Here is a 57,671-nt window from a genome sequence, read left to right on the forward strand (position 1 = left end):
CTTCAATCTGCAAGGCCAACTCCCGGGTAGGAGTGACGATCAAAGCGGTTTTTGCTTCGTTAGAAGACTTTATTTTTTCGATTATAGGGATCAAAAAAGCTGCGGTCTTACCGGAACCTGTATTAGATATTCCCAATAAATCCCTACCGTCCAATAATGGCAATACTGCCTGTTCTTGGATATTGGTCAAGGTTTCATATCCTTTGGCCTTTAGATTTTTGAGAAGCTGATTGGATAAAGGAAGATCAGAAAAAGGACGCTCGGATCTAAATCCTTCTTGTCCACTCGGTTGAGCTTTTTTGACAAGCAGGTTAGCATCTAGTTTGGATACTTTTGCTGCTTTTTGATTGACCCTTCCCCCTCTGTTAGCTTGTGGCTTTCCTTGAGGTTTGGGTTTGTTTCTTGTATTAAAGTGCATAATTAGGCTTTTACTGGCTCCAGCTCAGGGCTATTCCCCAAGAGATAGAGCATTTTAAAATGATCAAGTACAGCCCCTACAAAATTCGGCTTTGAATAGTAAGGAACATTAAATTCCTCAGCCGTTGCTTTTACAATTTTTGATATTTCACGATAGTGAACATGACAAATGTCCGGAAACAAGTGATGCTCAACTTGATAATTCAATCCACCGATAAACCATTCCAACATTCTGGAATTAGGCGCAAAATTACAGGTAGTTGCCATTTGATGAAGCATTCGCTCACCTTCAACTATACCATCTTCATTTGCTATTGGAAATTCTACCTCAGGCACGATGTGAGCAGTCTGGAAAACCATTGTAATTACAAACCCTGTCACTGCATGCATTGCGATAAAGGCAAGGAAGATCATTCCTGCAGAAAAGGGAGAGAATATCAAAGGTAAACCTAGGATCACAGCAAAATAGCCAAGCTTCCAAGCTATAATCTTCAGTAAATTATTTCTGTATGCATTTTTACCTTTTACCAACCCTTTTCTATGATAGCGAGTAAGCCTGACAAAATCTTTGGCTGTCACCCACCCTATCGTGGACAAGGAGTAAAAGAACCAAGCATACAAGTGTTGATACTTGTGTAGTCCGTTTTTTTCTGCGCTAGGGGAAAAACGCAAAAAGAAAGGAGCATTGATATCATCGTCGTGTTCGTCGATGTTGGTGTAACTATGATGCAACACATTGTGCTGTATCTTCCAAACTGTAGAGCTGGCGCCCACAAAATTTAGAGTATAACCAACCCACTTATTAACAGTTGGGTTTTGAGAATAAGAACCGTGGTTCGCATCATGCATCACTCCCATACCTACACCGGCCATTCCGAATCCGGCGAGTACAAAACAGGCAAATAACTGCCAAGTCTCTGTAGCTAAACCAAAAATGACTGCTGCGATAGGAAGAAGATACAGAGAAAGCAACACTATAGTCTTTACGACCATGTGTGCATTACCGTATTTAGATTGATTTGTGGCCTTGAAATGACCATAAACTCTACTTCGGAGGGTTTGAGAGAATTCAGATAAAACTGATTCTGAGAATCTTACTGTTTTAATAGACTTAGTATTAGGTGATAAACTTAATTTGTTCCCGAGGGATTTGCTGCAGGTTTTAATTTTTCGCTCGATAGGCGATCCATTAAAAAAGTAGAAAGAAGAGAATTAAAACCTTTGCAAGGAGGAACTCTGAAATTTGCTACTTAAGCAGGTTGATAATCAACGCTTGATTATTTCAATGAGGAGAGTAAATTCTTATAATTTTTTTTCTCCACGGATCAAAGGTGAGGATAAGATTCGGTATTTCCTAATTTACGCCAAAAACACTAATTACTTTATCTCTAAACTAGCTCACTGATTTTCAACAAAAATTCTAGCCTATAATAAAGAGGTCAAGCCTCAATTGAACCTCCAGTTGATGATTCCATTGATATGGATCATTTCCACCTTATTGTATCGCTGTCCGGGAGTGAGATTTTCTGGGTTTAGCGCTTCCTTATTCATCAATAAGAGATGAAAATCCATTTTACTAAGCTTTTTAGGCTGCATCTTAACTCCCAAATTAAGCTGTCTGTAGGAGGGGAAAGCATATTTATTGGCCGCCGCGTCGCTCACCTCAGGCAGCCAATGAATACCAGTATGAGCATAGAATGTTATGCCCGACTCTGGGAGAGCATAGGATAGGTAGAAAACCAAGGCCTCGAAGTTTTCATAGCCCTCATTTCGCTCTCTTGGGATAAATGTAAACCAAGGATCTTTGCCCCACTCACGCGGATTGAGCCATCTCCCCTTTCCTCCCGTTTTGGTGAAGTTGAGATGTGTTTCCCATCTTGCTGTAGCATAGCCCAATCTCGCAGAGAGTAGCCAGTTTTTATCATTAGGGTTTTTATATCGAAGTAATGGATCACTATTTCCGCCTTCTCCTACTCCTTGCTGATAGCCCAACTGTAGCCCCGAAAGCCACTTTCCTTTCTTTTCGCCATTTCTCCATGTGTGCATCCACTGAGACCAAAAGGTACTTGAAATATTATTCGCTTGTGAATGTGAAATTTCCAGCTTGCCCAGCGGTAATTTTTTAGTGAGCTGAAAGACCGTGATTCGCTTGCTTGAGGTATTTCCAAAGTATTGGGAGGGATTACCATTGGGATCTCGGGCCACAGGGAAGATACCCACAGATTCCCCAGGATTGCTCCATTTGCTAGTGCCTCTGACCCTGAGCCGATCGATGTACCAACCGGATAGTTTCCATTGACTATTTGGACTAAATTCCGCACTGATTCCTTCCATCAATGTGGGGGAAAGTCTTCCATCCTGGGGATTTACCCAAGGTGTATTCACATCCATCCGACCAAGCGCTACATTCCATTTTTCATCTTGATATCGCAAATTCAATCGCTCAAAACTTCCAAAAATACGGTCACCGGGGTTTTGCAAGTCATACAAGCCTTTCTCGTACCTATTATCTCTTCCTGTAAGAGGATCGATTTCCCAAATATCCGAACTCCAAAGATCTGCAAATCCTCGGTAACTCGTCTCCAGAGACCAATTTATACCGTAGTTAATTTTGGCTCCTAGGCTCAAGGATGTCCCTAAAGAATAGTCACTTTTAAAATCCTCAGCGTAAGATGTACTCATCCAATACGATCTAAAATGGATTTGAGGAACAACTTCTATTTTTCGCTCTTCGATTTCATCCTGAGCAATTGAAAAAAAAGGGGATAAAAATATCATCCCCAGTACAATATGCTTCATTATAGTTTGGCTTTCGCTTCTTTGATGGGTTTAAATGGGCCGAATTTATGTTGCTCTTCACTGAACTCATCACTAAATGGACCAAAGGGGTGATCCATCGGCTTTTTAGAAATATCAGGCCAATCTCCACTTAAGTCTCTAGAAGGCCGCTCTAAGCTATTCACATAAGCAGCTACATCCCAAGCGTCTTCATCTGAAATCAGAGGATTCTCATAAGTTGCCCCAAGTGGCATATTTGCTCTCACATAGCCTGCAAACCTCGATAATCTATATAATCCTGCTCCACTATTGTAGCTATGATCACCCCAAAGCGGAGGATAAATATAGCCTGTCCCATCTTGCTTAGGTAATCCCTGACCGTCCGCAGCGTGGCAGCTTTGGCATTGCTGCTCGTAGATAGTCTTTCCCTTCACAGGGTCTGCGGCCCTGTCCAATAGGGGTACTTCGTAAATCCCCACTCCTTTGGGTTTCTCTCCTTGAGGCACATCTTTTCCTAGCCAATGCATATAGTCTACCATAGCTACCATTTCTTTGGAATTTCGCTCAAGGCCCTGCCCATTCAAGCTTCGCTCAAAGCAATCATTGATTCGTTTTTCGATGTCTTCAGACTGCCCTGATCTTGCTCTTATTTTTGGATAGGTAGAGGCTACTGCTCCGTAATTATTGCCCAAGGGGGCTGTTCCGGCCTGCAAGTGACAGTTTTGACAATTGAGTCCATTGGAGATTTTTTTGACTTTGCCATTTGGTCCTAGGTATTCTGCTGTGTTAGCTACTAGCTCCCTACCATAGCGGATCGATTCAGCATTTGGCTCAGCGTCCACACTTGACCACTCAGGTGCAATCCACATTCCCACCGGATCCATCAGGCCTTTGGGCTTTGCTGGAGCTTCTATGGCTGCGGCTATTGTGGATTGATCGGGAGGACTTAGCTCAGGTAACTTAATGCCTGAATAAGAAACATAGATGACTAGACCTACTACACCGACCAAAGCTGTAGCTAAAGCCAACAAACCTACCATTAGGGTGATGAGTTGAATAAAAGGCTTTCCAAACTGATTCATAGATTTCTAGGGATTCCTCACAAAAATGCAGTGATTCTAGTACTCAATGCTGTGACTTCGATCACATCCAGCTAAAAGTAAGCAATTTTTGTTTGAAGGATTTTATCAGTCTTTCAAAATAGGAGCTGTAGCCAAAAAGACTTTCCGTCCTGCTATTTCCCCCACTATTTGACAGCTATCCTCATCGCCGTGGAGAGAAAGCCGAATCAGGTCCTTGTTTTTGCATTCTGCCAAATAGTTAATTAGTAAGCCACTAATTACCATATCCTCGCTCCCTATTAAATCCTCCACCCATCGGATATAGCTAGTATTATTGACATGATTGTAGAGATCCAAATCCGAAGTAGCTACCTCCCGATCAGTTGCTGACAAATAAGGGAGACTTGGTAGTTCTAACTTTACCGGCCTCCAATCCGGCACTTCAGAAGAAAAAAGCCTATCGGACAAAACCTTTTCGGGACGCTGAATACGCTTGGATTCCGTATCTACTAAAAGCCAAGAAGACATGGCCCTAGCCAAAACCTCATCCGTCTCCGAGATGACCAAAAATTCTCTAAATGCAAACAGCTTTTCTATTCCCCGACCTCCGGTGAAAACCGTAATTTTTTGCCCCCATACCGGCGATTTGAAAACCTTGATATCCAATCTCGAAAGTGCCCACATGAGGTTTTCCTTCAGCAGGACCCTTCCAAAATCAGCCGAATCTGCATGGAGCCATGCACTCTCCTGCAGGAGATCAGCTAAATCCTTCAGCCTGATTTGGCCTTTGGGATTGACTTGAAAAGAGCCTACCTCAAATGTTTTTGAAAATTGAAAATTCTCAGGAAGCTTACTCATTGTGTTTCTCGTTGGATTGGAAAAACACCTCCTTACGAATAGTTGCTAGAAGAGCTATACCTAAACCATTCAAAGCAATTAATGCAAAAGAGGTTTTTAAATTGAATAGATCAGCAATAAACCCGATTAAGGGTGGCCCCAGCAAGAAGCCGAAAAATGAAATAGTAGATACCAAAGCCAGAGCTACTCCGGGGGAATATAATTTTGACCTCCCTGCAATGCTGTAAGCTACAGGAATAACTGAAGCCACTCCAAAACCCACCATCAAAAACCCTAAAGTCGCTGTATACAGGGAAGGAAAAATCACTGAAAGGGTTAATCCCGAAAACAAGAAAATTCCACTCATTCGCAGTATAGGTACTTTACCAAAGCGATGAATCAATCGGTCCGAAATAAACCTTCCAGAAGCCATCGCTCCCATAAAAGCAACATATCCTAGCGCAACTAAAGAAGGATCGACCATGACCACCTTTTTGAAATAAACTCCACTCCAGTCAAACATGCAACCTTCCGCCATCATCCCAAGGAATGCGATCAATCCCACACGCAAAAGCAAATCATCGGGTCGCTTGAGCACCAAACCACCGCCCTCTTGATTGGCCTTTTCCTGAACTACAAAACGATATGCCGATAGTACAATCACTATGGAAATCACCATCACCACTATGTAATGAATCGTGGGAGATAAACCCAAAAATATCATCCCTGCTCCTATTCCAGCACCAGTAAAACCCGCCAGACTCCATAGGCCATGAAAAGAAGCCAAAATACTCTTACCCATTTGATCCTCCAAGTCCAAGGCTTGGGTGTTCAGAGCTATATTCATGATATTGCCCAGCATTCCAAACAGAATCAAAACAAAAATCAAAATCCAAGTTGTCGGACTCAATCCTATTAGAGGCAGACTCATCGCATAGGCAAAACTTCCGATTAAAATCACCCGCCTACTTCCATAATGATGCACTGACCAGCCTGCGATTGGCAGGCCTATCATTGAACCCATTGGTAAAAAAAGAAGCAGGGTCCCCAATTGCCCTTCGGATAAGTCAAATTTGGACTGTATATCAGGGATTCTTGCTGCCCAACTGGCAAAACAAAGTCCGATAAAAAAGAATAAGCTTCCAAGTGCTATTCTTCTTTTGGTCAAGGGTTTCATAGTGTATAGGTTAATAGGCGATACAAAGAAATGAAGATTAGCAATAAAAAAAGAGTAAATCCTGATGAGTGACCAAAAAACTATTTATGGGAAAGCTGGTTTCCATTAAAAGTTATCTTATGGAATTTGTAATAGTGGGGGTGATCATCGCCAGCATAATAGTGATGATCCGATTTATAATCAAAAAGGTCTTTAATTAAAAAAGCCGCAAAATCTAAAATTCTGCGGCTTTGTTTGATGCTTTATTGATCAATTGGGGAGTTTGTCAGCGAACTTACCATAAACCCAAGTACCTGCTAGTGCAGACACCAAAGTCACTAAAATCACTGAGTATCCACTACCAATCTGAGCAAACAGAGGACCTGGACATGCACCTGTAAGTGCCCATCCTAAACCGAAGATAAACCCTCCGATAACTTGTCCTTTTCTGAATTCCTTACTAGGTATTTTGATGCTTTCTCCATGAATGGTTTTAATTCCAAAGCGCTTGATGATCTGAATCGAGATGATTCCTGTAATCACTGCCGAACCGATTACCCCGTACATGTGAAAGGATTGTAATCTGAACATTTCCTGAATTCTAAACCAAGAAATCACTTCTGCTTTTACAAATACAATCCCGAATAAAATCCCCAAGATTAAGTATTTCAACAGTTCAAGCCCTTTGTCATGATTCTCTCTGAGATTAGGAGCTTCGCAATGCGGATCTTGAACTTGTATTTTCTTTTCTGCTACTTTCATTTTTTTCTTTGATTAAAATCCTACCATTTTCATTAAAGGCTCAAGCAACACGTGAGTCATCAAAAAACCTCCGATCATAAAGAAGATTGTTGCTACTACTGACTGCCACTGCAAGGAACTGATTCCCATGATAGCATGCCCTGAAGTACATCCTCCCGCATAGCGAGTACCAAATCCTACCAGAAATCCTCCGATCACAAAGAAGAGAAGTCCCTTGGCGGTGAAGAGGTGTTCCCAAGAGAAAATATCAGCTGGTAATAAGTTGCCATAATCAGTCACGCCTAAAGCTGTCAAATCAGCTATCGTAGACTCTGCGATGATGATTTCATTGGGGTTAGCCAAGAAGGTAGTCGCGACAAACCCACCAATCAAAATACCTACTACAAAGAGTAAGTTCCAGATTTCTTTTTTCCAGTTGTACGTAAAGAAAGGAATCCCAGAAGGTACACAAGCCGCACATACGTGACGTAGCGAGGATGAAATACCAAAGGTTTTATTTCCTAAAATTAGCAGTGCCGGTACGGTCAGGCCAATCAAAGGGCCGGCCACATACCAAGGCCAAGGTTGAGTAATCCACTCCATCATTTTCTTTATTTAATTGTTTATTATTTTCTTTTTTTATTCTTCCTAAAATCTATAATCCAAGATTAAGTTCATATTCATCATATTGACTCGATTGATGACGTATTCCAAAGGCATTTTCTGATCCCTGTCTTCTCGCTTATATACTGCCAAAAGCTGTAAATCCAACCCTTTAAAGAACCCATCAAAACGGTAGTCCACCAAACCTGTGAAATGGTAATAATTGGGGATGCCGTACTTATTTAGAGTTAAATTATTCAAATCTGGTGTTTGCACGTGTGCTGCCCCCAGACTCACCTTGAGCTTATCATGAATGAAGGTATGATCGTATTGCGTCATTAAAGCATTCACTCCACCCAGCCCTTCATATCGCTCTCTCTGCAAACTCACAAAGAATTGCTCTCTACCCCATTCTCTTGGAAAGAGAAAACGTCCCTTATCCGAAATCCCGAGATAATTGAAAGTCAACTTTGCATGTGGCCACTTCATCCCAGCCTGAAAACCCACTCCATAGGTACTCTCATCTGGAAGAATGTAAGCTCTATCAAGTTGGTCATTTCCACCGTTTGCCACAGCGGTCTCATAGAAAGCCTGTGCCCCCCAGATGTAATCAAATCCTCTCTCAGTTGGCAAGCTTCCAGTACCCTCTAGAAAGTTAAGGGCAAAGACATTTTGTGCCAAGTAATTCCAAGATCTAATCTTGGCCTTTTCACCAGAATACTCCAAGCCTAAAACCCCGATTCCGGCAGACTCCACATGATGTCGATAGCCATCCCCTTCTACTGATAAGGGATTTCTTCCTGTAGAGTATGTCCCAAAGGATTCTGCTACCGATACCCACTCGAGTGATCCTCTGGATATGACGTGTGAAAACCAAGCTCCATTTATTCTGAATTTCCCGGGAGTATAATCTGCCGATATTCCAGAAAATAAATTGGGACGCATGCGGTTATCTGAAGCATTTAGAAGTGGACTTTCGAAATGGTGCCTTCCTCCCCAAATGGAGATCTCTTCCTTTTGATAGGAAAGATAAAACTCTTCCAACCGGTCCATGTCCTTATTGTTTTCAGGATGGTGGACATCATATAGGAGCATTTCATAGCGATTGGCCAATCCTGTACTAGGGTCTAATTTGGTAATATTGTTTTCGAAATGACGAAAGACAAAGAAACCACTAAACCCTACTCCAAAACCTTTCCATCTGGGACTGAAATACCCCAGACCCGCACCTGTGCCCCAGGTCGAATAATCTGTCAAATTGCCTTGATTGAGCGTACTCATGTAGAAGGATCGTAGATGGAACTCAAACGAGCCACTTTTCAAGACTTGTCCAAACAACTTTTCATTTGGATTCTCTGGTTCCGAATCATGAACATGCTGAGCCATTATCGGAAAGCTAAGCAGGAGAATACCCAGTCCTAGCACTAATGCAAATTTGCGGATCATATTTGGCATAAAATTGTGACTTTAATCACATCCTGAGGGTAGATACTAAAAATGGCAAGCCCTAAGGCCTGCCATTTATTGTGTTAAGCTGATTTGCTACTTAAAGCAAGGTGGTAGGGCAGACGTAATCAGAAACTTTAAATTTCTCTGATTCCTTAATTGCAGTAAATCCACCATTGATATCGATCAGGTTGTCATATCCTCTTGCTCTTAGAATAGAGTTGAAAATCATAGACCTGTATCCTCCAGCACAGTGTACATAGTAGGTTTTGTCTTTGTCCACTTTGAGCATACTGTCATTGATGTAATCAAGGGGTGCATTTTCGGCACCGATCACATGCTCTGACAAGTATTCAGAATTCTTTCTCACATCAAGTATCAAGGCATCAGCGTCAGACTCCTTAATCTTTGATAGCTCATCTACTGTGATCGAAGTGATTGAATCTACTTCCTCTCCCGCTGCCTTCCAAGCTTCGAAACCGCCCTTGAGGTATCCAAGCGCATAGTCGTATCCTACTCGCGCAAGTCGGGTGATTACTTCTTCTTCTCTTCCTTCATCAGCTACAACCAAAATCTCTTGCTTTAAATCAGGAATCATAGCTCCTACCCAAACTGCAAAGCTTCCATCGATGCCAATATTGATTGAGTTGGGAATAAAACCTTTAGCGAAGGTTTGTGGATCACGTGTGTCCAAAATCATAGCTCCTGTATCATTGGCTACTGCTTCAAACTCAGCAGGAGTCAAGGGCTTGATACCACGCTCCAGTACCTCATCGATGCTATCATATCCTTGGATATTCATCATTACATTCTGAGGGAAGTAAGCAGGAGGAGGAGTCAATCCAGTCAACACTTCCTTGATGAATTCCTCTTTCGTCATTTCCTGAAGCGCGTAATTGGTTTTCTTTTGATTGCCTAGCGTGTCAGAAGTTTCTTTACTCATGTTTTTGCCACATGCAGAACCTGCACCGTGTGCGGGATAGACAATCAAGTCATCAGAAAGCGGCATAAGCTTGTTTCTCAAAGAATCATAAAGATGAGCTGCCAATTTCTCTTGAGTGAGGTCCTTTACTACTTTTTGTGCCAAATCAGGACGTCCCACATCTCCGATGAAAAGGGTGTCGCCTGTGAAAATAGCTTCTTCCTTTCCTTCTTCATTAATCATCAAGTAACATACAGACTCCATAGTATGTCCTGGCGTGTGGATCACCTTAATCTTTGCTTTTCCCAGCTCAAAAATCTGCCCGTCTTCTGCTATCGTTGCTTCAAAGCCCATCTGCATACCAGTAGGTCCATATACAATTTTGGCACCTGTCTTAGCCGCTAAGTCTTGGTGACCAGATACGAAATCCGCATGAAAGTGAGTTTCAAATACGTATTTGATTTTCGCTCCTCTTCGCTCTGCTTTCTCGATGTACGGCTGTACTTCTCTTAGTGGATCAATCACCGCTGCTTCACCGTCAGACTCAATGTAATAAGCTCCTTGGGCAAGACAGCCCGTGTAGATTTGTTCGATTTTCATGTGTTTATTATTGTGTTTTAGTGGTCACTACCTGTCCCGAAAATCGGGATAGCCTATCCCGAACTTCGGGAGAATCTTTGACGATTAAAATCATAATTGCCCTGTGTGTTTAATGATGATTTTAATCGTGTCGATTTCAAATGGTTGTAATTTTCTTGGTTTTCTATTTTAACTTCTCAAAAGTATTCAGTTCCTCTAGGGATCAAAATGACTTTTGTCACATTTGAATTAGGCGCTTGCCAGAAGGTTAGATTCGACTACTTGGATCAATTGATGCGCTGGTACTACACCTGATTGTCTCCAGAGAATTTTACCCTTATAGAATAGAATCAAAGTCGGCACGCCACGGACTTGAAACTTACTAGCCGCTAGTTGATTTCTATCGACATCGACTTTTACTATTTTGACTTTTTCTCCGAGCTGACGAGCCGTGTCTTCTAGTATGGGTTGCATCATTTTGCACGGTCCGCACCAGGTGGCAAAAAAATCTACCAAAACCGGTGTATCTCCGTCTATTAGTTCCTGAAATGTTTTTGGCTGTGTGCTCATAGTGATATGGTTTAAATTTGATACAAAAATAGAGCAGTGGTAGCACCTGAGTCAGTAATAAATATCACAAGGTCTGAGAGGCAAAGTTTTAAAAAGTCCTAAAAACCCTCGACTTGGGAATAAATTTCCTATTTTCGCCCTTCAAAAATACCGTATAAATGCTCAATTTTAAGCAAATCAATACTCTTACCGGTTGGGTAGTATTTGTCGTAGCTACACTAGTCTATGTGATGACAGTGGAGCAGACAGCAAGTTTTTGGGATCCAGGAGAATTCATCGCTGTCTCCTACAAGCTTCAAGTACCCCATCCTCCTGGGGCACCCTTTTTTCTACTCGTCTACCGAATGTTTAGTTTCTTGGCTTTTGGTAATGAACTAAACGTGGCTTATTGGATGAATATAGGAAGTGCAGTCTTCTCTGGATTCACAATTCTTTTTCTTTTTTGGTCCATTACTTTATTTGGAAGAAAGCTGCTCGGCATTCTTCCCGGCCAAGAAAGTAAAGGACATATCATCAGCCTCATGGGAGCGGGAATCGTAGGATCTTTGATCTATACTTTCTCTGATAGCTTTTGGTTTTCGGCTGTAGAAGCAGAAGTCTATGCGATGTCCTCCTTTTTCACAGCCATCGTGATCTGGGCATTTTTGAAATGGGATGTGATCAAGGACCCTAGAGAAGAAAATAAATGGATGATTTTTATTGCTTATTTAGTAGGACTCTCTATCGGGGTTCACTTGCTCAACTTGGTGACTCTACCGGCCCTAGCACTCATTTACTATTTCAAAAAATATGAAAAGCCCACCTTCAAAGGAGGCGTAATTGCATTTATGCTTGGAGGGGTGGCCTTGGTCATTATCAACAACTTTATTATTCCGGGTCTTCCTAGTATCGCCGGCTCCACAGAGATTTTCTTTGTCAACAGTTTGGGGCTGCCTTTTGGATCGGGCATCATTTTCTTTGCGTTAGCTTTTTTTGCAGCCTTATTCTACGCCTATCGCTATTCTAGAAAGAAAGCAATGGCCGGACTGAACACCATATTACTCTCATTGATCTTTATTTTGATCGGATACAGCTCTTACACGATGATAGTCGTGAGGGCAAATCAAAATCCAATCATCAATCAAAATGCACCCAAAGATGTCATCAGCTACATCTCCTACTTGAAACGTGAGCAATATGGCTATAGACCTTTAATTCATGGACAATACTTCACTGCCCAACTAGTAGATCAAGTAGAAGGTGATCCAATCTACAGAAAAGGGAAGGACAAGTATGAAATAGCAGATTACGAACTGCAAAACACCTATGACCCTGAAAAAACAACTATTCTTCCACGGATCTATTCTACTCAAGAAAACCACAAGCGGATTTACCGACAGAAGCTAGGCCTGAGAGAAGGTCAGGAGCCTACCTTTGGAGACAATCTCTACTTTATGTTTAGCCATCAGTTAGGGCATATGTATTGGAGGTACTTCATGTGGAATTTTTCCGGAAGAGAAAGCGATTTCTCTGATGCTCCATGGATAGGACTGACGGATGCTTTTTCTGATAAATTTCCTGAATACATCAAAGAAAACAAAGCCCATAATAATTACCTGATGCTTCCCCTATTATTGGGAATCATCGGCTTATTTTTCCAAGCCAAAGTAGACCCTAAATCCTTTGCAGTCAACTTAATGCTCTTCCTCATGATGGGGGCAGTATTGGTTCTTTACCTAAACTCCCCACCTGTGGAGCCCAGGGAGCGGGATTATATTTATGTGGGAAGTTTCTATGCCTTTGCCATTTGGGCTGGATTAGGAGTACTTGCGATTGCCCATGGACTAGCCAAGGTCACCAAAAATCTTGCAACTGCAGGAATAGCAGCGACTCTTTTGACGGTACCTGTGGCAGGACTGATGGGTGCAGAAAACTGGAATGATCATAATAGAAAAGGTAGATACTTCTCAGTCGATTCTGCCCGCAACTTCCTGGCATCCTGTGCACCTAATGCCATTCTATTTACAGGTGGAGACAATGATACTTTCCCGCTATGGTATGTGCAAGAGGTAGAAGGTTTCCGGACAGATGTGCGGGTAATTGTGCTCAGCTATTTTGACACCGACTGGTACGTAGACCAGATGACTAGACCTGCCAATGAATCCGCAGCTCTTCCTTTTTCACTGACTCCAGAGCGTTACCAAAAGGGGACCAACGACGTCCTCTATGTCATGGAACGTGATGGAATGGACGCTATCTCTGCACGGGAATATTTAAAATTGCTCAATTCCGGTTCTGAATTGCTAAGAATGCGAACAGGAGGAAAAAGCCAGGTAAATATGGTGCCTTCGAGAAACCTGATTTTAGACGTGGACAGCAGTACAGTAGCACAAAAGGATATCATTCCTGAGGAATTTATGCCGCTATTTACACCGCAAATCAATCTTCAGGTCAAAGGCCAATATGTTACCAAAGGAACCTTGATGCTTTTGGACTTGATCGCCAGCAATAACTGGGACCGTCCGATTTACTTCAACAATACATCTTTAGCCACCATCGGTCTCAATATTCAGGACCATGTGGTCATGGAAGGATTGACCTATAGACTGCTTCCGATCAGAAAGCCTGATTTTGTACGGGAAGAACTTGTGAATACTGATTTGGCTTATGAAAACTACATGACCAAATTTGCTTTCCGTGGTATGGACAATCCGGATACTTATTTGGATGAAGAGTACCGAAGATTCGCATCTAATCATCGCAGTGCGATCAATAGTATTGCTATTGCACTTCTGGACGAAGATGATCTAGAGCGGGCGGCAAATATTTTGAATTACGGACTGAAGGTCATGCCTAATGAAGCTATTCCGTATGATTTGTCAAGCGGTCAATCCGTTCCGCTGTTTTTCGAAGTAGGTGAGGAAGAAAAAGCCCTGGATATCATCGATAAAATCTCCAAAAAATCGCTGGATATGATCGCATATTATACCCGAGAAAACAGAGATTATGATCGAGAGATGATGATATCGATCGAAATGGTCAAATATTTCATTCCACTACTCGAAGAAAGAGGCTATCAAGAAAAAGCACAAGAACTCAAGTTGAGGCTAGAAGATTTTGTCGGGTCTGAGAGCAATCAGCCGGGTGTCTTACAGCGTAGATAGAAGGCATCAATAGACTATCATAAAAGAGCCGGACTTTTATCCGGCTCTTTTATTATTTCTTCCAAAGAATGTAAAACAAATCCAAACCCAAAGCCGGTTTATCCACCAAAGGATAATCTTCATGATTGATCCCTGTGACTGAATCTCCTTGCTGTCTGTGCAGTTTATTACGATTCATCCGATTGAGAATCTCATAAGGCATTCTCAGAATCCAAGCAGGTAAACGATGCTGAAGACCAAAAATATCGAAGCGCATGATTTTCTGAACGGATTTTCTATTTGCCTCATGATAGGCCCAGACTTTTTCATTTCCCCCAATTCCCTTTGCCTCCACCCGATCAAAAATAGAAGCCGACAAATCGATCAATTCCTGGGGCAAATACTCTCTGACATGCCAGGGATTTCTTGAGAGCGTATGGGTGTTGTTTGGCGTGGAAATAATGGCTTTCCCTCCAGGCTTGAGCATGCGATAAATTTCCTGAAGGAATAACTGATCATTCTCAATATGCTCGATCACCTGAAAACTCACAATTGTATCGAATGACTGATCCGCAAATCCTGTGAAAGGGGGAATTACTGCTTGCTTAAATTCCACATTGGGATATTTCTGCCTGAGCTCTTGAATAACTTCACCAATCTTATCAATTCCCAAATAAGAGTCCGCCAATGGCAACAAAGTTTCCACTCCTCGCCCCTCTCCACAGCCGATCTCAAGTAGTGAGCCGCTGATCCAAGGTTGGGCAGCGACGTAGGCTTTGAGTAAGCGCTGATGAATGGGATTGTCGCTGATTAACTTATCAGATGCTATTTCCGTTGTATAGGTAGCCATTAGAAATTTTACTATTTTGGCAAAAGTAAGGTTAATTTTTAAAACCCGAGATCAAGACCCAATGAAGCAAAAACTAATTCCGATTTTACTTTTTTCACTCCTACTGATAGGAGTCCCACTATTCGTCCAAGCTCAAAACTCCCTGAGCAATCTCAATCAAGCACTCCGCTACTCTCGATACTCCAGGATTGCGCTGAAAATCATCCCTCTTAAAAAGTCTGACAATCAATTCACTGCCCAGTTTATTGTCGAGAAAATCGAGGAGAATCCGGATTTTAATACCTACAGCTTTTCGTATAATGTATTGGGCGATTACAATGAAGATATCAGTCCCGACAATAATCAATTGTTTGGTGAAAATGATCTCAAGTTTGATACAGATCGACATTGGGTTTTTGAAAAAGACATAGCGATTCCGCAAAATCAGGAAGAAGCAATTTTGCTAATGACAGTGCTTGATACCCGTCAGGGCGATGCCTATTACTACCATGTAGACCTGAAAAGCCCTTTTGTCTTTTCTCAGCCCACTTTCGGCGCTTATTATGCCAATGATGTACCCTTTGATCAAACTTATCTACCCACCGGAGAGGCTTTGCTTTTCAAGTCCACAAAGGGCCCTACACTTCATGGGTTTCACTATCCGGTAAATTTTGATGTGCCTTACCCACCTATGGAGACCAAGCCCGCCCCCGTCCCCAAGGAAATCGAAGTTTTGGACGAGGGAGATTTCTTGGCCAATGTCCCAAAAACACTAGATAAGCTTGGCTATTACTTCTTTCAGCAAGACACTTCCGATACCAATGGCGTGCTGGTAAAAACCACTCATGAAGCATATCCGAAAGTGAGAGATTGGGAAGAAATGATAGAAATGGTTACCTATATTTCTACGCGAAGAGAGCATGAAGAACTCGTATCGGCGGAGGATAAAAAAAAGGCACTCGACCAGTATTGGTTTAATCTTACCAAAAATCCAGATGCGGCCAAAAACCTGATTAGAGAATATTTTAGACAAGTAGAGTTTGCCAATATTTTATTTACAGATTTCAAAGCAGGTTGGAAAACTGATAAGGGAATGATCTACATTGTCATGGGTCCGCCTCAGGAAGTTAATTTCTTTCAAGACCGAGAAGTGTGGACCTATCAAGGTGTAGATGAGAGTTCAAAAATTCGCTTTACCTTTGCCAGGGTAAAGAATATTTTAAACCCTCATTATTACACCTTAAACCGATCCCGTGCTTACCAGCCGATCTGGTTTAAAAACATATCCCAATGGAGAAGCGGAAAGATGGCTTTTTGATCGAAAAAGGAGCCCACGACAAAGATTTTGTTTTTGGTACAAGAGCAGTGATGGAGTCCATCCATGCTGGAAAAGACATTGACAAGGTCCTTGTGCAGAAAGAACTCAATAATGACTTGATCAAGGAACTTTTGCAACTATGCAAGCAGGAAAACCTGCCCGTAGTAAGGGTACCTGAAGCTAAACTCAATCGAGTCACTCGAAAAAACCATCAGGGGGTTATCGCTCAAATGTCGGCGATCACCTATGCCTCTCTCGATCATGTGGTTGATAGCTGTTTTGCAGTAGGAAAATCACCACTCATTCTCATACTAGATCACATCACAGATGTGAGAAACTTTGGCGCCATCGCCCGATCTGCAGAGTGTGCCGGAGTAGATGCCATCGTTATTCCAGAAAAAGGCAGCGCTCAGATCAATTCTGACGCCATTAAAACATCCGCAGGAGCATTGAATTTCATTCCGGTATCACGCGTAAAAAACCTCTTTTACACCTGTAGAGATCTACAGAAAATGGGCCTTTCCTTAATCGCGATTACTGAAAAAACTGACCTAAACATGTACGAGGCTGATTTCACAGCTCCCGTGGCCATGGTCATGGGCTCTGAGGAGGACGGTATTTCTCAGGAAATCTTGGGGATTGTAGATCAAAAAGTCAAGATCCCAATGGCTGGTCATATCGAAAGCTTAAATGTCTCCGTGTCAGCAGGAGTAGCCATTTACGAAGCCATCAGGCAGCGAAAAATTTAAAAAATAAGAGGACTTCAAATGAAGTCCTCTCCTTTTTTTCTGGCATTGGATACAAAATCCCTAAACTTCCGATCCCCATCCAAGGCACAGATCAAGAGCACATTATCAGTCTCATTGACCAGAAAATTATCTAGCCCCTCCACTACCACCAATTTATCACTGTCGGTTTTGATAAAGCAGTTTTTGGTATTGTAAAGCAAAGCATTGGCTTCCACTACATTTTGATTTTCATCTCTTTCGCGATTTTCTCTCAGGCTATTCCAGGAGCCTAAATCCGCCCATCCAAAATCTCCCAAAATCACATAGACTTCGCTGGACTTTTCCATAATACCGTAATCAATGGAAATATTCTTTACCTGTAAATAAGCTTTTGCGACAAATTCCGGCTCCTTTTCAGTTCCAAAAAACTCACTTCCCTCTTCGAACACTTCCGCCAAATCAGGCATATACTGACGAAAAGCTTTTACCAGACTAGACGCTTTCCAAACAAACATGCCTGAGTTCCATACAAACTCACCACTTTCGAGGAAGGTCTTTGCCAGTTTTATATTTGGCTTTTCTGTGAAAGTCTTCACTTTTAATACTTCCTTACCACTGCCCTCAATGTATTGAATGTAGCCATAGCCGGTTTCGGGACGATTTGGCTTGATGCCTAGGGTGATCAGCCTTTCTCCTTCTTGGGCCGCTACCACTGCCTTCTTGATCGTTCTCAAAAATTTGCTTTCCTGCAAAATCAAATGATCGACAGGAGTGACGATCAAAGTAGCATCAGGGTCTTTACTGTAGATCCTATAAGTGGCATAGGCAATACAAGTGGCCGTATTTTTACGATTAGGCTCGATTAAAATTTGCTGATCTGTCAATTCCGGGAGCTGCTCCTTTACCAGATGTACATACTTCTTGTAAGTGATAATCCGAAACTGCTCTTCATCTGCTATTTCCCTAAAACGGTCAAACGTCATCTGAAGCAGGGTTCTTCCTGTACCCAGCACATCTAAAAACTGCTTGGGTTTCTTTCGTCGGCTGTAGGGCCAAAATCGGGAGCCTATGCCCCCCGCCATGATGACGATGTAGGGTTTATTGTTCATGAATATTGTTAAACTATACCTTCTTTCATTAATTCATGAATATGGACAAATCCTGCGATTTTATCGCCATCCATGGCTACAAGCTGTGTGATATTATGATTACGCATCATATTTAATGCACGAATGGCAAATTCATCTTTTGAAATCGTTTTGGGCGAAGCTGTCATAATATCCGATGCCTTGAGATGCTGTATATCTAATGATTTTTGAAGCATTCGCCTCAAATCTCCATCGGTAATGATCCCTTTTAAATTATCCCCACGATCCACTACCGCTGTAGCTCCCAGACGCTTTCCACTGATCTCTACGATAACCTCAGCCAAATTGGCATCTTCCTTTACTTTTGGGATTATATTATTTCCCAAAACATCCGAGACTTTCAAGTAAAGCTGCTTTCCTAAAGAGCCACCTGGGTGATACTTAGCAAAATCCTCAGAAGTAAAGCCTCTAGCCTCCAGCAAACAAACTGCAAGTGCATCCCCCAAGGCCAAATGCACTGTCGTACTTGTGGTAGGTGCCAAATTATTTGGACAGGCTTCTTCGCCAATGGTGGCATTAAGTGTAAAATCTGCCTGCTCAGACAAATAGCTATTGGTATTGCTGACCAAGGCCACTAAGACCGATCCCAACCTTTTCAGAAGTGGGACCAAAACCTTGATTTCGGGTGTATTTCCACTTTTAGAGATACAGATCACCACATCATCCGACTGAATCATACCCAAGTCTCCATGAATCGCATCAGCAGCGTGCATAAACAGTGCGGGCGTTCCTGTAGAGTTGAGTGTGGCCACAATTTTATTAGCGATGATGGCACTTTTTCCTATACCCGTGATCACTACTCGACCTTTGGATTCCAAAATATGCTGTACACAAGCCTCAAAATCGCCATTCAGGTAATCTTTTAGATTTAAGATGGCTTCTGCTTCATTTTGCAGCACTCTAAGCGCTGTATTTCTAATATTTTTAGCTAAATTCAATTTTACCTGCGTTAATCACTAATTTTGTACAAAGGTATAAAAGTAATCAATCATTCCTGTTTACAGGCTTTAAGTCACCTTTAAGCGCTTGTCCAAGTGGAAGAAAAAGTAAAATCAGACCTCAAAAAAATATTCGGTTTCAGTCAGTTCAGAGGAAATCAGGAACCGATAGTAGACAATCTACTCAAAAAGCGCAACACCTTCGTCATTATGCCGACAGGTGCTGGCAAATCGCTTTGCTATCAGCTGCCTGCGATCGTCTCAGAAGGAACTGCCGTGGTTATTTCACCCTTGATCGCCTTGATGAAAAATCAGGTAGACCAATTAAATGCCATAGGTATTAATGCCCATTTCCTCAACTCTACGCTGAGTAAGTCCGAGTCCAACCGAGTCAAATCGGAGGTACTTAAGAAAAAAACCAAGCTCCTTTATGTGGCGCCGGAGTCCTTGACAAAAGACGAAAATGTAGCCTTTCTAAAAGAGGCTCAAATCAGTTTTGTAGCCATTGACGAGGCGCATTGTATTTCTGAATGGGGACATGATTTCAGACCCGAATACAGAAGAATCAAGTCCATCGTAGCTCAGATCGCTCCCAATCTTCCCATCATTGCTTTGACCGCCACGGCTACTCCTAAAGTACAGCAGGACATTCAGCGTAATTTGCAGATGGAAGAGGCAGATTTGTTCAAATCCTCCTTTAACCGACCCAACCTCTTTTATGAGGTGCGGGCTAAAGTCAAAAATGACTCCAAGAAACACCTGATCAAATTTATCAAATCTCACAAAGGAAAATCAGGAATCATCTATTGTCTTAGCCGAAAAAAGGTAGAGGAAATAGCCAATTTACTCAAGGTAAATCAAATCAATGCTGCTCCCTATCATGCCGGACTGGAATCTGCGGTGAGGATCAAAAATCAAGATGATTTCCTAAATGAGGAACTTGATGTAATCGTAGCTACCATTGCTTTTGGAATGGGTATAGATAAGCCGGATGTACGCTATGTCATCCACTACGATGTTCCAAAATCTCTCGAAGGCTACTATCAAGAAACCGGCCGAGCAGGAAGAGATGGTCTGGAAGGACACTGCCTGATGTTCTACAGGTATGAGGACATCGTCAAGTTGGATAAATTCAACAAAGACAAAGCCGTAACCGAAAGAGAAAATGCCAAACTCCTATTACAAGAGATGGCAGCCTATGCCGAAACGGGGGTATGCAGAAGGAAATTCATCCTCAACTATTTTGGGGAGACCATGGAAGAAGACTGTGGCTTCTGCGACAACTGCAAAAGGGACAGAGAAACCTACGAAGGTATGGACTTGGCTTTGACGGCCTTGGAAGCAGTCAAACAAACCAAGGAGCGCTTTGGGATAGAACATCTGGTAAAGGTGATTTTGGGTGAAAAAAACGACTACGTAGAAAGTTACAAACACGATCAACTGGCAGTTTTTGGGACAGGAACACATGAAACGGAAAAACGCTGGACCTCCGTCTTCAGACAGGCCCTTGTTATGCACCTCTTGGAAAAGGATATTGAGAATTATGGAATTCTCAAGCTGACTGAGAAAGGCAAGAATTTCATGACGGACCCCTATTCACTAGACTTCTTCGAAGATCACGATTTCGAAAAAGAAATGGAAAACGAGCAACCTGAAGTAGAAGTTAATGCAGGTGGGGTCGCCTATGATGAAAAGCTATTTGAACTCCTTAAAGCAGAGCGAAAAAAAGTAGCCCGTAGCAAAGGACTTCCTCCCTACATAATTTTCCAAGACCCTTCGCTAGAAGAAATGGCTACCGTCTACCCTACTACTAGGGAAGAACTAGCCCAAATCAATGGAGTAGGAATGGGGAAAGTCGCTAAATTTGGAGCGAGTTTTCTAAAACTGATTACTAATTATGTAGAGGAGAATGAAATAGAAACGGCATCAGACGTAGTAGTCAAATCATCTGGTACTCGATCGAAGGTCAAAATATCCATCATTCAGCAAATTGACCGGAAAATTGACCTCGACGAAATCGCCGATAACCTAAACATGAGCATGGGTGAACTGCTTCAGGAAATCGAACAGATCATTTATAGCGGAACCAAATTAAACATCGACTATTACATTCATCACATCATGGATGACGAAAGAGAGGAAATACTCCATGATTATTTTATGAATGCTGATACAGACCATATCAAGGCCGCACTGGATGAGCTTGAAGACGAGGACTTTGCCGAAGATGAGCTTAGAGTCTACCGAATCAAGTTTATCTCTGAGCACGCCAATTAAATTTGAGATAAATCAATGAATATACTCTTGTTGGGAAGTGGAGGCAGAGAGCATGCCTTTGCATGGAAGATCGTACAAAGCCCCAAATGTCATCAACTTTATGTCGCACCGGGTAATGCCGGGACTAGCAAAATCGCAGAAAATCTCGCGATCAATGTGACAGATTTCGAAGGAATTAAAGCTGCTTTGATTGATTATCAAATCGATCTCCTCGTGGTAGGTCCCGAAGAGCCTCTTGTCAAAGGGCTAGTGGACATTCTGCTCTCTGATGAGCTAACACGGAAGATCCCTGTGGTCGGCCCACCTCAGTTAGGAGCGACTTTGGAGGGAAGCAAAGACTTTTCTAAGCGCTTTATGCAGCGAAATACTATTCCTACAGCAGCCTACGAGACATTTGACGCCAATCAGCTGGAGGAAGGCTTGGCCTATCTAGAAAAACAATCCCTCCCTATCGTGCTCAAGGCTGACGGTCTTGCCGCAGGAAAAGGTGTTTTGATCTGCGAAAGTTTGGAAGAGGCGAAGGCTTCATTAAAAGAAATGCTAGTCGAACAAAAATTCGGAGACGCTTCTGCCAAAGTAGTGATTGAGGAGTTTCTGACTGGAATTGAGCTCTCTGTTTTCGTTGCGACCGATGGTAAAAGCTATTGCATTTTACCAGAAGCAAAAGATTACAAACGCATAGGAGAAGGAGATACCGGCTTAAATACTGGCGGTATGGGCGCTGTCTCTCCTGTGGTTTTCGCAGATACGGACTTCATGAAAAAAGTCGAGGAGCGGATAGTACAGCCCACTGTGGCGGGACTAGCAGCTGAAGACATCCCCTACAAAGGCTTTCTATTTATAGGCCTAATGAACAAAAACGGAGAACCCTATGTAATCGAGTACAATGTAAGAATGGGCGATCCGGAAACTGAAGCGGTACTCCCACGATTAGAAAGTGATTTTGTAGATTTACTGTGGTCTATTGCTACAGGTTCGTTGAGAGAGTATACTTTAGAGATTTCCAAAGACTTTACCACTACCGTAGTGATGGTCAGTGGAGGGTATCCGGGGTCTTATGAAAAAGGATTTCCTATCTCTCTTCCCAAAAATTCAGAGGGAGCCACCATTTTCCACGCCGGCACTGCATTAAGTACCGATGGCCAACTCATCAATCAAGGAGGAAGAGTACTGGCGATCACAGGAAAAGGAGCTAGCTTAGATCAAGCTCTTGAAAATGCCTACAGTACCGTTAACCAAGTCCACTGGGAAAAGTCCTATTACCGAAGTGATATCGGGAAGGACATCAAAGCGTTGAATAAATAAACCCAAAACGAATCAAGGCCTCATAGCCTTGTCAATATATATGTCAGGATGTAGTAGCTGCTCCACCACCACGGGTGGTACCGGAGGCTGTCAAAACAACGGCAGCTGCGGCACGAGCGATTGTAATAAAATGAATGCCTTCGACTGGCTTTCTCATATGGGAATCCCACAGGTCGATACTTTTGATATTGTCGAGATAAAATTTAAAGGTGGCCGAAAGGAATACTATAGAAATGTAGACTACCTCTCTTTGACTACAGGAGATCCTGTGGTCGTAGATGTGCCAAGTGGGCATCATATCGGTTATGTTTCTTTACAAGGTGAATTGGTAAGGCTCCAAATGCAAAAGCGCAAAATCAGAAATGATGACGCCATTTTGAGAATTTATCGCATCGCGACTTCAAAGGATCTCGAAAAATGGGAAGAAGCCAGAAACAGAGAATTACCTACTCTATACCGATGCCGTCAAATCGTAGATGAACTCGGCCTGAAGATGAAAATGTCGGACGTGGAGTATCAAGCAGATAACTCCAAGGCAACTTTTTACTACTCGGCAGATGAGCGAGTGGATTTCAGAGAACTAATCAAAATCCTAGCAGGAGAATTCAAGATCCGAGTGGAAATGCGCCAAATCAGCCTCAGACAGGAAGCTGGAAGACTGGGCGGGATAGGCGTATGTGGGCGTGAACTTTGCTGCTCTACTTGGTTGGTGGATTTCAAAAACGTGAGTACTTCCGCAGCCCGATATCAAAATCTCTCCCTCAACCCCAGCAAACTGAGTGGACAGTGCGGCAGATTGAAATGCTGTCTTAATTACGAATTGGACACCTACATGGATGCCATCAAGGACATTCCTTCGGTAGAAAAACCACTTCAAACCGAGCAGGGAATCGCTAAGCTCCAGAAAACGGATATTTTCAGGAGACTGATGTGGTTTAGCTACAATAATGATAATGACTGGCATAGTATATCTTGTGATCGTGTAAATGAAATCCAAGAAATCAATGCCACGGGTCAAAAGGTATTCAACCTTCAGTTTAATGAATCTTCTGAAATAGAAGACCTTGCGGCGCAATCGACCAGAGAACTTGAACTTTTGGACAAAAAATTTGACCGAAAGAAAAAAAAGAAAAAACCTAGAAATAAAAACAGGAATACCAATCAGGCCAGCAGTCCAAATGCTCCTGCCAAAGAAAGTAACTTTCCTCCCCGTCAAGCAAAAAATAGGGAAAATGAACAGAAAGCTACTCCTGCAGCAAATCCGGAAAATAGAAAGCGAAGAAATAAAAGCAGACGAAAACCCAATCCACCACAAGGAAATAGTCCCAAAACTCAAGGGCAAGCAGCTCCAAATCAAGCAAAGCCTACTGGTTCACAAAAACCTCCTCAGGAAGGAAAACGAAAATTCCCACCAAGAAGGAATCAAGGTCCAAATAAGAATTCAGGAAATGAGTAAAAAAATCTTAATCCTAGTAGTGATTTCTACCCTACTCCTCTCCTGCGATGGTGATCGGATATATGAAGATTTTGTCTCTGTCAGTCAACAATCTTGGGCGGAAACTGACAGCCTGAGATTTGACATGAAAGGACTGGATTTGCAAGAGAAAAAGACACTCCTTGCTATCCGTTACAATGAAAATTATAATTTCTCCAATTGCTACATACGGATAATCAGCAAAGATTCGACAGGGCTTATTCTTGAAAATAAATTGCTTAATATTCCTCTCTTTGATTCGAAAACTGGAGAACCCTTGGGAAAAGGCTACGGTAGTACATTCACTAAATATGACACCCTACCATTCTCTTTAAAATCCACCACCGAGAGCCTTACCTTGTTACAATACATGAGGGTAGAAACACTTCCAGGAATCGAGGCCGCAGGAATTAAAGTCCTACAATAAAAAAAGGGCTGCCCAAATTCTAGTTTTGAGACAGCCCTCTTATTTTTGATTTATTACCTCAACTTTTTATAGGCATTGATCAAGCCATTGGTAGAGGGGTCATGTCCAGTCACCTCTTCTTCTCCTCCTAGTTCAGGTAAAATCCCATTGGCCAAGACTTTTCCGAGCTCCACTCCCCACTGATCAAAACTGAAAATATTCCAAATCACTCCCTGAACGAAAATTTTGTGCTCATACATGGCGATAAGCATCCCTAAGGAGAAAGGGGTAATCTGCTTCACCAAAATCGAATTGGTTGGTCTATTGCCTTCAAAAACACGGTGTGCAGCTACCCGATCAATCTCCTCCACTGTTTTGCCAGCTTTGTTCATTTCGTTTCGGACTTCTTCCAAGGATTTCCCCTTCATCAAGGCCTCCGTTTGAGCAAAGAAGTTGGATAATAGCTTTTGATGATGATCTCCTATCGGATTGTGAGATACTGCAGGAGCGATAAAATCACAAGGAATTAAAGCCGTACCCTGATGAATCAATTGGTAAAACGCATGCTGTCCATTAGTGCCGGGCTCTCCCCAGATGATCGGACCCGTTGTGTACTCTACCCGCTCTCCACTTCGATTGACGTATTTGCCATTACTTTCCATATTTCCTTGTTGGAAGTAAGCTGCAAAACGATGCAAGTATTGATCATAGGGTAAAATAGCTTCAGAGTTAGCTCCAAGGAAATTAGTATTCCAAATCCCGATAAGTGCTAACATTACAGGGATATTTTTCTCAAATCCACTGCTACGAAAATGCTCATCCATGGCATGAGCTCCCTCGAGTAATTGCTCAAAATTGGAAAAACCGATCGAACAAGCGATAGGCAAACCGATCGCGGACCACAAGGAGTACCTTCCTCCTACCCAATCCCAAAACTCAAACATATTATTGGGATCAATCCCAAAGGCTTGAACCCCGTTCAAATTGGTTGATAAAGCCACAAAATGCTTCGCCACAGCAGCTTCCTCTTGGGCATGCGTAAGAAACCAGTTTCGTGCAGTATGCGCATTGGTCATGGTTTCTTGAGTGGTAAAGGTCTTGGAAGCAATAAAAAACAGAGTGGTTTCCGGATCTATCTTTTTCAATGTTTCTGCGATATGCGTTCCGTCTACGTTCGAAACAAAGAAACATTCTAAGGATTCAGATTGATAGGGCTTCAGGGCTTCTGTCACCATCACCGGACCTAGGTCAGATCCACCAATACCGATATTGACCAAGCTTTTGATGGGCTTACCTGTATAGCCAAGCCACTTTCCACTGTACACTTTGTCCGCGAAGTTTTTCATCTTTTCCAACACGGCATTTACATCAGGCATCACATCGCTACCATTGACCAATACAGGCCGATTAGATCGGTTTCTCAATGCGGTGTGAAGCACTGCCCGATTCTCTGTTTGATTGATGGACTCTCCAGTAAACATTGCCTCAATGGCATCCTGCAGCTTGGTTTCTTCTGCTAAGCTGATCAAAGCTTCTCGGATTTCATCATTGATTCTGTTTTTAGATAAATCAACAAGCAAATCTTCGATCCAAATACTATATCTGTCAAAACGGCTTTTATCCTCAAAAAGTGATGTGATCTTTAAATTTTTATGGGAGGCGGCCAAACTTGACAATTGAGCCCAAGCTTGAGTGGATGATGGGTTGATCGAATGCATAATAGGTAAGATAGGAATGAGTCACAAAATTAAGATTAATCTCCGAGGGTAAAAGGCCGAAGAACTTTTGTAGAAATGAAAATTTCTTTTTCTTAGCAAATCAAAATGAATTTAGCTCAAAAATGAATTTTTTCGGTTTCATTATGCTCCAAAAACATAGATTTCTGATCCTATGGCTCGGTCTTTTTTTCGGGTATTGTTTTCCGGGTACAGGTCAGGATAAAACGATTGAAAAACTGAATCAGCATTTTCACCCCATTTCCACTGAGGATTCGCTCAATTTTACTTACCTGAAGATGAACTCAGTAACCAAGGATTCTGTGCAATTAGAGCGGATTTTTGATCAGAAAAACAGAATCATAAAAGTGACCAAGACCAAAATGAACCAAGAAGGAGAGTTTACAGAGAAAAGTACACAAAACTATGACCCCTTTGGGAATTTGCTCTCCCAAAAAATAGTAAACCTCGATAATGGTAAATTTATTGAAACCTTTTTCTATGATGGTCAGCAGGTAGGTCAGGTACTTGCAGAGGGAAACCAGAATTTTATGATCATCAGAAGTGGGGAACAAGAACCTACCTTGAATTTCGTGAATGATTTTGAACCGCAGTTTACCGAATCACTGCAAACTTGGAATACATATCTTTTGAATCATTTAAGCATCGATCGGAAAAAAGTCACAAATCCAAACCAAAAAGTAATTATAGGCATCTTGGTTGACAAAGAAGGGATTGTCAAAAAAGTAGAGTGGGCCAATCCGCAAGGAGCGGAACCTTATGTCGCCGAAAGGGCGATAAGCACTGTAAAAGGCTGGGGAAGAAATTTTCTTCCAGCATTGGACGCCTTTGGGAACCCCATTGAAAAATGGCTCTATATTCCCATCCGATACAAGGCGCATTAAAAAAAGCCCGATCGCTCGGGCTTTTTTGGTCTTATTCATTTTTTAAGAAATCCCTCAAGACATAATTGAGAATTCCTCCGTGCTTGTAGTAGGCGATTTCGACTTCAGAATCCAGGCGGGACTTGACTTTGAATCGCTTCTCTCCAGCATCAGAGACTGCCAAAACGTCCAATTCCTGACTAGGCTTCAATCCCTCAGCTATTCCAGAAATGGTGAATTTTTCATTTCCTGTTAAGCCTAAGGAGAGGGCATTTTCACCCTGCAAGAACTGAAGTGGAAGAACTCCCATTCCTACCAGATTGCTTCGGTGAATCCGTTCATAACTTTCTGCAATTACAGCTTTGATTCCCAGCAGGTTTGTCCCTTTGGCTGCCCAATCCCTAGAAGAACCCGAGCCATATTCCTTTCCTGCCAATACTATCAGCGGAGTGCCCTCCTCCTGATATTTTTCTGAGGCCTCAAATACACTCATTTCTTCACCGCTTGGAATGTACGTGGTAAATCCACCTTCCGCTTTGGCCAGCTGATTTTTGATTCGGACATTGGCAAAAGTCCCCCTTACCATCACTTCATCATTTCCTCTACGAGATCCATAGGAGTTAAAATCAGGACGCTGTACACCTCTCTTATTCAAGTATTGACCAGCTGGAGTATCTTCTCGAAACGAACCTGCAGGAGAGATATGATCTGTAGTGATCGAATCTCCCAATTTCAAGAGCACATGTGCCCCTTCAATATTCATAGGATTGAGCACATCGACACTGATGTCCTTGAAAAATGGAGCTTCTTTGATATAAGTAGAGCTATCGTCCCAAGGGTAAATTTCACCCTTCCCAGACTCCAGGTTTTGCCAAATATCATTTCCCTCAAAAATCTCCCCATAGCTTTTTTGATAGTCTCCAGGAGACAGCACTTGCCGGGAAATTTCATCGATTTCCTCCTGCGATGGCCATATATCTTTGAGGTAGACAGGCTCCAGATTGGGGTCATACCCAACAGGTTCATTGTAGAGGTCTGCATCTACCCGTCCTGCAATGGCATAAACTACCACGAGCATGGGTGACATGAGATAATTCATTTTCACTTGAGGATGTACCCTTGCTTCGAAATTTCTGTTACCAGACAGTACAGATGCCACTACCAAGTCATTATCCTCTACAGCTGCCGCAATATGTCGGGGCAAAGGTCCCGAATTACCGATACAAGAGGTACACCCATAGCCGACTGTATGGAATTTTAGTGCTTCGAGATCGTCTAATAAACCGGCCTTTTCTAAATAGTCTGTCACTACTTTGGATCCGGGTGCCAATGAGGTTTTTACCCAAGGTTTTACATCCAGTCCTTTTTCCCTTGCCTTTCGCGCGACCAATCCTGCACCTAGCATTACCGAGGGGTTGGAAGTATTGGTACAAGAAGTAATCGCAGCTATGACTACCGATCCATCATAGAGTTCAAATTTCTCATGATGCAAGTCTACGGTCACGGTTTTCATCCCATTTTTGACCTTTGTTTCGTATTCGACCTCAGTATTGCTTTGAGCTTTCTGAGGATTTTCCTGCCCTCCTCCCTCTGCATACCATCTACTTACTTCTCGCTGATCTATTGGGATATATTCTCTACCGTGCACAGCATGGATGAGTTCTTCAAACTTTGATTTGAAATCCCTCACCAAAATTTTGTCCTGAGGCCGTTTTGGACCGGAGACCGTGGCCTCTACCGTGCCTAAGTCTAATTCTACTAAAGAAGAATATTGGATCAGATCTTCATCCACTCTCCAGAGTAAATTTGCCTGGCAGTACTCCCTTACCAATTCAATCTGCTCGCTACTTCGGTTAGTTTTGGCCATGTAATCCAGCGTGCGATCATCAATAGGAAAATACGTCACCGTACAGCCAAACTCAGGAGACATATTGGAGATCGTGGCTCGATCGGGGACGGACAAATGATCCAATCCCGGTCCAAATACTTCTACAAATTTCCCCACTACACCATGCCTTCGAAGCAATTCTGTAATGGTCAAAACCATATCTGTGGCCGTAGTTCCGGCAGGAAGTTTACCCGTCAATTTAAGACCAACCACCTCAGGTAGGATAAAATAGATAGGCTGCCCAAGGATCGCGGCTTCTGCCTCTATTCCTCCGACACCCCATCCTACAACTCCAATGCCGTTGACCATAGGGGTGTGGGAGTCTGTCCCCACCAAAGTATCCGGGAAGGCCATACCATCTCTCACAATCACTCCCTGTGCGAGATATTCCAGATTGACTTGATGGCAAATACCCATTCCCGGAGGGACGACAGAGAAATTGTCAAAGGATTTCTGAGCCCATTTTAAGAATTGATACCGCTCACGGTTTCGCTCATATTCTACTTCTACGTTTTTTTGATAGCTGTAATTCGTGCCAAAATAATCCACCTGAACGGAATGATCGATTACCAAGTCCACCGGAATCAGCGGGTTGATTTTAGAGGGATCCTTGCCCTTTCGTTTGGCCTCAGACCGAAGGGAAGCAATATCCACCACCGCAGGCACTCCTGTAAAATCCTGCATCAAAACTCTTGCAGGTTTGTAAGGAATATCCTTATCCGAAGCTGCAGGTTTCCATGAAAGTAGGGTATCGAGATGCTCCTCGGTAATGGCAAAATCATCAAAGTTTCGAAGCGCATTTTCCAATAAAATTCGAATGGAGAACGGCAAATGCTTGATTTTCTTTCCAGACTGCTCCAGCTTATTCAAATTCCAGAAGGTCACCTCACCTTGAGAAGTATTTAGCTTAGATTTAATATTGAAAGGATCTAGTTTCATATAGGTTTCTTTTGTTAAAAATTGATTGAATGAAATTTGAAAAGATTGAACGATACAATCTCTAGATGGTATAAGATATCTATTTTTTATGAAAATGAGTAGATTTTCGGGTATGAAGATTTATCTTCCTGCTTTCAAACCATGAGTTCATGTTGATTTTAAAAGTTTTAAGTGGATTTTTTATTCTTGCCACTTTCTTTCCCCTGATCAAATGGGACCATTGGTGGGTCAGAGTATTCGACTATCCAAGATTCCAAAAATTGATCATGCTGCTCCTGCTCTTACTGTTCTGGGCCATATTTGCAGATTTTTCTTCACAAGAAAATCGAGGATGGATGCTATCCCTAGTATTGAGTTCAGCTTTCCTTTTTAAGAAAGTTTTCCCTTTTACCCCTTTTGGGAAAAAAATGATAAAAAAAGTGGATTTTGATCCTGAGAAAGGTATTCATCTTCTGGTCGCCAACATTTATCAATACAACCGGAAATACAAAAAATTACTTGACCTAGTCAGCAAAGAAAAGCCAGATCTTGTCTTTTTAGTGGAGACTGATTCAAAATGGGAAAAAGCCATGCTCCCCTTAGAGAAATCTTTTAATTATCACATCAAAATCCCACAGGAAAATACCTATGGATTGCTTTTCTACACCAATCTTGAAATAGTCCGGCAAGAAATCCATCATTTAATTGATCCGGAGATTCCTTCATTGGAATTGGACCTCTTGCTGAGAAATGGAGAAAAAATCACGATTTATGCGATCCACCCTACCCCTCCTGTTCCGGGTGAAAACGATCAAAGTACCGAGCGTGATGCAGAGATTCTTCTAGTCGGCAAAAAATCCAAAAACAACCCACTTCCCTCCCTTGTCATCGGAGATCTCAACGACGTGGCCTGGAGCTACACCACCGAGTTATTTTTAAAAATCTCCAGAATGGCCGATCCAAGGAGAGGTAGGGGCATGTACAATACCTTTCATGCCAAAATCCCGATTTTCAGGTGGCCATTGGATCATTTGTTTTTGAGTCGGCATTTCGCACTCAGCGGGCTTGAAGTTCATCGGGCGATTGGGTCTGACCACTTCCCCATCAGTCTAAAAGCTGTGTTGACGGAGACGAATCACACCGATACATTGAAAGCGGATGGGGATGAAAAAGAAGAAGCCCGTCAGAAAATTGCTAACGGGCTCACTTTAAATTAAATTTCAGGATTAGTTTTCATCCTCTTCAGCTTTTGCTTTTCTCTTAAACCCCTTTCTAAATGGCCAGGTATATTCCAAGGCTTCCAGCCCTCTGTTTAAATTATAAGCAGCCGAATCCGTATTATTCAGCGTGCTTTTCAGCACGTCTGCAAATTCAGGATCATTGAGTAGCATCCCAAAAGAGGTATTAGGATCATCCAACTTAGTAGAAATCTCTCCTAGTTTGGCGGTCAGTTCCTCCGTATTGGCAGCCGATTCCTTGAAACTCTCAAGCGTGGCCTTGAGATCTGTGACCATGGTAGTATCCGTCGCCAAATCATTGAAAAGATTCCCTTCCTGATTCAGTTTGGAAGTAAAGGAGTTCAAGTCATTCAGCATTTGATTACTGTTGATACTAGCACGATTTAAGTTGCTGAGAATAGATCGGAAATTATCTGCTAACAACGAGTCAGTCATCACTGCACCTACAATCCCTTCTCCTGCGGCCAGTTTTCCAGTGAGGACTTTTAAATCATTGGTGATATCTACCAAGTTCTGATTGTTTTCCTGCAAAGTCTCCATCATGCTGTCGGTATCTAGTGGCATGATCGCTTCAAGCCGATCTCCATCTTCTACAGGAGGGGCTACTGTAGTACCTCCATAGATGACGATGATTTTATTCCCTATCAGACCGTCAGAACTGATAGTCGCCTTAGAATCTTTCCGGATAAATTCACGTACAGATTGCTCTACATTCATTTCTACCTCCACTTGGGAATCTCCGTAAAAGTTGATTTTTTTGACTGTTCCGATTTTGACACCGGAAAACCAGATATTGTTTCCCGGCTGCAATCCACCAATATCATCGAATACAGCTTTCAGCTGAATCGCCTTGACAAATTTCTTTTGCTGTCCTCCCAGAGTCATCACTCCGGCGACAAGGATAGCTATGCCGAGGAAGACAAATATGCCAACAATGACGGACCTTTTATTTTCACCTCTCATGATTCGATAAAATTATAATCGTAGAATGATTTTACTTGTTGATCTTCTGCATGCGCGAAGACTTCTGAAAATGTCCCTTTGGACCGAAACTGCCCATCTAACAAGACTGCCATACGATCCCCCGTCACCTTGGCGCAGGTGAGATCGTGGGTAATCACGATAGAGGATGTATGGAAGCGCTCCTGCACCTCATTGATCAAGTTGTTGATTTCCATACAGGTAATGGGATCAAGACCTGCCGTAGGCTCATCGTAGAGCATGATCTCTGGATTGAGTATCAAAGTCCTCGCCACACCAATTCTCTTTTTTTGACCGCCGGAGAGCTCCGAAGGCATCTGATCAATAGTATGCGGCAAGCCTACACTTTCCAGCATCTCTTCGATTTTGATCTGCTTTTCCTTTCTTGTCAGATTTTTGACATTCCTGACCAGAGGAAATTCCAAGTTTTCTCTCACCGTCATACTATCGTATAAGGCCGAGTTTTGAAAAGAAAAACCGATTTTCAATCTCAATGCATTCAATGCTTTGGTCTTTAGCCCTGCTACATCCTCTCCCAAAACTCGCATCACGCCAGCATCTTGGTTTAGAAGTCCCACCATAATCTTGATAAAGACAGATTTGCCCGCACCGGATTTTCCCAGGATGACCACCGTCTCTCCCCGGTGCAGATCTAAGTCTACGCCTTTGAGTACGTGAAGGTCTCCGAATGATTTTTTGAGCCCAATGGCTTCTACTACTTTTTCCTTCATACTACATGGCCCGGATTGCGTTGACGATTTGAAGTGCCAAAAGCTCTTCTATAAATATCAAAAACATGGAAATAACTACCGCGGAGTTTGCCGCCCTACCCACTCCTTCTGTTCCTTTGGTGGAGTTGTAGCCCTTGTAGCAGCCTACTATCCCTATGGTAAAACCAAACATGATGGATTTCAACACCGAGGACCAAATGTCCAGAAAGGTAATTGACTCAAAGACCTGAAAGAAAAAGGTCGTCAGCGAAACCATTTCATTGGCATTGACATTCAAAAACGAACCCATCAACGCCACAAAATCAGTGTACATCACCAATAGAGGGATCATAATAGTCGTCGCAGTGACTCGAGTGACTACCAGAAATTTAAAGGGATTGGTCGCCGACACCTCCATTGCGTCAATTTGCTCAGTTACTTTCATAGAGCCTATTTCTGCCCCAATGCTTGAACCTACCTTTCCCGCGGCGATCAATGCTGTCACCAAGGGACCCATCGCTCTCACCACAGCTATGGATATCAGAGAAGGGAGCCAAGAACTGGCACCAAACTCGGATAAGGATGGTCGAGACTGATTGGTAAATACAATACCTACTATGAAACCCGTCAGCGAAATCAGCGGTAAAGACTCCACCCCAATGCGATAACATTGGTGAATGAATTCCTTGAATTCAAATGGAGGTAAAAAAACCTCCTGAAAATACCGCCTGACAAAATTCCAGGCATCTGCCAATCCTTTGAAAAACTTATCGATTTTCTTCGAAAGCAAGGGCTTTCTGTCATCTGCTTCTTCAGCCATATTTTTGATTCGAATGCCCGAAATTAATTAAAATATTCCAAAGGAACCTTTTTCTGACTTCAATGCTCCATCATCATCTCCAGATCCAGTTGGCTCAACGGCTTTTCAAACTGCCCCTTGATAAACGGATCTTCATTGATAAGATTTTTCTCCTTAGGATCTATCGATCCACTCAGGACAAAAACCTTGCCCTTAGTTTCTAATTTTTTTAATTCATTAACAAATTCCCAACCATCCATTTCAGGTAAATTCAAATCAAGAAGAATCATATCCGCTGAATTTTCCTTTAAGAAATCAAGAGCAAATACAGCCCTTTCAAAAAAGGTTACTTGTGGCTGCGGCTCAAATTGTGAGAAGCGTTTTTGGAGCAAAATGTGCTGAATTCTGTCATCGTCTAAGATTAAAACTTGTGGTATTTTCATTGCTTTTTTGGATAAAATTTTGTGTGGAAAAATTATTGAAACTCTTTGGGTCAACACCTCAATGCTATCTAGACAGGACTGCTCATGAAGCAAACTTTTGGAAGATTAAAAATTCTCTTAGAAGCTTTTCTGAATAGTACCGTAATCCCAGAATTGGATCTTGACCCTACACTACCTATTGAAAAATTAAATACGAAGTGAAAAAAAACTTGGATTTTTTAGCCATATCTAAATTTTTTAGGCAAGATTAATTATGAGAACCCTAAATGCACTATAAAAACTTATATTTCAATATTTTAGTTCATTTTTGTTAAAGTAATTTTTAAAATGACCTGGACTCAATTATCTACAAGGTGAATTTTTGAGGAGTTCTTATCCGAATAGAACTTCACAAGTTTCCAGCCAATATTTCAAGCAAAATTTTTCCGATAGAAATTCCCTATAATAGTTAATTTGCCGTTCCATTTATAATCGGTATAAGCCCATGGAGCATCCCTCCCACTCCCCAAAAAGCAAAAATAAAATTCTCCAGTTTCTGATCTACATCAGAGATCGATTTGACTTAGAAGAGGGCAAAGAAGATGAGCTCGAGACGATCGAATACATCCGAAAAAACGTAGAATTTAAGGGAGCCAATCTCTGGATCTTGATCTTTGCCATTTTTGTCGCTTCCATCGGACTCAATGTCAACTCTACTGCCGTCATCATCGGCGCCATGTTGATCTCCCCACTCATGGGTCCGATCATGGGAATTGGGATGGCCGCAGGCATCAATGACTTCGAGCTTCTCAAACGCTCCCTACGCAACCTGGGGGTGGCGGTGTTTATCTCCATCTTGACTTCTTCGATTTATTTTTATTTTACCCCCCTGGATAATGCACAGTCCGAACTTTTGGCCAGAACCGAACCCACCATTTGGGATGTGCTAATAGCCCTCTTTGGAGGGCTTGCAGGAATAGTCGCCGGTTCTAGAAAAGAGAAAAGTAATGCGATTCCCGGAGTCGCCATTGCCACAGCTTTGATGCCTCCTCTATGTACTGCCGGATACGGGTTGGCGACAATGAATTTGTATTACTTTTTTGGAGCCTTTTACCTCTTTTTCATCAACTCAGTTTTCATCAGCCTTTCCACTTACCTGATCGTTCGGTTTATGAAATATCCCAAAAAGGAATTTCTAGACCAGAAGAAAGAAAAGCGTGTCCAAACTTACATCACCATATTTACGATTCTCACCATCGTGCCCAGTGTCTACCTAGCTTATGGGATTGTAGTACGCACACTTTGGCAAGAGCAAGCTAGGCGATATGTCGAGGTGGAAATGAAATTCCCGAAAACTCAAGTGCTCAATAGCGAAGCGGATTTTTCAAAGGAGCCTAGACTCATTCAAGTTAACCTCATCGGTGAAGAACTCGATGCTGAAATGCTGGAAATCATCAAAGGCAAAGCCACAGACTATGGACTTGATCAAACCGAAGTCATCATCAACCAAAGTGGAAATGGAAGTACTGACTTCAATGTCTTGCGATCGGATATTCTCAAAGATCTCTACGAACGAAACGAACAAGTCATCAATGATAAAAATCAGCGCATAGCCCTCCTGGAAAGCGAGGTAGCCAACTATGCCCAGGTAAGGGCTCTGGGCGGGGAGATTGCAAAAGAAGCCAAAATCAACCATCCTGGACTGCAGAAATTCACGCTCAATCGCTCCCTTGTCACCGACCTGCAAAGCCAAAAAGCAGATACACTCCTGCTTGCCTACGCCGAATTCCAGCCCAAACCCAGTAAAACCGAATCCGATAAACTCGTGCAATGGCTTAAATTGCGGACTAAATCCGATACCGTTGCCTTGATTCTATACTAAACCCCTTATCCTATGAAAAATTTCATCTTAATCTTAGCACTCTTACTATGCGGGCTTTCCCAAATTCAAGCTCAAGAACAATTTGATCAGAAACTCGCCGATGAACTTGGAGCCGATGCTTATGGCATGAAGAAGTATGTCATCGCTTTCCTTTACCGAGGGGATCGAGTCAATGAATACAGTGAGAAGGAGCGCGCTGAATTGCAAAGAGGACATATGGATAACATCACCCAACTGGCCGAAGCAGGAAAAATGGTCTTGGCCGGTCCTTTCTTCGGAAATGAAGAACTAAGAGGTTTATTCTTTTTCAATGTAGAATCGATTGAGGAAGCTGAAAAACTAACTGCCACTGATCCTTCTGTCCAAGCTGGTGTTTTAAAAATGGAACTGAAAGAATGGTACGGCTCGGCAGCTTTACCACTTCTTCTTGAACTTCATTCAAAAATAGCTAAGGAGGCTATTTAAGGAGACTTAGGGCTTTAGAATAGGGAAAAAGATAGCTTGTCAGTCAGCAGCTCCAAAGCGCGAATGGATTTAACGGAATTCCCTTTTTCGTTGAGTTCGGGGCTCCAGACAGCAATGCTAAATTTATGTGGCATCACCGCAGCAACGCCTCCACCCACACCACTTTTCCCAGGAAGTCCGACCCTGTAGGCAAATTCTCCTGCTTCATCATAAAAGCCGCAGGTCAGCATGATGGCATTGATTCGGCGAGCATGACTTTCAGAGAGAATTTCCCTCTGAGCAAAAAGTGAGTACCCGTCATTTGCCAAAAATGAAAAGGACTTTGCCAAATCCACACAGCTCATTTCCATGGCACAATGAGAGAAGTATACATCCAAGACTTGATTTATGGGATTATCAAAATTCTTGTAAGATTTCAGAAAATAGGCCAAAGCAGTGTTTCGCTCGGCATGGTTTTGTTCCGAACTTTTGACTGCAGGATTAATTGCCACGCAGTTCTTTCCTGCGATCTCATTAATAAATTCAGAGATCTGCTGTGTCGGATTGTCGAATTTGCTGCAAAGCGCATCGGTAATCACCAAGGCTCCCGCATTGATAAAAGGGTTTCTAGGTATTCCTTTTTCGTACTCCAACTGCGCAATCGAATTGAAGGGATTACCGCTAGGCTCCACATTGACCCGAGACCAAAGCTGAGGGTCAAATTTTGGAAAAACCATCGTCAAGGTGAGCACTTTGCTGATACTTTGGATAGAAAAGGGCAATTGATAATCCCCCACACCGTAAACCCTTCCTTGGAGATCTACCAATGCGATACCAAACTGATCGGGGTTGACACTGGCTAGCTCAGGAATATAAGTGGCTACTTTTCCTCTTTGGTTTTCCTGCTGTACCTCTTGATAAACTTCTTCGATGACTCCTTGGTAATCCATCGGAGTAAGTTGGGAAAATTATAGAGACTTGAAAAGAAAAGACCCCGAGAATCTGATAGATTGACAATCTTCTGATTATTTCCATCCTTTAGATCTTTGATTTTATTTCATAGTAAACTCTTTTTGAGTTTTATCACTTACCGTTTTTCCCGTGAATGACCGGCAAGTAAAAAAATAAACATACATAAGAAACTGATGTATATAATTATTTGATATATTTGACTTGCTGATGCATCAAAAACGCTATGTCTAACAATAATCTGATCAAAGGAAGCCTACAAACCATCATCCTTAAGCTGCTCGAGGAAAATGAAAAAATGTATGGTTATGAGATTACCCAACGAGTCAAGGAGCTCACTGCAGGAGAAATAAAAATCACAGAAGGCGCCCTCTACCCTGCCCTTCATAAGCTGGAGGCTGAAGGAATGCTGACGACCGAGATTCAACAAGTGGATAATCGGGTTCGGAAATACTACAGCTTAACGAAATCCGGGAAAAAAGAAGTCAGTGCTAAGATGTCAGAGTTGCAGAGTTTCGTGGGTAATCTTCAAAGAATTTTAGATCCTGAATGGAAGCCGGGATTGGCATAAATATTTAATGCAACGAAAGACGCAGCACACGCAAAGCAATAATTAAAATTGATTTAAAAATAAGATACCAAAGAGAGAAGTTTACGCGGCGAAAACTATGCGCCCATTGTGAGAAACAAAAGACTATGCGCCAACTATCAGACATAGAACTCCAAGAAATACGCAAATCTATCCTGCTGAAAGAAATTTCCTCAGCCGAAATTCTGATGGAAATTTATGACCATTACATCAGTCATTTACAAGAATTTTCCGAATCAGAATTTTCAGAGCAGCTTTTTGAACTAGACCAAAAGTTTAGCTACGGGTACTGTCATGCCTTACAATCCAAATTCAAAAAGGAAGCTAAAAAAGATATCCATCAGACTCAATGGAAAGTCATCCGAACCTATTTCTGTACTTCGAGGTGGTTGTTTTTTGCAGGGATTTTGGTGATTATTTTCACGATTGCTACTCAGACCAGGAGTGAACGAGAAACTCAACTGATGATTCTTTCACCCTTGATTTTGCTGACTATCGCTTCCTTTATATTCAATTGGAAAAATTATATCAAACTAAAGCCGATCAAAAAAGCATTTAAGGGAAATGGCATTTCTATTCAGTCCTCTCTAGCTTTGCCCATTTCAGAACGCATGTATTTGCCGGTTTTACTGATTTACACCTTGAATTTCTCTCTTTCCAGACTTTTTGAACTCAATATTCCCTATGATCAGGTCCAAGCTCCCCTAGCTACCCTATTGACTGCGGGATTGATCTTGTACTTTCTTTCCTTGATGGAAGTCTGGAAAATCAAATCCAAAACTGCATTGGTATGAAACTCTCCAAAGACCAAATCGCTACGCTCAAAAAACTGATTTCCTTCAAAGGCTATCCCGAGATCGATGTGCAATATGAAATCCTTGACCATGTAGCCTGCAAAGTAGAAGAATTGCTGGAAGAAAACCCTTCTTTAAATTTGGAAGATGCCTTTCGAAAAGTACATGCCAGTTTTGGGATTTTTGGGTTTAGCGGCTTGGAGGAATCGTATAAAAAAGCCATCGAAAAAAGAATGTGGACGAATTATAGGCAAGAAATAAAAAACCTCCTGACCAGCTATAGGCTACTGTTTCCGATTTTACTAGGCTTACTTATTTACCAAACCTCCATTCTTTTTGAAGACCCCGAAGCTTGGGTTTTACTATTAGCAGGTTTCGTAATGACAGGTAGTGCTATTTTTATCATCACCTATTGGAAAAAATACCAATACCTAAAAAATTATGCTTCGTTTATGGGTTCGACCCAAATCTTTCAGGCCTTGAACATGGGCATCTTGGCCAGCCTTTATTCCTATCAGTTCGTGTATAAATCGAGTGAAGAGGGATCATTTTTATTTTTTTCCATTTTCAAAATAATGATCATTGTAGTACTCGTTGGATTTGCCATCAGTTCGTTTATTCTCCCAAGACTTCTCAGGCAATCCATCTCCGAGACTGAAAAGCTCAAAAAACTCTATGAATCCGTGGAAGGGTAATTTTCATTTTAAAGGCTTAAGCTTTCGTACTTAAGAATTCTGACTCTCTTTGCTGCCTACTGTGACTGTCTACTCTCTCCAATTTCTCACTTTAAACTTCAAAATTCCTGACAACTGCCTACATTTACCCAATGCTTGATTCAATTTTTTACTTCACATTAGCATAATCAAGATCCCATTATTTTTCGCTACCTTTGCGGCTCGAAAAACGCAGATCATGCAGAATATCAGAAATATCGCGATTATCGCACACGTTGACCACGGCAAAACTACGCTAGTGGACAAAATCATCCATGCCTCCAAAATCTTCAGGGAAAATCAGCAGTTCGACGACTTGATCCTGGACAACAATGATTTGGAACGAGAGCGTGGAATCACCATTCTTTCAAAGAACGTATCCGTTCGCTACAAAGACACCAAAATCAATATCATTGATACTCCAGGTCACGCAGACTTTGGAGGAGAAGTAGAGCGAGTATTGAAAATGGCCGATGGAGTGATCCTATTGGTGGATGCTTTCGAAGGTCCTATGCCACAGACTCGATTCGTTTTGGGAAAGGCGCTTGCTTTGGGATTGACCCCAATTGTGGTCGTCAACAAAGTAGATAAAGAAAACTGCCGCCCTGATGAGGTGCACGAATCAGTTTTTGACTTGATGTTTAACTTGGACGCTACCGAAGAGCAATTGGAATTCCACACGCTTTATGGTTCGGCCAAAAACAACTGGATGGGGCCCGATTGGAAAAACCCAACCGATTCTATCCTTCCACTTTTAGATGCCATTTTGGAACACATTCCAGAGCCCAAAATTGACGAAGGAACTTTGCAGATGCAGATCACCTCATTGGATTACTCTAATTTCGTAGGCCGTATAGCTATCGGAAGAGTGAAGAGAGGAACAATCAAAGAAGGCGCTCAATTGACACTCTGTAAAGCGGACGGAGTTTTCAAAAAAGTAAAAGTCAAAGAACTTCATGTATTCGAGGGTCTCGGAAAAGCCAAAGTCTCTGAAGTAGTAGCCGGTGACATCTGTGCGGTGACAGGTATCGAAGATTTTGAAATCGGAGATACATTGGCAGACTTGGAGAAGCCGGAAGCGCTTCCAAGAATCGCCATTGACGAGCCTACGATGAATATGCTCTTCACGATCAACAACTCCCCTTTCTTCGGTAAAGAAGGCAAATTCGTAACTTCCCGTCACCTCAGAGATCGATTGATGAAAGAGATGGAGAAAAACTTGGCTCTTCGTGTAGAATCTACCGATTCAGAAGATAAATTTTTGGTTTATGGCCGGGGTATTCTTCACTTGTCAGTCTTGATCGAGACGATGAGAAGAGAGGGCTACGAACTTCAGGTGGGACAGCCTCAGGTAATTTTCAAAGAAATCGACGGGGTAAAACACGAGCCTATCGAGACCCTAGTAGTGGATGTTCCTCAGGAGACAGCAGGAAAGGTAATCGAACTTGCTACTCAGCGTAAAGGTGAATTGCTCGTCATGGAGCCAAAGGGCGATTTACAGCATTTGGAATTCAAAATTCCTTCCAGAGGTTTGATTGGTTTGAGAAATAATGTTTTGACCGCCACTCAGGGTGAGGCCATCATGAACCATCGATTTTCTGCTTACGAGCCTTTCAAAGGAAATATCCCGGAAAGAAATAACGGATCTTTAATCTCCATGGAAGCCGGACAGTGTACGGCTTATGCCATTGACAAATTGCAGGATCGAGGAACCTTCTTTATCGAACCGGGAGATGAACTCTATACTGGTCAGGTTATCGGTGAAAACTCCCGCGACAGTGATATCGTCGTCAATGTGCAGAAGGGAAAAAAACTGACCAACATGAGAGCCTCGGGTTCGGATGATAATGTCAGAATTGCTCCAGCTAAGAAATTCTCTTTGGAGGAAGCTATGGAATATATCCAAAAGGATGAATACCTTGAAATCACGCCAAAATCCATCCGGATGAGAAAAATCTATTTGGATGAAAACGAGCGAAATCGAATGGCGAAGAAAGAATCCTGATCATAGAAGGAAGTTACTAGTAATTAAAAATTTAGAAAAAAGACCTCGGTAAGAAGCTTACTGAGGTCTTTTTTCTTGCCTATTATCCAGCGATTTATGAATTTCTCTTGGATTAACTTAAACTTTTTTAAGTACATCACCGTGTATTCATTTAAGCTTTAATTTCTACCCCATGCGCACTTTATTACTTATTTCCGCAGTCATTTTTATTGGTACTCAAGCCTTCGCTCAATCAAAACATGATATCCTTTACCTTTCCGAAGGGCCCAAAGAAGTCAAAGTCAAAGAAATAGGTCAATCCAATATTAAATACACTTACCCCAATGAAGAGGTCATTTATTCCATTAATAAGTTTTTGGTGTCCAAAGTGGAATTCGAGAGCGGCAGAATAGAAAATTTCAACTCTCCGCTAAAGCCTATTGACAATATTCTAGATGCGCAAGAGGTATATATCACTTTTAATCCGGATGAGATGATAGGGCTTTACAATCTCGGTAGTCTATTCTCTAAAGCAACTGGTGTCACCACCCTTTCCAGCATTAATAATGTCAACAATCGAGCGCTGGAAAAATTAAAATACGAAGCGGCGATGATGGGGGCCAATGCGGTCTACATCGGAAACCAATACCAAAGAGGAAATCAATATGGAAATGAGTACACTCCGGGAAATAGTACTCAGACCTCCTACTCAGGAATGGCCTTTTCCAACGAAAAACTGGATTTAGATGAAGTAGAGCGGCTCTTAGAATCCCACAAATTTGTCCCTTTTCAGAAAATAACACTGAAAAGAAATGGTTGGTCGCCAAACATAAATGCTATACCCACGGTGGATAGTTCGGGGAATCCAAACTTTATCAGCATTGATAAAATCATCAGAACTGAGGATGGGATAGCCATTAAAACCAAAAGTATCCGATCTAAATCAAGCCAATTAAAAGTCATCAAATACAAAAGTGATTCCATCATATTAATGGAAAGAGATGGAAAAGGCATTACCAATCATTACCTCCTTTCCGAAGACCATCCATTTGTTAAAAAGTAGTTAGCATAGACTCTTTAGCAATACTTTGTAAAAAGAGCTTTTTTCAAAAAAACATAGTTATCCTGTTTTATTCGAAAGTACATCTATTTTTTCAATGATTACAATTAGAAATAAGGGGGATTTTAGCATTTTAGGGCTTAAATAGAACCACTATAGAGTTAAGCCTATACTTCCTGTCCAAAATTATTTATCTTTTGCCTCCTTATTTTAAAACCTATAAAATGAACCGGAGAAGAAATTTCCTCAAAACTATTTCGGCAGCTTCCGCAGCCGCTTTCTTACCTATAACCTCCATTGCAAAAAACATGAAAAACCAAAAAATGATCCACCAAGTGTACTTTTGGCTACACAATGAAAACGACACTCAGGAATTTCTCACAGCCGCTGTTCCCATGCTGGGAAAATGCAAAACTGTGGGGAAATTCATCGCCGGTACGCCGGCAGATACCGAAAAACGAGAGGTGGTTGATCATTCTTGGCAGGTCTCCTGTACCCTGTTTTTTGATAGCCTAGAAGATCAAGCCGAATACCAGGTAGATCCTCAGCACTTGGCCTTTATCGAAAAGTATTCCTCCATGTGGAAAACCGTAAAAGTGTACGATATCGCAATCTGATATCATCTACTTTCTGACAATTTCCGTAAATACCATTAAATCAAGGAATATGAAAAAATTAAGATGGATACTTGGATTGCTGGTCTTGGGATGTTGGTCTTGTCAAACGACAGATGACCCTACCCCAAACCCGCAGACTGACGTAGTGAAGGATGCGATTTTTTCTACAATGAGGGAATGGTATTTCTGGAATCAGGAACTCCCCAATCAAATCACTACGGCAGATTATTCCAGTAACGAGGAGCTATTGGATGATATTATTTTCAAACCCCTTGACCGCTTTTCCTACATCACCACTCAGCAGGCATTTCAAAATGCCTTTGTGGGCAGAAATGCCGGTCATGGATTTGGCTTTGCCTTCAATTCGGAGGAAAGGCTTTTTCTGACATTTGTCTTTGAAGAATCTCCTGCTGGAAAGGACGGCTGGCAGCGCGGTTGGGAAATCATTCAAATCAATGGGAAACCCATCGCTGAATACCAAACCAGTTCGGGAGGATACAATTTTGAGCTCGGCCCAGCAGACCCCGGCATCAGTAATAGCTTCACTTTTAGATTACCTGACGGAAGTACGACTACTCGCACCAATATCAAGGCAGAATATCAATCCAATTCGGTACTCCATCAAGATGTCTTTCAAATCGGTAACAAAAAAGTAGGATACTGGGTCTATCAGAGTTTTAAGGCCACTGCAGGATTGACACCTACCCGAAGTCAAGAGGTGGAAAACTCCATGAATTATTTCATAGGAGAAGGAATCGAGGAGTTTATCATTGACCTTCGCTACAATGGGGGAGGATCGGTGGCAGTAGCCGAGCAAATTCTCAACTACCTGATTCAACCCGCCAATTCCGGAAGACTGATGTACACCAATAAATTAAACGATATCAAGACCAGTTTTAATGACTCCGAAAACTTCTCAAAGCTGGGTTCGCTCAATCTAAATCGTTTGATTTTCATCACGAGCAGAGGTTCCGCATCCGCATCAGAGCTAGTGATCAATTCACTAAATCCGTACATGGATTTGGTTTTGATCGGAGACAATACCTTTGGCAAACCGGTAGGATCTTTTCCCCTATCGCGATACAATCGTACCTTAGCTGACAATGATGTCGAGCTCGTCCCGATCACTTTTGCCACGGCCAATGCAGAGGGAAAAGCAGAGTACTTCGAGGGATTCCCGGCTGATTTTGCAGTGGGAGACAGTCCGCAGTTTGCATGGGGAGACACAAGAGATTCACGTCTAAATGCTGCACTACAATTTATTCTGGACGGAATCATTAACGGCAGACTACAACAGGAGTTTTACAGGCCTTCTTGGGAAATGATCGATGCTTTTAAAGGGTTACAGCAGGAGTTTCCTTCTTATTGATTTCAAGCTATAAAACTGTCATTTCTACTTCCTATTTCTAACAAAAAAGTTGGCTTCGAATCGAGTTTTAAAAGTTGATCAATCCGTATTTTGAAGATCTCTATCAAAGCTTTGTTAGAAATGTTTCCAAGATTGATTTTCACCAATTTCTTAGGCTTTCTTTTCAAAAGAAAACTTATTTTAAAGTCAGCGTCTTTAGAAATCAAAATATAATTTCCCTCATCTGCAAATTTTGCAATTTCAGAGTCTTTAGTACTTGATCCTTCTAGGATTGAATTCACATGAACAGATTCATATCCTAAATCTTGAAAAAATGAAACTAGTTTAAATGGGATATGTACATCACAAAGAAATTTCACGAGGCCAAATCCAAGAGAGAATTCCCAGAAAGAACTAATTTAGCAAATTGCAAGGATGCTAATATATCATCTTTTTCCAATTCTGGATGATCTTCTATGATCTCGTCTATCGACATTCCTGAACCCAATAAATCGATAATAACCTCGACCGGCCACCGCATTCCGCGAATGCAAGGCTTGCCATGACAGATTTCTGGATGGCTAGTAATTCTAGCAAGTAGGTCCGAATTCATATTCCAAATTAATACTTTTAAGGTAAATAACGGACTTGCATTGATTTAGATTCTTATGACATCAACTTTTCCTGATACTAGCAACAAAAAGATCGATGGTTTCTCATTACACTATTTCTGTTGTCGCTCCATCAACACCTCCATCACTTCGTCCAATTCATAGCCTTTGGCTTCCAGAAGCACCAGGTAATGGAAAAGCAAGTCCGCGGCTTCCCCTAGAAATAGCTCTTTGTTGTCATCCTTAGCTTCGATCACGATCTCCACCGCCTCCTCTCCTACTTTCTGAGCTATTTTGTTAATACCTTTGGCAAAAAGCGAGGCGGTATAGGACTGGTCTGAGGGATTGTTTTTTCGGTCCTTGATGATTGCTCTCAGTTGGTCGATAAAGCCAGTCTTGGAAGAGTTTTCTTCATTCCAGCAGGTATCAGAGCCAGTATGACAAACCGGTCCACGAGGATTGGCTTTTATTAAAATTGAATCCCCGTCACAATCTCCCGCGATTGAAACCAACTCCATAAAATTCCCAGAAGTTTCCCCTTTGGTCCATAGTCGGTTTTTGCTTCTGGAGAAAAAAGTCACCTTTCCCGTTTCCTTTGTTTTGGCCAAAGCTTCTTCATTCATATAGCCCTGCATTAAGACTTTACCAGAAATAGCATCTTGGACAATAGCTGGTACTAGGCCGTTCATTTTTTCAAAGTCGATGTTCATGTTTTCTTTTATTTGAGCAGAGATACAATGGAAATACACTTGAAATACTGCCCGATAAATCGGGCTGAAATAATTAAACCTTGATTTAACTCAAACTATTTCAGCCTAACTTGTCAGGATGTATTTCCATTTCTATTTCAACCGTATTTCTAATTATTTCCTAATGCTAATCCCCTCCCTAATCAAATATTCTTTCAAGCTAGGAACCGGAATTTCCTTAAAGTGGAAAATACTGGCTGCTAAAGCCGCATCAGCTTTCCCAAAGGTAAACACATCCTTGAAATGAGGCATGCTCCCTGCTCCGCCCGAAGCGATCACAGGAATGGACAAGGCAGAAGAAATCTCCGCGGTCAGTTCATTGGCAAAGCCTGCCTTGGTGCCGTCATGATCCATGGAGGTGAGCAAAATCTCCCCCGCTCCCCGATCAGTGACTTCCTGTGCCCAAGCTTGGGTTTTGAGCAAAGTGGGTTTTCTTCCACCATGCGTATGGACAAAATCAATCCCATCCACATTTCGGGTATCGATGGCAATTACGATGCATTGCGAACCAAATTCCCTAGCCATTTCATCAATCACACCTGGATTTTTGACGGCTGCAGAATTGATGGAAATCTTATCCGCACCTGCATTCAGCAATACCTTCACATCTTCCACCGTGGAGATCCCTCCACCCACGGTAAAAGGAATATTGATCGCCTTGGCTACTTTGGTTACGAGATCGGCTAATGTTTTTCGCTTATCGACCGTAGCCGTGATATCCAAAAACACGAGTTCGTCCGCTCCTTCATCCGAATAGATTTTAGCCAACTCTACTGGGTCACCCGCATCTCGGAGTTGCACAAAATTGACCCCTTTGACCGTACGGCCATCTTTGATGTCGAGGCAGGGAATGATTCTTTTGGTTAACATATAATCGAAAAACGGTTGAAATAAATCCTGACTAGCCAGGATGAAATACTTAGAAATAGGTAGAAAGGGAAAACCGGGAAAATATTTCTATCAAGAATTAAATGCTGCTAGTTCCTCTAACGTAACTCTTCCCTCATAATAGGCTTTTCCCACGATCGCTCCGTATACCCCAGATTTCTCCAAATCTTCTAAATCCTTCACGGAAGAAACCCCTCCACTGGCAATTAATCTCAAATTCGGAATTTCCTGCAAAATCTCTTGATACAAATCTACCGAAGGACCCTGAAGCAGACCGTCTTTGGCTACATCGGTACAGATGACGTAGCGAATTCCTTTGTCGAAATAGCTTTTGATAAAAGGAATTAAATCCACCGAAGTGGTTTCTTCCCAACCCCCAACAGCGATTTTTCGATTTTTTGCGTCTGCTCCAAGTATAATTTTCTCCGAACCATACTTGGTAATCCAATCCTCGAAAAGGGCCGGATTTTTTACCGCGATACTACCTCCTGTCACTTGCTTTGCTCCCAGCGAAAAGGCTCTTTCGATTTCCTCATCAGCCTGAATTCCTCCGCCAAAATCCACTTGCAAATTCGTTCCAGCACAGATTCGTTCCAAAACCTCACCATTGACAATTTTTTTGGCTTTTGCACCGTCCAAGTCCACCAAATGCAGACGAGATATTCCAGCATCCTCAAAACGCTTGGCCATTTCGAGTGGATCGTCATGGTATTCTTTTTTGCTGCTGTAGTCGCCCTGACTGAGACGAACACACTTCCCTCCGATGAGGTCGATGGCGGGGATGATGAACATAGTTTAGAAAGAAGAGTCAAAATTCAAGAATCAAGACTTTTTGATTTAAGGGTTAAAGGTATGATCTTTTAGGGTCTCGACTCCGCTCGACCTGACCGTAATCATTGTCAGGCTGACAACAAAGTCTAGTCACCCTGAGCGGTGTCGAAGGGGGCGTTTCAAATACTTAGAAAATTACTTAACAACTTCTCCCCAACTGTACTGCTTTTCTCTGGGTGAGCCTGTATCGCCCAGTAATTATCTCGATGGAGAATCGCGGTAAAGTCGTGGACATAATGCGTACTCGCGATGGTCACCTCGCTCAATTCGGCATAATAGCTGTGCACATAGTACAGAAATTTGGAGTCGGGTAAATCCCGAAGCAGTACATCATCAGCAAGATTTTCCAGCTCGTTCCATCCGATATGCGGCACCTTAAATTCTTGGGAGTTTTCAGGAATAAACTTTTTTACTTTCACCGGAAAAATCCCCAAGCAATCCGTATTATTTTCCTCGGAATGCTCGCAAAGCAATTGTAAACCCAAGCAAACCCCCAAAAAGGGTTGCTTGATTTCCCGGATTACTTGATCGAGTTGGCGGGCCTTGAGGTAAATCATGGCCGAACTCGCCTCTCCTTGTCCGGGAAAGATGATTTTATCGGCTGAGCGGATTTTATCCGGGTCATCGGTCAGTTCAGCCTCTGCTCCCAATCGCTCCAAGGCATAGAGGACCGACTGCACATTTCCCGCGTTGTATTTGATTACGGCTACTTTCATTTTATTCTAATCTGAAATACTGTAGAAATAAGCCCCGGCTCCCCGGGGCGAAATAATTAGAAATATTTCTACCTTATTTCATCCTGACTTGTCAGGATGTATTTCAATCATATTTCCAAGCGCTACTATTTAGCTTTTATTTTACCTTATTTTCAGCTAACATTTCCTCCAAAACCTGCTCTATTTCCGGAATGGAATTGTAAAGTTGCTCATAACTTTCGATCACGAAGTATTTATCCTGAAATTTATCTTTCCAATACTCCTGATTCATGATTCTCCGCACGTCATAAGGATAGTGTGCAGGTTCATCTGAAAGGGAGAATTTTGTTTCCCCTTTGGAACTCAAAATGCCCGCTCCATAGATTCGTAACTCCCCATTTTCACGAATCAAACCAAACTCAATCGTAAACCAATAAATGCGGCTGAGCAACTGAATCGCCCAAGGATTATCGATGTGCTTTAGAGCGATCCCGGAAAGCTTTTCCAGAAAATCCACGTAGGGTTGATTAGTCAACAGGGGCATGTGGGCAAAGGCATCGTGGAACATATCCGGCTCCTCAAGATAGTCCAACTGCTCCATTTTTCGCAGCCAAGTGGAGGATGGAAATCTGCGGTTGTTTAGTAAACCAAAGAACAAATCATCATCGATCAAACCGGGTACCACCTGAACCGCCCATCCTGTGGTTTTTTTTAAAATCTCATTGAGTTCCTCAAAATTAGCAATGCGATCAGCTGTAAACTTGACGATTTCCACTCCATCCAAATAGGCCTGAGAAGCTGCTTTGGGCAGATTAGGCATCTGTCGCTCGTAGAGGATTTTCCACACTTTAAAATCTTCTGCCGTATAGGCTTCATATTCCTGCCTAAGGTCTTGCAATCTCGGGTCGCTGAAGACCCAGTCTTTCGGTTTATCAGTCATATTTCTATTTGGGTTTATATTTACCTAACTTTTAATTCTCGATTGGGTTTTGTTTACCTATAATCCATGGGCTTTAAAACGAAAAAAGCCCATTCCGCAATTGGAATAGGCTTCGATATCGTTCACTAAAAACCATACTCATCCCATTCCATCATTGAAGCGGATAGTGAGAGTGATGAATATAAGTTCTTGGGGTTGGATTCACGGTGTGAATTTACAAAGGGAAACGGCCCTACACAAGCCTATTTTACAAATGGTCTAAAGTTTCTGGTTTTGAGATTGGAAAACGCAAGTTAGGAAGCCTTTTGAGGCACCCCAAATTTCAAATAAATCAGTGATTGTTCCTTTGGGGAAACCAAACCTCTAGTAATCGGCAAGTTTTCCTTTTGAATCCAGCGGGTTAGGGTTTTAGCAGAAATTCCAAATTCCTGGGCGATTTCCTGTCTGGATTTTGCTCTGTACGTTCTCATATTAAAAAGATGGATTAACTATGAAATATTTCCTAAGAAAGTAAAGCTCACTTAATAATCCAAGAAAAAGTTGTGAAAATTAAAAATACTCCGAATCCTTCAGAGGGGTGAACTCTTCTCCTTCCAACTAGAAAATCAAATTGTCCGAAATTGTCCGAAATTGTCCGAAAATAAAATTATTAAATCTTTTACCTTTATTTCATAAGAAAAAACAACTGACTCTTATGGAAATGCTTACCGATTTTGAACTTACACTGGTTTTCAGTAAAGACCAATCGGGTGAAGAAATTTCATTCTGAAATTTTGCTTTTTCTTTTCAGTTGGTATAATATTTTTCTTGGAATTTTCATGGCATGCATCAGGAGAATTTTAAGAGAAAAAAGTCAAAAGCTATCTTATTTTAAAGGAAAAAGTCAAGTAAAATTAAACATAAGATTTAAAACATTCTAAATCTCATAAATAGTAGATAATTAAATTAACATTATTCGGATAAAATAATCATGAAAACAACAATTAAAAACATTAGAAAGCCTTTTATTTTAAGAATATTCATTTTTGTTCTTTTCTTAAATTTTGGTGGGGGAGCAAATGGATTTAGGTATTTATCTGGAAGTACTGTCTATGCACAGACAAGTCTTCCAGGTGGACCCGAAACATGCTACGGCAACTGTAGAATAGATCCTGAGGGAGATTGCTATATAAATACAGTTGACCCTAATGGAACACCGATAATTGGAATATGTATCGGTATGAGCAGAGATTTTGGTTTAGGAGGGTGATTGAAAAATATAGATACATCTCTAAATTACCATAATTTATAAGCTAGATAATGACTATTAAAAAAAGCCTTCTAATAAGCGTTCTCTCAATTTTAACAATTAGTTGTACTCAAAATGGAAGAGAGCTCTTAAACCAGGATACTCAATTTTCCCATACTGACTTTGAAACTGTTTCAAAGATTACGGGACAAGCATTAAATGAAATATCAGATTCCCTTTTTCTTCCTAGATCAATTGGACTGGTGGGAGATTATCTATTCATAGCAGAAAGAAGTCCAGGTAATCTAGTTCATACCATCAATCTAAAAAATGAAGCATACTTAGGACGTTTCGGGAGTCGAGGGATGGGACCCGGGGAAGCCCCTAATGCTTGGAGATTGTTTCCGTTTAATTTTAAGGAATTAGGAATTTTAGACCATGAGATAGGAAAAATATTAGTTTATAGCATAGATTCCTTAGTTCAAGGTAAAGGGTTTAAAGGTGAATACACAGTAAAAGAAGCAATGCATAGCAATGGAGTAATCGTATTCGATGATAAATTCTATATACTTGGGAATTACAATGAGGATTCAAGGCTTATTGTAGGGGAAATAACGGACTCTTTATCTGATTTAAGAAGATTTGGAAATTTTCCAAAATTAAATTTGAATTACGAAAAGTTAAGTGAATTTGATCAAAAAACGACCTTAAATCAAGCCAAAATAAGCAACCATAGAGACATTGCCTTAATTTCATATTTCAATATTCCTCTTTTTCAAATAGTTAACTTAAGTACTAATCAAGAAGTAAATATTGTTGGTCCAGATCCTTTACCTTCAAATGAATTAATTGGTGAATTAAAATACTATTATTCCAGCATTATAACCGAAAATTTTATTTATTTACTTTACATAACTGATAAGAAAGAGTTTAAATACGTATCGAATACAGTTCTGGTTTTTGATCACTCTGGTAAACCTATAAGAAAAATAATTCTGGATAAAGAAGTGTATCAAATTGTAGTATATGAAGACAATTACTTATATGGTCTTACTTACGACAATGATGAAGCCCCTTTTACCCTTTATAAATATACATTGGAATAAATCAGTACTTGTTCCTTAGGGGAAATCAGACCTCGGGAAATGACCAGTTTTTCCTTTTGAATCCATCGGGTTAGGGTTATGGCGGAAATTCCAAATTCCTCAGCGATTTCCTGTCTGTATTTTGCTCTGTACGTTCTCATATTAAAAAGATGGATTAACTATGAAATAGTTCTTAAGAAAGTAAAGCTCATTTACTAATCCAAGAAAAAGTTGTGAAAATTAAAAATACTCCGAATCCTTCAGAGGGGTAAACTCTTCTCCTTCCAACTAGAAAATCAAATTGTCCGAAATTGTCCGAAATTGTCCGAAAATAATATTATTAAATCTTTTACCTTTATTTCATGTGTTTATAATTGTCTTTTAGCGGTCATAACTTGTCCCGAGTATCGGGATGGAATCTCGCATGGTTGATAGTCCTACCAGTGTGTGACGGCTACGTCATGCTCGATTTCATGAGAAAAAACAACTGACTCTTATGGAAATGCTTACCGATTTTTGAACTTATACTGGTTTTCAGTAAAGACCAATCGGGTGAAGAAATTTCATTCTGAAATTTTGCTTTTTATCTTCAGTAGGTATAAGATTTTCTTGGAATTTTCATGGCATGCATCAGGAGAACCTTAGGAGAAAAAAGCCAATTTATTTAAATTATAAATGAGTAAAACTACATACATCTTAAAATAATTACAAACTTTATCGAAAGGAGGTATATCATGACTTAGCCTAAACCCAATTATTGAATATCCTTTAGGAGACTTTGATACGTTAAGAGTGACGAAATTGTTCTAAGAATAAAAAACAAAAACTAAGATTACAACCATAATGAACTTAAAAATCAAAAAGATACAAGAATTACAGCTATAGGAATTTTCTTTATGGCTTTGTTTTTCAATGTGAAAATCAATCTTGAAGAACCATTTGTTAATATGGAGAATCCTATCCTAGCTCAAACAATGGAAGGTGGAGATTGTGAGCCAGGAGGTTACGCAGATGTTTGTTGTCCTTATTGGAATATTACATACCCTTCACAAGGACCATCAAGTTGTACAACTGGTGGAGAATTTATTTGTAATTCTTGCCCACCAAAATCATCAATTGATTAACTGCTATTGGGTTCCTATGAAATCAAATGAATTCATGGGAACCTTACCATTAAAGAAAATATAAAAATATTATCATTTATTAAAAATGAATATATAATTAGAAACAATATGCGAAATAATTTTCTTCTTCTAATAATCTTCTTGATTTTTTCCTGCAAAAATACACCCAATACCAATAGCGATAAATTCCAACTACGAGAAACCAATTTCCATTCGCTGGTCGAACTTCAGGATAATTTATTTTTACTGGGAAGCCCTTCATCTTTTGACATCATGGAGGACGGGAGGATTGTCCTGACTGATGTGAATTCTCCCAAAATGATCATTTACGATCAAGGTGGCAATCAAGAAAAAGTAATTCAGGCCGATGGAAATGGTCCTTTGCAGTTTCAGAATCCCTCCATTGTAAAGTATTACGATGGGAAAATTTATCTTTGGTGTAGTCAACAATTAAAACTCATCACTTATACCCCAGACGGTGATCCGATAGAAGAATTTAAAATTTTTGATCGGGCCATTAGTAATTTTACCCCTTTTGAAGACAAACTCATCGCCTACACCAAAGGTGGCTTTATGGACTCCTATATCCAAGTGTATGATTTAGGTTTAGGGAAATTAGAAAAAAGCCTGGGCGAAGTCAGTAACGAACAAGTGTTGTTAGATATTTTTTCCTGCTCGGGAGGAATTGACTTAAAAAACAATGATTTGATTTACATCGCTTCGGATGAGCTTAAAATCAACAAGTTTGACCTTACCACTATGCAATCTATCGAAGAAATAAGCCTTACAGATGAGGAATTTCAGGTTGGTGAAATCAAAACCAACCCGGTAGATATGGTCAATTCGGATTTTAATCAAGCAGTGAAGTTCATCAATGAAAATAGCACTGTTACGGGGATTTTCGCTTTAGATAAAGGGATGGTTTTGGTCTCCGAAGTGGGATACTATGAAGGCGATGCTCAAAAGGGGATCACCAACAGTTCGAATAGATTTGATAAGTACTACGTCTTAAATGATAATTTTGACCTGACCCAAGTCTATAAATCCAATAAAATTTTGGGAGCAAGTCCTTGCCTGATGACGACAAAAGGAAATTCCCTTTATCAACTTATACAAGGTCAAAAAGAAAATGATGAAGGCTTTGTAATCAAAACCATTGATTTTTAATTGATCCCTTCATCATCAAAACCTAAGATATTGAAAGTGATTCATTTTTGATGTTTTTTTACATCAAATAAAAGAACCATGGCAAGACAAAGTATTTCACTGACGGAACCAAATGATGAATGGCTAAAAGCACAAGTGGAAAACCAGGAATATAGCAGTAAAAGCGAACTGGTTAATGATTTGATTCGACAGGCAAGAAAGCAACAGGCAGAAATTGATTGGCTGAGAGCCAAATTAGAAAAAGCCGAAAATAGCGGCTTTACCAACCATACCAAGGACCAAATCTTGAAAGAAGCCAAGAAATTGATCAATGGCTGACTATAAATTAAGCCATGAGGCAAAAAATGATTTGATTCGAATTTACCTATTTGGGGTAGAAAGATTTGGAATGAGTCAAGCTGATAAATATTACAACAATTTATTTCATTGCTTTGAAATGATCGCACAAAGACCCTTTTCTTTTATAATGACCTCCTCCAGATCATCTACCACCAGATCAAACCATTTCTTTAGATTCACACTCTAGTCCGCATAGTTTACAACCTTCATCTGTTTGTAATTTGATTTTTAGAGGTTCCTAGGAGATTGTTCCAAATGAGACGTCTTAAAGCAAATCAAACCCTTTTCGCATCGCAAAACTTTCCCGAATCCAAGCAGCCAATCGTGCGCTTTGAGCAAAGTCCAAGGTCTGCTGTCCATCAGAATAGGCCTTTTCAGGAATCTCATGTGATTCATAGATAATACCATCCGCACCCGCCATCACTCCGGCTAAGGCCATCTGTGAAACATAAGAGCGAATACCTATTCCATGAGAAGGATCCACAATCACCGGAAGATGAGACTTCGCTTTTAAAATCGGAATCGCATTTAAATCCAAGGTATTTCTTGATGCCTTTTCGTAAGTTCTAATTCCTCGCTCACAGAGAATCAGCTTTTCATTTCCTCCAGAGAAAACATACTCTGCAGACTGTAACAATTCCTCGATCGTTCCAGAAATTCCTCGCTTGATCATCACTGCTTTGTCCACTTTTCCGAGTTCGTCCAGCAAGTTGAAGTTTTGGGAGTTTCGCGCCCCTACTTGATAGATATCCACATACGGATACATTTCCTCGATTTGGGAAGTCTGCATCACTTCCGTGACTATTTTGATTCCAGCCTCGGAGGCTATTGAGTGCCAAAGCTTGAGTCCATCAATACCCATACCTCGGAAAGCATAAGGGGAAGTTCGGGGTTTGAATACCCCGCCGCGCATCATGCGGATTCCGTTTTCTACGCAATGCTTGACGACCTTACGAATTTGCTCCTCAGACTCAATGGAGCATGGCCCGGTGATAATGGCCATTTCTCCATCCTTGATATATACACCATCTCCCAAGTCCACGGAAGTAGGTTTGGCTTTCCATTTTTTAGAAACCAATTTGTATTCATCGGAGACAATATGGATATCCCGAATACCATCAAGTTGACCGATTTTACGGATATCAAATTCTTTTTTTCCGATGCCGATGATGTAATCCCCCAATTGGGTTCTCACTTCAGTAGTTTTGTAGCCGATTCCATTGACCTTTTCAATGAGGGTTTCCTTTTGCTTGGAAGAAATATCGGGTTGTAGTTGGATAATCATTTGGATTTACGAATTACGATTTACGAATTACGAGGCTTTTTCAAAAGAAATCTAGTTAATAACAGCCTTGATGTAATCCTGAATATCTTGAGATTGATTTTGTGATTCTTTGATTTTTTTGATAAATGCCGAACCGATAATGGCTCCGTGACTATAAGTCGAAGCGATGCTGAAGGTCTCTGCATCGGAAATGCCAAAACCAATCAGCCGGGGATTTTTGAGATTCATCTCTTGCACGCGTTTGAAATAAGCGATTTGCTCTTCGCTGATTCCACTTTTTGCTCCAGTAATGGAATGTGAGGAAACCATATAAATAAATCCATCGGTATTTTCATCGATTTCACGAATCCGCTTCTCGGAAGTTTGAGGAGAAATCAGAAAGGTGTTGACCAATCCATATTCCTCAAAAACGCTTTTGTACTCATCCAAATACTGCTGCATGGGCAAATCAGGGACGATCAAACCATCAATCCCAACCTCCTTGCACTTTTTGCAAAAGTTCTCCATCCCAAACTGTATAATGGGATTCAAATACCCCATCAAGACAACAGGAATGTGAATTTTAGCACGAAAGCCTTTGAGTTGTTCAAAAAGCACCTTCATGCTCATGCCATTGTCCAAAGCAATTTTATTGCTGTCTTGAATGGTCGGACCATCTGCAATCGGATCTGAATAGGGCACCCCAATCTCTATGATATCCGCTCCTCCGGCCTGAATGGCTTCCATCACAGGAAGGGTATCTTCCAAATGGGGAAAACCAGCCGTAAAGTAGATCGAGAGCACCCGCTCCTGTTTGTTCTTGAATAAATAATGTATGCGATTCATGAAATATTTGTTTGATGTCCTTTGCCCGATGTCCGATGAGAATATATAAGCATACATCGGTCATCTGACATCCCGCACCGGACTTTTATCAATATCCTCCCCACTTGATATAGGTCTCCAGATCCTTGTCTCCCCGTCCGGAAAGATTGATTACAATCACGTCGTCCTTTCGATACTCAATCATATTCAGGGCATGGATGGCATGAGCGGTCTCGATAGCGGGGATGATTCCCTCGGTGCGGCTGAGGAGAATTCCTGCCTTCATCGCATCCTCATCCTCCACAGCCACGAATTCGCCTCGACCGATATCAAATAAATGGGCATGAACTGGTCCGATTCCAGGATAGTCCAATCCTGCAGAAATGGAATGTGGCTCGACTACTTGTCCATCTTCGGTCTGCATTAAAATCGTCTTCGAACCGTGCAAAATCCCCGGAGTCCCCAAAACCGTCGTTGCGGCGGATTTCCCACTGCTGATTCCCAATCCTGCCGCTTCTGCTGCGATCAATCGTACTTCGGGTGTATTGTAATAATGATAAAAGGCTCCTGCAGCATTGGATCCTCCACCCACACAGGCAATCACCAAATCGGGATTTTCACGGCCTTCTTTTTCCTTCAACTGCCATTTCATTTCCTCAGAAATCACTGACTGAAAACGAGCCACCATTTCTGGGTAGGGATGCGGACCTACTACCGAACCGATGATGTAATGCGTATCCACGGGATTATTGATCCATTGACGCATGGCTTCATTAGTGGCATCCTTGAGTGTGCGGGAACCGGAAGTTGCCGGTACTACTTTCGCACCAAGAATTTTCATTCGCTCCACATTGGGTCGCTGCCGCTCGATGTCCAACTCACCCATGTATACGGTGCAATCCATGCCCATCAAGGCACAAACTGTCGCCGTAGCCACGCCGTGTTGACCTGCTCCGGTCTCAGCGATGATGCGCTTCTTGCCGAGCTTCTTTGCCAAAATGATCTGACCAATTGTGTTATTCACTTTGTGCGCTCCGGTATGGCAAAGGTCCTCTCGCTTCAGGTAGATTTTTGCACCGAATTGCTCAGACAAGCGACTGGCAAAATATAAAGGCGTTGGTCTTCCCACAAAGTCTCGTAGCAACAGCTGAAACTCCTCTTGAAATTCCTCAGAAGCCACAATAGACTCGTAATTATCCCGCAGCTCCTCGATATTGGGATGCAGCATTTCAGGAATGTAGGCACCCCCGAATTTGCCATAAAAACCCCTTTCATCCACTCTGATCATATCTTCTCCCGTTTAAATCGCCTCTTG

At 41.6% G+C, this 57,671-nt stretch carries 57 protein-coding genes (2 of these 57 cut by a window edge); 23 read left to right on the forward strand and 34 right to left on the reverse strand.

Features of this window, described 5'->3' with window-relative positions:
• The 11 genes from BLQ57_RS00520 to trxA form a co-directional block, all read right to left on the reverse strand.
• Window positions 1–418: the start of a DEAD/DEAH box helicase gene (locus BLQ57_RS00520; protein WP_087937635.1), read on the reverse strand. Its footprint begins 779 nt before the window's first position; only the first 418 of its 1,197 coding nucleotides appear in the window; its start codon is at window positions 416–418; its stop codon lies off the left edge, out of view.
• A 2-nt stretch (window positions 419–420) separates the two neighbouring features.
• A complete protein-coding gene (locus tag BLQ57_RS00525) occupies window positions 421–1,410 on the reverse strand; it encodes a fatty acid desaturase family protein (RefSeq protein WP_087937634.1) in 990 nt (329 codons plus the stop codon).
• A 453-nt stretch (window positions 1,411–1,863) separates the two neighbouring features.
• Window positions 1,864–3,216: a hypothetical protein gene (locus BLQ57_RS00530; RefSeq protein ID WP_087937633.1), complete on the reverse strand. Its 1,353-nt coding sequence runs from the start codon at window positions 3,214–3,216 to the stop codon at window positions 1,864–1,866.
• Complete coding sequence (locus BLQ57_RS00535) at window positions 3,216–4,277, reverse strand: c-type cytochrome (RefSeq protein ID WP_087937632.1); 1,062 nt, start codon at window positions 4,275–4,277, stop codon at window positions 3,216–3,218. The genes BLQ57_RS00530 and BLQ57_RS00535 overlap by 1 nt, the downstream gene beginning before the upstream one ends.
• Before the next feature lie 105 nt (window positions 4,278–4,382).
• The gene (locus tag BLQ57_RS00540) at window positions 4,383–5,114 is read right to left on the reverse strand and encodes an acyl-[acyl-carrier-protein] thioesterase (protein WP_087937631.1); all 732 of its coding nucleotides are present in this window, start codon (window positions 5,112–5,114) and stop codon (window positions 4,383–4,385) included.
• The gene (locus BLQ57_RS00545; RefSeq protein ID WP_087937630.1) at window positions 5,107–6,270 is read right to left on the reverse strand and encodes an MFS transporter; all 1,164 of its coding nucleotides are present in this window, start codon (window positions 6,268–6,270) and stop codon (window positions 5,107–5,109) included. Before BLQ57_RS00545 ends, BLQ57_RS00540 begins: the two co-directional genes overlap by 8 nt.
• A 249-nt stretch (window positions 6,271–6,519) precedes the next feature.
• Window positions 6,520–7,011, reverse strand: coding sequence for a DUF6691 family protein (locus BLQ57_RS00550; RefSeq protein WP_087937629.1), 492 nt, complete (start codon window positions 7,009–7,011; stop codon window positions 6,520–6,522).
• Window positions 7,012–7,023: 12 nt separating this feature from the next.
• Complete coding sequence (locus tag BLQ57_RS00555) at window positions 7,024–7,596, reverse strand: YeeE/YedE family protein (protein WP_394331252.1); 573 nt, start codon at window positions 7,594–7,596, stop codon at window positions 7,024–7,026.
• A gap of 42 nt (window positions 7,597–7,638) precedes the next feature.
• Entirely contained in the window at window positions 7,639–9,039 is a 1,401-nt protein-coding gene (locus tag BLQ57_RS00560) for a hypothetical protein (RefSeq protein ID WP_087937627.1), read from the reverse strand.
• Between the two features lie 100 nt (window positions 9,040–9,139).
• Window positions 9,140–10,561, reverse strand: a complete 1,422-nt coding sequence (locus BLQ57_RS00565) for an MBL fold metallo-hydrolase (RefSeq protein WP_087937626.1) — start codon at window positions 10,559–10,561, stop codon at window positions 9,140–9,142.
• Window positions 10,562–10,789: 228 nt separating this feature from the next.
• A complete protein-coding gene (gene trxA, locus BLQ57_RS00570; RefSeq protein WP_087937625.1) occupies window positions 10,790–11,110 on the reverse strand; it encodes a thioredoxin in 321 nt (106 codons plus the stop codon).
• Window positions 11,111–11,268: 158 nt separating this feature from the next.
• Here trxA and BLQ57_RS00575 point away from each other — a divergent pair, with 158 nt between their 5' ends.
• Window positions 11,269–14,253, forward strand: coding sequence for a glycosyltransferase family 117 protein (locus BLQ57_RS00575; RefSeq protein ID WP_087937624.1), 2,985 nt, complete (start codon window positions 11,269–11,271; stop codon window positions 14,251–14,253).
• A 52-nt stretch (window positions 14,254–14,305) separates the two neighbouring features.
• On the opposite strand, the gene BLQ57_RS00580 is transcribed toward BLQ57_RS00575, so the two are convergent.
• On the reverse strand, window positions 14,306–15,082 hold the full coding sequence (locus BLQ57_RS00580) for a class I SAM-dependent methyltransferase (protein WP_087937623.1): 777 nt from the start codon (window positions 15,080–15,082) through the stop codon (window positions 14,306–14,308).
• Window positions 15,083–15,143: 61 nt separating this feature from the next.
• On the opposite strand from BLQ57_RS00580, the gene BLQ57_RS00585 reads away from it, so the two are divergent.
• Entirely contained in the window at window positions 15,144–16,379 is a 1,236-nt protein-coding gene (locus tag BLQ57_RS00585; RefSeq protein ID WP_087937622.1) for a GWxTD domain-containing protein, read from the forward strand.
• The gene (rlmB, locus tag BLQ57_RS00590) at window positions 16,352–17,128 is read left to right on the forward strand and encodes a 23S rRNA (guanosine(2251)-2'-O)-methyltransferase RlmB (RefSeq protein ID WP_087937621.1); all 777 of its coding nucleotides are present in this window, start codon (window positions 16,352–16,354) and stop codon (window positions 17,126–17,128) included. Before BLQ57_RS00585 ends, rlmB begins: the two co-directional genes overlap by 28 nt.
• Before the next feature lie 14 nt (window positions 17,129–17,142).
• On the opposite strand, the gene BLQ57_RS00595 is transcribed toward rlmB, so the two are convergent.
• Together BLQ57_RS00595 and BLQ57_RS00600 are read right to left on the reverse strand one after the other, a co-directional pair.
• Window positions 17,143–18,216 (reverse strand): mannose-1-phosphate guanylyltransferase, encoded by a 1,074-nt coding sequence (locus BLQ57_RS00595; RefSeq protein ID WP_087937620.1) that lies wholly within the window; start codon window positions 18,214–18,216, stop codon window positions 17,143–17,145.
• Between the two features lie 8 nt (window positions 18,217–18,224).
• Entirely contained in the window at window positions 18,225–19,193 is a 969-nt protein-coding gene (locus tag BLQ57_RS00600) for a KpsF/GutQ family sugar-phosphate isomerase (protein ID WP_087937619.1), read from the reverse strand.
• A gap of 96 nt (window positions 19,194–19,289) precedes the next feature.
• On the opposite strand from BLQ57_RS00600, the gene recQ reads away from it, so the two are divergent.
• The 4 genes from recQ to BLQ57_RS00620 all read left to right on the forward strand — a co-directional run bounded on the left by recQ (window position 19,290) and on the right by BLQ57_RS00620 (window position 24,676).
• Entirely contained in the window at window positions 19,290–21,470 is a 2,181-nt protein-coding gene (recQ, locus tag BLQ57_RS00605) for a DNA helicase RecQ (RefSeq protein WP_087937618.1), read from the forward strand.
• A 15-nt stretch (window positions 21,471–21,485) separates the two neighbouring features.
• Window positions 21,486–22,775: a phosphoribosylamine--glycine ligase gene (purD, locus tag BLQ57_RS00610; RefSeq protein ID WP_087937617.1), complete on the forward strand. Its 1,290-nt coding sequence runs from the start codon at window positions 21,486–21,488 to the stop codon at window positions 22,773–22,775.
• A 130-nt stretch (window positions 22,776–22,905) separates the two neighbouring features.
• Window positions 22,906–24,231, forward strand: coding sequence for a regulatory iron-sulfur-containing complex subunit RicT (gene ricT / locus BLQ57_RS00615; RefSeq protein WP_087937616.1), 1,326 nt, complete (start codon window positions 22,906–22,908; stop codon window positions 24,229–24,231).
• Window positions 24,224–24,676 (forward strand): gliding motility lipoprotein GldH, encoded by a 453-nt coding sequence (locus BLQ57_RS00620; RefSeq protein WP_087937615.1) that lies wholly within the window; start codon window positions 24,224–24,226, stop codon window positions 24,674–24,676. The genes ricT and BLQ57_RS00620 overlap by 8 nt, the downstream gene beginning before the upstream one ends.
• 53 nt (window positions 24,677–24,729) lie before the next feature.
• Here BLQ57_RS00620 and pgi read toward each other — a convergent pair whose 3' ends face one another.
• Window positions 24,730–26,373, reverse strand: a complete 1,644-nt coding sequence (pgi, locus tag BLQ57_RS00625; RefSeq protein ID WP_087937614.1) for a glucose-6-phosphate isomerase — start codon at window positions 26,371–26,373, stop codon at window positions 24,730–24,732.
• A 122-nt stretch (window positions 26,374–26,495) separates the two neighbouring features.
• On the opposite strand from pgi, the gene BLQ57_RS00630 reads away from it, so the two are divergent.
• The gene (locus BLQ57_RS00630; protein WP_087937613.1) at window positions 26,496–27,275 is read left to right on the forward strand and encodes an energy transducer TonB; all 780 of its coding nucleotides are present in this window, start codon (window positions 26,496–26,498) and stop codon (window positions 27,273–27,275) included.
• Between the two features lie 31 nt (window positions 27,276–27,306).
• On the opposite strand, the gene acnA is transcribed toward BLQ57_RS00630, so the two are convergent.
• Window positions 27,307–30,081, reverse strand: coding sequence for an aconitate hydratase AcnA (gene acnA / locus BLQ57_RS00635; protein ID WP_087937612.1), 2,775 nt, complete (start codon window positions 30,079–30,081; stop codon window positions 27,307–27,309).
• 149 nt (window positions 30,082–30,230) lie between these two features.
• On the opposite strand from acnA, the gene BLQ57_RS00640 reads away from it, so the two are divergent.
• On the forward strand, window positions 30,231–31,277 hold the full coding sequence (locus tag BLQ57_RS00640) for an endonuclease/exonuclease/phosphatase family protein (protein ID WP_087937611.1): 1,047 nt from the start codon (window positions 30,231–30,233) through the stop codon (window positions 31,275–31,277).
• Between the two features lie 9 nt (window positions 31,278–31,286).
• Here the strand turns inward: BLQ57_RS00640 and BLQ57_RS00645 are convergent, their stop codons facing one another.
• Genes BLQ57_RS00645 through BLQ57_RS00660 form a run of 4 tightly spaced genes read right to left on the reverse strand, consistent with a single transcriptional unit; the run spans window position 31,287 to window position 34,231 of the window.
• Window positions 31,287–32,261 (reverse strand): MlaD family protein, encoded by a 975-nt coding sequence (locus BLQ57_RS00645; RefSeq protein ID WP_087937610.1) that lies wholly within the window; start codon window positions 32,259–32,261, stop codon window positions 31,287–31,289.
• The gene (locus tag BLQ57_RS00650) at window positions 32,258–33,010 is read right to left on the reverse strand and encodes an ABC transporter ATP-binding protein (RefSeq protein WP_087937609.1); all 753 of its coding nucleotides are present in this window, start codon (window positions 33,008–33,010) and stop codon (window positions 32,258–32,260) included. The genes BLQ57_RS00645 and BLQ57_RS00650 overlap by 4 nt, the downstream gene beginning before the upstream one ends.
• A 1-nt stretch (window position 33,011) precedes the next feature.
• The gene (locus BLQ57_RS00655) at window positions 33,012–33,809 is read right to left on the reverse strand and encodes an MlaE family ABC transporter permease (RefSeq protein ID WP_087937608.1); all 798 of its coding nucleotides are present in this window, start codon (window positions 33,807–33,809) and stop codon (window positions 33,012–33,014) included.
• A 59-nt stretch (window positions 33,810–33,868) separates the two neighbouring features.
• Window positions 33,869–34,231, reverse strand: coding sequence for a response regulator (locus BLQ57_RS00660; RefSeq protein WP_139162631.1), 363 nt, complete (start codon window positions 34,229–34,231; stop codon window positions 33,869–33,871).
• A 484-nt stretch (window positions 34,232–34,715) separates the two neighbouring features.
• Between BLQ57_RS00660 and BLQ57_RS00665 the strand changes: the two genes are divergently transcribed.
• Together BLQ57_RS00665 and BLQ57_RS00670 are read left to right on the forward strand one after the other, a co-directional pair.
• Window positions 34,716–36,092, forward strand: coding sequence for a TIGR00341 family protein (locus tag BLQ57_RS00665; protein ID WP_087937606.1), 1,377 nt, complete (start codon window positions 34,716–34,718; stop codon window positions 36,090–36,092).
• A 12-nt stretch (window positions 36,093–36,104) separates the two neighbouring features.
• Window positions 36,105–36,557 carry a YciI family protein gene (locus BLQ57_RS00670; RefSeq protein WP_087937605.1) on the forward strand — a complete coding sequence of 151 codons (453 nt, stop codon included), beginning with the start codon at window positions 36,105–36,107 and terminating at the stop codon, window positions 36,555–36,557.
• A gap of 14 nt (window positions 36,558–36,571) precedes the next feature.
• On the opposite strand, the gene BLQ57_RS00675 is transcribed toward BLQ57_RS00670, so the two are convergent.
• Entirely contained in the window at window positions 36,572–37,486 is a 915-nt protein-coding gene (locus tag BLQ57_RS00675; RefSeq protein ID WP_087937604.1) for a glutaminase, read from the reverse strand.
• A 245-nt stretch (window positions 37,487–37,731) separates the two neighbouring features.
• Here BLQ57_RS00675 and BLQ57_RS00680 point away from each other — a divergent pair, with 245 nt between their 5' ends.
• The 7 genes from BLQ57_RS00680 to BLQ57_RS00710 all read left to right on the forward strand — a co-directional run bounded on the left by BLQ57_RS00680 (window position 37,732) and on the right by BLQ57_RS00710 (window position 44,631).
• Window positions 37,732–38,076 (forward strand): PadR family transcriptional regulator, encoded by a 345-nt coding sequence (locus BLQ57_RS00680; RefSeq protein WP_087937603.1) that lies wholly within the window; start codon window positions 37,732–37,734, stop codon window positions 38,074–38,076.
• A gap of 125 nt (window positions 38,077–38,201) precedes the next feature.
• A complete protein-coding gene (locus tag BLQ57_RS00685; protein ID WP_087937602.1) occupies window positions 38,202–38,888 on the forward strand; it encodes a hypothetical protein in 687 nt (228 codons plus the stop codon).
• Complete coding sequence (locus BLQ57_RS00690; RefSeq protein WP_087937601.1) at window positions 38,885–39,583, forward strand: hypothetical protein; 699 nt, start codon at window positions 38,885–38,887, stop codon at window positions 39,581–39,583. Before BLQ57_RS00685 ends, BLQ57_RS00690 begins: the two co-directional genes overlap by 4 nt.
• 217 nt (window positions 39,584–39,800) lie before the next feature.
• Complete coding sequence (gene typA / locus BLQ57_RS00695) at window positions 39,801–41,606, forward strand: translational GTPase TypA (RefSeq protein ID WP_087937600.1); 1,806 nt, start codon at window positions 39,801–39,803, stop codon at window positions 41,604–41,606.
• A gap of 172 nt (window positions 41,607–41,778) precedes the next feature.
• Window positions 41,779–42,648 carry a hypothetical protein gene (locus tag BLQ57_RS00700; RefSeq protein ID WP_087937599.1) on the forward strand — a complete coding sequence of 290 codons (870 nt, stop codon included), beginning with the start codon at window positions 41,779–41,781 and terminating at the stop codon, window positions 42,646–42,648.
• A gap of 305 nt (window positions 42,649–42,953) precedes the next feature.
• Window positions 42,954–43,262 carry a Dabb family protein gene (locus tag BLQ57_RS00705; RefSeq protein WP_240507724.1) on the forward strand — a complete coding sequence of 103 codons (309 nt, stop codon included), beginning with the start codon at window positions 42,954–42,956 and terminating at the stop codon, window positions 43,260–43,262.
• Between the two features lie 49 nt (window positions 43,263–43,311).
• Window positions 43,312–44,631, forward strand: a complete 1,320-nt coding sequence (locus BLQ57_RS00710; RefSeq protein WP_087937597.1) for a S41 family peptidase — start codon at window positions 43,312–43,314, stop codon at window positions 44,629–44,631.
• Between the two features lie 2 nt (window positions 44,632–44,633).
• Here the strand turns inward: BLQ57_RS00710 and BLQ57_RS21630 are convergent, their stop codons facing one another.
• The 8 genes from BLQ57_RS21630 to BLQ57_RS20820 all read right to left on the reverse strand — a co-directional run bounded on the left by BLQ57_RS21630 (window position 44,634) and on the right by BLQ57_RS20820 (window position 49,794).
• Entirely contained in the window at window positions 44,634–44,990 is a 357-nt protein-coding gene (locus BLQ57_RS21630; protein WP_087937596.1) for a DUF5615 family PIN-like protein, read from the reverse strand.
• Entirely contained in the window at window positions 44,987–45,223 is a 237-nt protein-coding gene (locus BLQ57_RS00720; RefSeq protein ID WP_087937595.1) for a DUF433 domain-containing protein, read from the reverse strand. Before BLQ57_RS00720 ends, BLQ57_RS21630 begins: the two co-directional genes overlap by 4 nt.
• Window positions 45,224–45,334: 111 nt before the next feature.
• A complete protein-coding gene (gene hisIE, locus BLQ57_RS00725) occupies window positions 45,335–45,931 on the reverse strand; it encodes a bifunctional phosphoribosyl-AMP cyclohydrolase/phosphoribosyl-ATP diphosphatase HisIE (RefSeq protein WP_087937594.1) in 597 nt (198 codons plus the stop codon).
• Between the two features lie 153 nt (window positions 45,932–46,084).
• The gene (gene hisF / locus BLQ57_RS00730) at window positions 46,085–46,840 is read right to left on the reverse strand and encodes an imidazole glycerol phosphate synthase subunit HisF (RefSeq protein WP_087937593.1); all 756 of its coding nucleotides are present in this window, start codon (window positions 46,838–46,840) and stop codon (window positions 46,085–46,087) included.
• Between the two features lie 90 nt (window positions 46,841–46,930).
• Window positions 46,931–47,650 carry a 1-(5-phosphoribosyl)-5-[(5-phosphoribosylamino)methylideneamino]imidazole-4-carboxamide isomerase gene (hisA, locus tag BLQ57_RS00735; protein WP_087937592.1) on the reverse strand — a complete coding sequence of 240 codons (720 nt, stop codon included), beginning with the start codon at window positions 47,648–47,650 and terminating at the stop codon, window positions 46,931–46,933.
• A 158-nt stretch (window positions 47,651–47,808) separates the two neighbouring features.
• Window positions 47,809–48,405 carry an imidazole glycerol phosphate synthase subunit HisH gene (gene hisH / locus BLQ57_RS00740; RefSeq protein ID WP_087937591.1) on the reverse strand — a complete coding sequence of 199 codons (597 nt, stop codon included), beginning with the start codon at window positions 48,403–48,405 and terminating at the stop codon, window positions 47,809–47,811.
• A gap of 136 nt (window positions 48,406–48,541) precedes the next feature.
• Entirely contained in the window at window positions 48,542–49,324 is a 783-nt protein-coding gene (locus BLQ57_RS00745; protein ID WP_087937590.1) for a phenylalanine 4-monooxygenase, read from the reverse strand.
• A 293-nt stretch (window positions 49,325–49,617) separates the two neighbouring features.
• Entirely contained in the window at window positions 49,618–49,794 is a 177-nt protein-coding gene (locus BLQ57_RS20820; protein WP_139162632.1) for a helix-turn-helix domain-containing protein, read from the reverse strand.
• A 500-nt stretch (window positions 49,795–50,294) separates the two neighbouring features.
• Here BLQ57_RS20820 and BLQ57_RS00750 point away from each other — a divergent pair, with 500 nt between their 5' ends.
• Window positions 50,295–50,573: a hypothetical protein gene (locus BLQ57_RS00750; protein WP_087937589.1), complete on the forward strand. Its 279-nt coding sequence runs from the start codon at window positions 50,295–50,297 to the stop codon at window positions 50,571–50,573.
• A gap of 50 nt (window positions 50,574–50,623) precedes the next feature.
• Window positions 50,624–51,658, forward strand: a complete 1,035-nt coding sequence (locus tag BLQ57_RS00755; protein WP_087937588.1) for a BF3164 family lipoprotein — start codon at window positions 50,624–50,626, stop codon at window positions 51,656–51,658.
• Here BLQ57_RS00755 and BLQ57_RS21055 read toward each other — a convergent pair.
• Window positions 51,637–51,798, reverse strand: a complete 162-nt coding sequence (locus BLQ57_RS21055) for a hypothetical protein (protein WP_169712689.1) — start codon at window positions 51,796–51,798, stop codon at window positions 51,637–51,639. The genes BLQ57_RS00755 and BLQ57_RS21055 overlap by 22 nt on opposite strands.
• A gap of 1,071 nt (window positions 51,799–52,869) precedes the next feature.
• Between BLQ57_RS21055 and BLQ57_RS00765 the strand changes: the two genes are divergently transcribed.
• The 3 genes from BLQ57_RS00765 to BLQ57_RS21635 all read left to right on the forward strand — a co-directional run bounded on the left by BLQ57_RS00765 (window position 52,870) and on the right by BLQ57_RS21635 (window position 54,454).
• Window positions 52,870–53,928, forward strand: a complete 1,059-nt coding sequence (locus tag BLQ57_RS00765; RefSeq protein ID WP_087937587.1) for a 6-bladed beta-propeller — start codon at window positions 52,870–52,872, stop codon at window positions 53,926–53,928.
• A 78-nt stretch (window positions 53,929–54,006) separates the two neighbouring features.
• Entirely contained in the window at window positions 54,007–54,246 is a 240-nt protein-coding gene (locus tag BLQ57_RS00770; protein WP_087937586.1) for a ribbon-helix-helix domain-containing protein, read from the forward strand.
• Window positions 54,239–54,454 (forward strand): type II toxin-antitoxin system RelE/ParE family toxin, encoded by a 216-nt coding sequence (locus BLQ57_RS21635; protein ID WP_087937585.1) that lies wholly within the window; start codon window positions 54,239–54,241, stop codon window positions 54,452–54,454. The genes BLQ57_RS00770 and BLQ57_RS21635 overlap by 8 nt, the downstream gene beginning before the upstream one ends.
• Window positions 54,455–54,532: 78 nt before the next feature.
• Here BLQ57_RS21635 and aroF read toward each other — a convergent pair whose 3' ends face one another.
• The 4 genes from aroF to BLQ57_RS00795 all read right to left on the reverse strand — a co-directional run.
• Window positions 54,533–55,552, reverse strand: coding sequence for a 3-deoxy-7-phosphoheptulonate synthase (aroF, locus tag BLQ57_RS00780; RefSeq protein ID WP_087937584.1), 1,020 nt, complete (start codon window positions 55,550–55,552; stop codon window positions 54,533–54,535).
• A gap of 51 nt (window positions 55,553–55,603) precedes the next feature.
• Entirely contained in the window at window positions 55,604–56,377 is a 774-nt protein-coding gene (trpA, locus tag BLQ57_RS00785) for a tryptophan synthase subunit alpha (protein ID WP_087937583.1), read from the reverse strand.
• A gap of 88 nt (window positions 56,378–56,465) precedes the next feature.
• A complete protein-coding gene (trpB, locus tag BLQ57_RS00790; RefSeq protein ID WP_087937582.1) occupies window positions 56,466–57,644 on the reverse strand; it encodes a tryptophan synthase subunit beta in 1,179 nt (392 codons plus the stop codon).
• Window positions 57,645–57,656: 12 nt separating this feature from the next.
• Window positions 57,657–57,671, reverse strand: the final stretch of a protein-coding gene (locus tag BLQ57_RS00795) for a phosphoribosylanthranilate isomerase (RefSeq protein ID WP_087937581.1). It continues 624 nt past the right edge of the window; only the last 15 of its 639 coding nucleotides appear in the window; its start codon lies beyond the right edge, outside the window — the gene reads right to left on this strand; it ends in the stop codon at window positions 57,657–57,659.

Origin of the sequence: Algoriphagus faecimaris (assembly GCF_900101705.1) — a bacterium.
In the GTDB taxonomy this organism is placed as follows: Bacteria; Bacteroidota; Bacteroidia; order Cytophagales; family Cyclobacteriaceae; genus Algoriphagus; species Algoriphagus faecimaris.

Bases quoted from the DNA above. Each gene is read 5' to 3' on its own strand.
- BLQ57_RS00525 (WP_087937634.1), bottom strand. From the start codon at position 1,410: ATGGTCGTAAAGACTATAGTGTTGCTTTCTCTGTATCTTCTTCCTATC.
- BLQ57_RS00530 (WP_087937633.1), bottom strand. From the start codon at position 3,216: ATGAAGCATATTGTACTGGGGATGATATTTTTATCCCCTTTTTTTTCA.
- BLQ57_RS00535 (WP_087937632.1), bottom strand. From the start codon at position 4,277: ATGAATCAGTTTGGAAAGCCTTTTATTCAACTCATCACCCTAATGGTA.
- BLQ57_RS00540 (WP_087937631.1), bottom strand. From the start codon at position 5,114: ATGAGTAAGCTTCCTGAGAATTTTCAATTTTCAAAAACATTTGAGGTA.
- BLQ57_RS00545 (WP_087937630.1), bottom strand. From the start codon at position 6,270: ATGAAACCCTTGACCAAAAGAAGAATAGCACTTGGAAGCTTATTCTTT.
- BLQ57_RS00550 (WP_087937629.1), bottom strand. From the start codon at position 7,011: ATGAAAGTAGCAGAAAAGAAAATACAAGTTCAAGATCCGCATTGCGAA.
- BLQ57_RS00555 (WP_394331252.1), bottom strand. From the start codon at position 7,596: ATGATGGAGTGGATTACTCAACCTTGGCCTTGGTATGTGGCCGGCCCT.
- BLQ57_RS00560 (WP_087937627.1), bottom strand. From the start codon at position 9,039: ATGATCCGCAAATTTGCATTAGTGCTAGGACTGGGTATTCTCCTGCTT.
- BLQ57_RS00565 (WP_087937626.1), bottom strand. From the start codon at position 10,561: ATGAAAATCGAACAAATCTACACGGGCTGTCTTGCCCAAGGAGCTTAT.
- trxA (WP_087937625.1), bottom strand. From the start codon at position 11,110: ATGAGCACACAGCCAAAAACATTTCAGGAACTAATAGACGGAGATACA.
- BLQ57_RS00575 (WP_087937624.1), top strand. From the start codon at position 11,269: ATGCTCAATTTTAAGCAAATCAATACTCTTACCGGTTGGGTAGTATTT.
- BLQ57_RS00580 (WP_087937623.1), bottom strand. From the start codon at position 15,082: ATGGCTACCTATACAACGGAAATAGCATCTGATAAGTTAATCAGCGAC.
- BLQ57_RS00585 (WP_087937622.1), top strand. From the start codon at position 15,144: ATGAAGCAAAAACTAATTCCGATTTTACTTTTTTCACTCCTACTGATA.
- rlmB (WP_087937621.1), top strand. From the start codon at position 16,352: ATGGAGAAGCGGAAAGATGGCTTTTTGATCGAAAAAGGAGCCCACGAC.
- BLQ57_RS00595 (WP_087937620.1), bottom strand. From the start codon at position 18,216: ATGAACAATAAACCCTACATCGTCATCATGGCGGGGGGCATAGGCTCC.
- purD (WP_087937617.1), top strand. From the start codon at position 21,486: ATGAATATACTCTTGTTGGGAAGTGGAGGCAGAGAGCATGCCTTTGCA.
- ricT (WP_087937616.1), top strand. From the start codon at position 22,906: ATGAATGCCTTCGACTGGCTTTCTCATATGGGAATCCCACAGGTCGAT.
- BLQ57_RS00620 (WP_087937615.1), top strand. From the start codon at position 24,224: ATGAGTAAAAAAATCTTAATCCTAGTAGTGATTTCTACCCTACTCCTC.
- pgi (WP_087937614.1), bottom strand. From the start codon at position 26,373: ATGCATTCGATCAACCCATCATCCACTCAAGCTTGGGCTCAATTGTCA.
- BLQ57_RS00630 (WP_087937613.1), top strand. From the start codon at position 26,496: ATGAATTTTTTCGGTTTCATTATGCTCCAAAAACATAGATTTCTGATC.
- acnA (WP_087937612.1), bottom strand. From the start codon at position 30,081: ATGAAACTAGATCCTTTCAATATTAAATCTAAGCTAAATACTTCTCAA.
- BLQ57_RS00640 (WP_087937611.1), top strand. From the start codon at position 30,231: ATGTTGATTTTAAAAGTTTTAAGTGGATTTTTTATTCTTGCCACTTTC.
- BLQ57_RS00645 (WP_087937610.1), bottom strand. From the start codon at position 32,261: ATGAGAGGTGAAAATAAAAGGTCCGTCATTGTTGGCATATTTGTCTTC.
- BLQ57_RS00650 (WP_087937609.1), bottom strand. From the start codon at position 33,010: ATGAAGGAAAAAGTAGTAGAAGCCATTGGGCTCAAAAAATCATTCGGA.
- BLQ57_RS00655 (WP_087937608.1), bottom strand. From the start codon at position 33,809: ATGGCTGAAGAAGCAGATGACAGAAAGCCCTTGCTTTCGAAGAAAATC.
- BLQ57_RS00660 (WP_139162631.1), bottom strand. From the start codon at position 34,231: ATGAAAATACCACAAGTTTTAATCTTAGACGATGACAGAATTCAGCAC.
- BLQ57_RS00665 (WP_087937606.1), top strand. From the start codon at position 34,716: ATGGAGCATCCCTCCCACTCCCCAAAAAGCAAAAATAAAATTCTCCAG.
- BLQ57_RS00670 (WP_087937605.1), top strand. From the start codon at position 36,105: ATGAAAAATTTCATCTTAATCTTAGCACTCTTACTATGCGGGCTTTCC.
- BLQ57_RS00675 (WP_087937604.1), bottom strand. From the start codon at position 37,486: ATGGATTACCAAGGAGTCATCGAAGAAGTTTATCAAGAGGTACAGCAG.
- BLQ57_RS00680 (WP_087937603.1), top strand. From the start codon at position 37,732: ATGTCTAACAATAATCTGATCAAAGGAAGCCTACAAACCATCATCCTT.
- BLQ57_RS00685 (WP_087937602.1), top strand. From the start codon at position 38,202: ATGCGCCAACTATCAGACATAGAACTCCAAGAAATACGCAAATCTATC.
- BLQ57_RS00690 (WP_087937601.1), top strand. From the start codon at position 38,885: ATGAAACTCTCCAAAGACCAAATCGCTACGCTCAAAAAACTGATTTCC.
- typA (WP_087937600.1), top strand. From the start codon at position 39,801: ATGCAGAATATCAGAAATATCGCGATTATCGCACACGTTGACCACGGC.
- BLQ57_RS00700 (WP_087937599.1), top strand. From the start codon at position 41,779: ATGCGCACTTTATTACTTATTTCCGCAGTCATTTTTATTGGTACTCAA.
- BLQ57_RS00705 (WP_240507724.1), top strand. From the start codon at position 42,954: ATGAAAAACCAAAAAATGATCCACCAAGTGTACTTTTGGCTACACAAT.
- BLQ57_RS00710 (WP_087937597.1), top strand. From the start codon at position 43,312: ATGAAAAAATTAAGATGGATACTTGGATTGCTGGTCTTGGGATGTTGG.
- BLQ57_RS00720 (WP_087937595.1), bottom strand. From the start codon at position 45,223: ATGAATTCGGACCTACTTGCTAGAATTACTAGCCATCCAGAAATCTGT.
- hisIE (WP_087937594.1), bottom strand. From the start codon at position 45,931: ATGAACATCGACTTTGAAAAAATGAACGGCCTAGTACCAGCTATTGTC.
- hisF (WP_087937593.1), bottom strand. From the start codon at position 46,840: ATGTTAACCAAAAGAATCATTCCCTGCCTCGACATCAAAGATGGCCGT.
- hisA (WP_087937592.1), bottom strand. From the start codon at position 47,650: ATGTTCATCATCCCCGCCATCGACCTCATCGGAGGGAAGTGTGTTCGT.
- hisH (WP_087937591.1), bottom strand. From the start codon at position 48,405: ATGAAAGTAGCCGTAATCAAATACAACGCGGGAAATGTGCAGTCGGTC.
- BLQ57_RS00745 (WP_087937590.1), bottom strand. From the start codon at position 49,324: ATGACTGATAAACCGAAAGACTGGGTCTTCAGCGACCCGAGATTGCAA.
- BLQ57_RS20820 (WP_139162632.1), bottom strand. From the start codon at position 49,794: ATGAGAACGTACAGAGCAAAATCCAGACAGGAAATCGCCCAGGAATTT.
- BLQ57_RS00750 (WP_087937589.1), top strand. From the start codon at position 50,295: ATGAAAACAACAATTAAAAACATTAGAAAGCCTTTTATTTTAAGAATA.
- BLQ57_RS00755 (WP_087937588.1), top strand. From the start codon at position 50,624: ATGACTATTAAAAAAAGCCTTCTAATAAGCGTTCTCTCAATTTTAACA.
- BLQ57_RS21055 (WP_169712689.1), bottom strand. From the start codon at position 51,798: ATGAGAACGTACAGAGCAAAATACAGACAGGAAATCGCTGAGGAATTT.
- BLQ57_RS00765 (WP_087937587.1), top strand. From the start codon at position 52,870: ATGCGAAATAATTTTCTTCTTCTAATAATCTTCTTGATTTTTTCCTGC.
- BLQ57_RS00770 (WP_087937586.1), top strand. From the start codon at position 54,007: ATGGCAAGACAAAGTATTTCACTGACGGAACCAAATGATGAATGGCTA.
- BLQ57_RS21635 (WP_087937585.1), top strand. From the start codon at position 54,239: ATGGCTGACTATAAATTAAGCCATGAGGCAAAAAATGATTTGATTCGA.
- aroF (WP_087937584.1), bottom strand. From the start codon at position 55,552: ATGATTATCCAACTACAACCCGATATTTCTTCCAAGCAAAAGGAAACC.
- trpA (WP_087937583.1), bottom strand. From the start codon at position 56,377: ATGAATCGCATACATTATTTATTCAAGAACAAACAGGAGCGGGTGCTC.
- trpB (WP_087937582.1), bottom strand. From the start codon at position 57,644: ATGATCAGAGTGGATGAAAGGGGTTTTTATGGCAAATTCGGGGGTGCC.